The 56,183-nt window shown below is 56.2% G+C and carries 61 protein-coding genes, 5 tRNA genes and 1 pseudogene (2 of these 67 cut by a window edge); 7 read left to right on the forward strand and 60 right to left on the reverse strand.

The window, feature by feature from the left end; genetic code table 11:
• The 4 genes in view from MPRO_RS08985 to MPRO_RS09000 are tightly spaced (at most 2 nt apart) and all read left to right on the forward strand, a layout consistent with a single transcriptional unit that may run on beyond the window.
• Positions 1–589, forward strand: partial view of an ABC transporter permease gene (locus MPRO_RS08985; RefSeq protein WP_067290645.1) — the 3' portion only. It extends 329 nt beyond the left edge of the window; the window shows 589 of its 918 coding nt (coding positions 330–918); its start codon lies beyond the left edge, outside the window; the stop codon is at positions 587–589.
• Between the two features lie 2 nt (positions 590–591).
• Positions 592–1,500: an ABC transporter permease gene (locus MPRO_RS08990; RefSeq protein ID WP_067290646.1), complete on the forward strand. Its 909-nt coding sequence runs from the start codon at positions 592–594 to the stop codon at positions 1,498–1,500.
• Positions 1,497–2,351 carry an ABC transporter ATP-binding protein gene (locus tag MPRO_RS08995; RefSeq protein WP_082708600.1) on the forward strand — a complete coding sequence of 285 codons (855 nt, stop codon included), beginning with the start codon at positions 1,497–1,499 and terminating at the stop codon, positions 2,349–2,351. Before MPRO_RS08990 ends, MPRO_RS08995 begins: the two co-directional genes overlap by 4 nt.
• Positions 2,348–3,139, forward strand: a complete 792-nt coding sequence (locus MPRO_RS09000; protein WP_067290653.1) for an ABC transporter ATP-binding protein — start codon at positions 2,348–2,350, stop codon at positions 3,137–3,139. Before MPRO_RS08995 ends, MPRO_RS09000 begins: the two co-directional genes overlap by 4 nt.
• A gap of 59 nt (positions 3,140–3,198) precedes the next feature.
• Here MPRO_RS09000 and MPRO_RS09005 read toward each other — a convergent pair whose 3' ends face one another.
• The 5 genes from MPRO_RS09005 to MPRO_RS09025 all read right to left on the reverse strand — a co-directional run bounded on the left by MPRO_RS09005 (position 3,199) and on the right by MPRO_RS09025 (position 10,252).
• A complete protein-coding gene (locus MPRO_RS09005; protein ID WP_067290655.1) occupies positions 3,199–4,119 on the reverse strand; it encodes a LysR family transcriptional regulator in 921 nt (306 codons plus the stop codon).
• A 499-nt stretch (positions 4,120–4,618) separates the two neighbouring features.
• Entirely contained in the window at positions 4,619–6,430 is a 1,812-nt protein-coding gene (locus tag MPRO_RS09010) for a protein kinase domain-containing protein (RefSeq protein WP_067290658.1), read from the reverse strand.
• A gap of 51 nt (positions 6,431–6,481) precedes the next feature.
• Positions 6,482–8,092, reverse strand: a complete 1,611-nt coding sequence (locus MPRO_RS09015) for a dihydrolipoyllysine-residue acetyltransferase (RefSeq protein WP_067290659.1) — start codon at positions 8,090–8,092, stop codon at positions 6,482–6,484.
• An 11-nt stretch (positions 8,093–8,103) separates the two neighbouring features.
• The gene (locus tag MPRO_RS09020) at positions 8,104–9,081 is read right to left on the reverse strand and encodes an alpha-ketoacid dehydrogenase subunit beta (protein ID WP_067290662.1); all 978 of its coding nucleotides are present in this window, start codon (positions 9,079–9,081) and stop codon (positions 8,104–8,106) included.
• Positions 9,074–10,252 carry a thiamine pyrophosphate-dependent dehydrogenase E1 component subunit alpha gene (locus tag MPRO_RS09025; RefSeq protein WP_216821277.1) on the reverse strand — a complete coding sequence of 393 codons (1,179 nt, stop codon included), beginning with the start codon at positions 10,250–10,252 and terminating at the stop codon, positions 9,074–9,076. Before MPRO_RS09025 ends, MPRO_RS09020 begins: the two co-directional genes overlap by 8 nt.
• A gap of 432 nt (positions 10,253–10,684) precedes the next feature.
• On the opposite strand from MPRO_RS09025, the gene uvrA reads away from it, so the two are divergent.
• Positions 10,685–13,534, forward strand: coding sequence for an excinuclease ABC subunit UvrA (uvrA, locus tag MPRO_RS09030; RefSeq protein WP_067290668.1), 2,850 nt, complete (start codon positions 10,685–10,687; stop codon positions 13,532–13,534).
• Positions 13,535–13,731: 197 nt separating this feature from the next.
• Here uvrA and rplQ read toward each other — a convergent pair whose 3' ends face one another.
• The 53 genes and pseudogenes from rplQ to MPRO_RS09300 form a co-directional block, all read right to left on the reverse strand.
• Positions 13,732–14,127 carry a 50S ribosomal protein L17 gene (gene rplQ / locus MPRO_RS09035; RefSeq protein WP_020682687.1) on the reverse strand — a complete coding sequence of 132 codons (396 nt, stop codon included), beginning with the start codon at positions 14,125–14,127 and terminating at the stop codon, positions 13,732–13,734.
• Between the two features lie 42 nt (positions 14,128–14,169).
• A complete protein-coding gene (locus MPRO_RS09040; protein ID WP_067290685.1) occupies positions 14,170–15,174 on the reverse strand; it encodes a DNA-directed RNA polymerase subunit alpha in 1,005 nt (334 codons plus the stop codon).
• A gap of 26 nt (positions 15,175–15,200) precedes the next feature.
• Positions 15,201–15,821, reverse strand: coding sequence for a 30S ribosomal protein S4 (rpsD, locus tag MPRO_RS09045; RefSeq protein ID WP_067290688.1), 621 nt, complete (start codon positions 15,819–15,821; stop codon positions 15,201–15,203).
• 15 nt (positions 15,822–15,836) lie between these two features.
• Positions 15,837–16,226: a 30S ribosomal protein S11 gene (gene rpsK, locus MPRO_RS09050; protein WP_067290691.1), complete on the reverse strand. Its 390-nt coding sequence runs from the start codon at positions 16,224–16,226 to the stop codon at positions 15,837–15,839.
• A 25-nt stretch (positions 16,227–16,251) separates the two neighbouring features.
• The gene (gene rpsM / locus MPRO_RS09055; RefSeq protein WP_067290694.1) at positions 16,252–16,608 is read right to left on the reverse strand and encodes a 30S ribosomal protein S13; all 357 of its coding nucleotides are present in this window, start codon (positions 16,606–16,608) and stop codon (positions 16,252–16,254) included.
• 146 nt (positions 16,609–16,754) lie between these two features.
• The gene (gene rpmJ / locus MPRO_RS09060; RefSeq protein ID WP_007021200.1) at positions 16,755–16,871 is read right to left on the reverse strand and encodes a 50S ribosomal protein L36; all 117 of its coding nucleotides are present in this window, start codon (positions 16,869–16,871) and stop codon (positions 16,755–16,757) included.
• Between the two features lie 21 nt (positions 16,872–16,892).
• Positions 16,893–18,221, reverse strand: a complete 1,329-nt coding sequence (gene secY, locus MPRO_RS09065) for a preprotein translocase subunit SecY (RefSeq protein ID WP_067290696.1) — start codon at positions 18,219–18,221, stop codon at positions 16,893–16,895.
• The gene (rplO, locus tag MPRO_RS09070) at positions 18,222–18,656 is read right to left on the reverse strand and encodes a 50S ribosomal protein L15 (RefSeq protein WP_067290699.1); all 435 of its coding nucleotides are present in this window, start codon (positions 18,654–18,656) and stop codon (positions 18,222–18,224) included.
• 14 nt (positions 18,657–18,670) lie between these two features.
• Entirely contained in the window at positions 18,671–18,853 is a 183-nt protein-coding gene (gene rpmD / locus MPRO_RS09075) for a 50S ribosomal protein L30 (protein WP_067290702.1), read from the reverse strand.
• A 5-nt stretch (positions 18,854–18,858) separates the two neighbouring features.
• Positions 18,859–19,359, reverse strand: coding sequence for a 30S ribosomal protein S5 (gene rpsE / locus MPRO_RS09080; RefSeq protein ID WP_067290705.1), 501 nt, complete (start codon positions 19,357–19,359; stop codon positions 18,859–18,861).
• 11 nt (positions 19,360–19,370) lie between these two features.
• A complete protein-coding gene (rplR, locus tag MPRO_RS09085) occupies positions 19,371–19,721 on the reverse strand; it encodes a 50S ribosomal protein L18 (RefSeq protein WP_067290709.1) in 351 nt (116 codons plus the stop codon).
• Positions 19,722–19,730: 9 nt separating this feature from the next.
• Complete coding sequence (gene rplF / locus MPRO_RS09090; protein WP_067290711.1) at positions 19,731–20,264, reverse strand: 50S ribosomal protein L6; 534 nt, start codon at positions 20,262–20,264, stop codon at positions 19,731–19,733.
• 10 nt (positions 20,265–20,274) lie between these two features.
• Positions 20,275–20,667, reverse strand: coding sequence for a 30S ribosomal protein S8 (gene rpsH, locus MPRO_RS09095; RefSeq protein WP_067290717.1), 393 nt, complete (start codon positions 20,665–20,667; stop codon positions 20,275–20,277).
• A gap of 94 nt (positions 20,668–20,761) precedes the next feature.
• Positions 20,762–21,067 carry a 30S ribosomal protein S14 gene (rpsN, locus tag MPRO_RS09100; RefSeq protein WP_067290719.1) on the reverse strand — a complete coding sequence of 102 codons (306 nt, stop codon included), beginning with the start codon at positions 21,065–21,067 and terminating at the stop codon, positions 20,762–20,764.
• Positions 21,068–21,079: 12 nt separating this feature from the next.
• Positions 21,080–21,619 carry a 50S ribosomal protein L5 gene (rplE, locus tag MPRO_RS09105; protein WP_067290721.1) on the reverse strand — a complete coding sequence of 180 codons (540 nt, stop codon included), beginning with the start codon at positions 21,617–21,619 and terminating at the stop codon, positions 21,080–21,082.
• A gap of 13 nt (positions 21,620–21,632) precedes the next feature.
• Positions 21,633–21,950 (reverse strand): 50S ribosomal protein L24, encoded by a 318-nt coding sequence (rplX, locus tag MPRO_RS09110; protein WP_067290724.1) that lies wholly within the window; start codon positions 21,948–21,950, stop codon positions 21,633–21,635.
• 101 nt (positions 21,951–22,051) lie between these two features.
• Positions 22,052–22,420: a 50S ribosomal protein L14 gene (gene rplN / locus MPRO_RS09115; RefSeq protein ID WP_067290726.1), complete on the reverse strand. Its 369-nt coding sequence runs from the start codon at positions 22,418–22,420 to the stop codon at positions 22,052–22,054.
• 97 nt (positions 22,421–22,517) lie between these two features.
• Positions 22,518–22,781: a 30S ribosomal protein S17 gene (gene rpsQ, locus MPRO_RS09120; RefSeq protein ID WP_020682703.1), complete on the reverse strand. Its 264-nt coding sequence runs from the start codon at positions 22,779–22,781 to the stop codon at positions 22,518–22,520.
• Positions 22,782–22,783: 2 nt separating this feature from the next.
• Positions 22,784–22,975, reverse strand: coding sequence for a 50S ribosomal protein L29 (rpmC, locus tag MPRO_RS09125; protein ID WP_020682704.1), 192 nt, complete (start codon positions 22,973–22,975; stop codon positions 22,784–22,786).
• Positions 22,975–23,388: a 50S ribosomal protein L16 gene (rplP, locus tag MPRO_RS09130; RefSeq protein WP_067290727.1), complete on the reverse strand. Its 414-nt coding sequence runs from the start codon at positions 23,386–23,388 to the stop codon at positions 22,975–22,977. Before rplP ends, rpmC begins: the two co-directional genes overlap by 1 nt.
• An 11-nt stretch (positions 23,389–23,399) precedes the next feature.
• Positions 23,400–24,080, reverse strand: coding sequence for a 30S ribosomal protein S3 (rpsC, locus tag MPRO_RS09135; protein ID WP_067290728.1), 681 nt, complete (start codon positions 24,078–24,080; stop codon positions 23,400–23,402).
• Between the two features lie 22 nt (positions 24,081–24,102).
• Positions 24,103–24,435 carry a 50S ribosomal protein L22 gene (gene rplV, locus MPRO_RS09140; RefSeq protein WP_439646781.1) on the reverse strand — a complete coding sequence of 111 codons (333 nt, stop codon included), beginning with the start codon at positions 24,433–24,435 and terminating at the stop codon, positions 24,103–24,105.
• 10 nt (positions 24,436–24,445) lie between these two features.
• On the reverse strand, positions 24,446–24,724 hold the full coding sequence (gene rpsS, locus MPRO_RS09145) for a 30S ribosomal protein S19 (RefSeq protein WP_067290731.1): 279 nt from the start codon (positions 24,722–24,724) through the stop codon (positions 24,446–24,448).
• 19 nt (positions 24,725–24,743) lie between these two features.
• Entirely contained in the window at positions 24,744–25,571 is an 828-nt protein-coding gene (rplB, locus tag MPRO_RS09150) for a 50S ribosomal protein L2 (RefSeq protein WP_067290733.1), read from the reverse strand.
• Between the two features lie 13 nt (positions 25,572–25,584).
• Positions 25,585–25,881, reverse strand: a complete 297-nt coding sequence (rplW, locus tag MPRO_RS09155) for a 50S ribosomal protein L23 (RefSeq protein ID WP_020682710.1) — start codon at positions 25,879–25,881, stop codon at positions 25,585–25,587.
• A complete protein-coding gene (gene rplD, locus MPRO_RS09160) occupies positions 25,878–26,483 on the reverse strand; it encodes a 50S ribosomal protein L4 (protein WP_067290735.1) in 606 nt (201 codons plus the stop codon). The genes rplW and rplD overlap by 4 nt, the downstream gene beginning before the upstream one ends.
• A 12-nt stretch (positions 26,484–26,495) precedes the next feature.
• Positions 26,496–27,134, reverse strand: coding sequence for a 50S ribosomal protein L3 (gene rplC, locus MPRO_RS09165; protein WP_067290737.1), 639 nt, complete (start codon positions 27,132–27,134; stop codon positions 26,496–26,498).
• Between the two features lie 113 nt (positions 27,135–27,247).
• Entirely contained in the window at positions 27,248–27,559 is a 312-nt protein-coding gene (gene rpsJ / locus MPRO_RS09170) for a 30S ribosomal protein S10 (protein ID WP_067290898.1), read from the reverse strand.
• A 271-nt stretch (positions 27,560–27,830) separates the two neighbouring features.
• Positions 27,831–29,054 (reverse strand): elongation factor Tu, encoded by a 1,224-nt coding sequence (gene tuf / locus MPRO_RS09175; RefSeq protein ID WP_067290741.1) that lies wholly within the window; start codon positions 29,052–29,054, stop codon positions 27,831–27,833.
• Positions 29,055–29,084: 30 nt separating this feature from the next.
• Complete coding sequence (fusA, locus tag MPRO_RS09180) at positions 29,085–31,178, reverse strand: elongation factor G (protein WP_067290743.1); 2,094 nt, start codon at positions 31,176–31,178, stop codon at positions 29,085–29,087.
• Positions 31,179–31,193: 15 nt separating this feature from the next.
• On the reverse strand, positions 31,194–31,664 hold the full coding sequence (rpsG, locus tag MPRO_RS09185; protein WP_067290746.1) for a 30S ribosomal protein S7: 471 nt from the start codon (positions 31,662–31,664) through the stop codon (positions 31,194–31,196).
• Between the two features lie 142 nt (positions 31,665–31,806).
• Positions 31,807–32,181: a 30S ribosomal protein S12 gene (gene rpsL / locus MPRO_RS09190; protein ID WP_067290748.1), complete on the reverse strand. Its 375-nt coding sequence runs from the start codon at positions 32,179–32,181 to the stop codon at positions 31,807–31,809.
• Between the two features lie 164 nt (positions 32,182–32,345).
• Positions 32,346–36,599, reverse strand: a complete 4,254-nt coding sequence (rpoC, locus tag MPRO_RS09195; protein ID WP_067290759.1) for a DNA-directed RNA polymerase subunit beta' — start codon at positions 36,597–36,599, stop codon at positions 32,346–32,348.
• A gap of 67 nt (positions 36,600–36,666) precedes the next feature.
• Complete coding sequence (gene rpoB / locus MPRO_RS09200; protein ID WP_067290762.1) at positions 36,667–40,767, reverse strand: DNA-directed RNA polymerase subunit beta; 4,101 nt, start codon at positions 40,765–40,767, stop codon at positions 36,667–36,669.
• A gap of 173 nt (positions 40,768–40,940) precedes the next feature.
• Entirely contained in the window at positions 40,941–41,312 is a 372-nt protein-coding gene (rplL, locus tag MPRO_RS09205; protein WP_067290765.1) for a 50S ribosomal protein L7/L12, read from the reverse strand.
• A 64-nt stretch (positions 41,313–41,376) separates the two neighbouring features.
• Positions 41,377–41,871, reverse strand: coding sequence for a 50S ribosomal protein L10 (gene rplJ, locus MPRO_RS09210; RefSeq protein WP_067290768.1), 495 nt, complete (start codon positions 41,869–41,871; stop codon positions 41,377–41,379).
• Positions 41,872–42,123: 252 nt separating this feature from the next.
• Complete coding sequence (gene rplA / locus MPRO_RS09215; protein WP_067290772.1) at positions 42,124–42,819, reverse strand: 50S ribosomal protein L1; 696 nt, start codon at positions 42,817–42,819, stop codon at positions 42,124–42,126.
• Positions 42,819–43,253: a 50S ribosomal protein L11 gene (gene rplK / locus MPRO_RS09220; RefSeq protein WP_067290775.1), complete on the reverse strand. Its 435-nt coding sequence runs from the start codon at positions 43,251–43,253 to the stop codon at positions 42,819–42,821. Before rplK ends, rplA begins: the two co-directional genes overlap by 1 nt.
• A gap of 107 nt (positions 43,254–43,360) precedes the next feature.
• Positions 43,361–43,894 carry a transcription termination/antitermination protein NusG gene (gene nusG / locus MPRO_RS09225; protein WP_067290779.1) on the reverse strand — a complete coding sequence of 178 codons (534 nt, stop codon included), beginning with the start codon at positions 43,892–43,894 and terminating at the stop codon, positions 43,361–43,363.
• A 12-nt stretch (positions 43,895–43,906) separates the two neighbouring features.
• Positions 43,907–44,275 carry a preprotein translocase subunit SecE gene (gene secE / locus MPRO_RS09230; protein ID WP_067290783.1) on the reverse strand — a complete coding sequence of 123 codons (369 nt, stop codon included), beginning with the start codon at positions 44,273–44,275 and terminating at the stop codon, positions 43,907–43,909.
• A gap of 57 nt (positions 44,276–44,332) precedes the next feature.
• Positions 44,333–44,408, reverse strand: a tRNA-Trp gene (locus MPRO_RS09235).
• 63 nt (positions 44,409–44,471) lie between these two features.
• Positions 44,472–45,697: pseudogene (tuf, locus tag MPRO_RS09240) on the reverse strand (elongation factor Tu).
• Positions 45,698–45,789: 92 nt separating this feature from the next.
• Positions 45,790–45,864, reverse strand: a tRNA-Thr gene (locus MPRO_RS09250).
• A gap of 8 nt (positions 45,865–45,872) precedes the next feature.
• Positions 45,873–45,947, reverse strand: a tRNA-Gly gene (locus MPRO_RS09255).
• A gap of 24 nt (positions 45,948–45,971) precedes the next feature.
• Positions 45,972–46,055, reverse strand: a tRNA-Tyr gene (locus tag MPRO_RS09260).
• 25 nt (positions 46,056–46,080) lie between these two features.
• A tRNA-Thr gene (locus MPRO_RS09265) sits at positions 46,081–46,156 on the reverse strand.
• Positions 46,157–46,191: 35 nt separating this feature from the next.
• On the reverse strand, positions 46,192–46,851 hold the full coding sequence (locus MPRO_RS09270; RefSeq protein WP_067290793.1) for a hypothetical protein: 660 nt from the start codon (positions 46,849–46,851) through the stop codon (positions 46,192–46,194).
• A 1-nt stretch (position 46,852) separates the two neighbouring features.
• Positions 46,853–47,590, reverse strand: a complete 738-nt coding sequence (locus MPRO_RS09275) for a type III pantothenate kinase (protein ID WP_067290797.1) — start codon at positions 47,588–47,590, stop codon at positions 46,853–46,855.
• Positions 47,587–48,561, reverse strand: coding sequence for a bifunctional biotin--[acetyl-CoA-carboxylase] ligase/biotin operon repressor BirA (birA, locus tag MPRO_RS09280; protein WP_067290800.1), 975 nt, complete (start codon positions 48,559–48,561; stop codon positions 47,587–47,589). Before birA ends, MPRO_RS09275 begins: the two co-directional genes overlap by 4 nt.
• A 73-nt stretch (positions 48,562–48,634) precedes the next feature.
• Complete coding sequence (locus MPRO_RS09285) at positions 48,635–49,144, reverse strand: dihydrofolate reductase (protein ID WP_067290803.1); 510 nt, start codon at positions 49,142–49,144, stop codon at positions 48,635–48,637.
• A 10-nt stretch (positions 49,145–49,154) separates the two neighbouring features.
• A complete protein-coding gene (locus MPRO_RS09290; protein WP_067290807.1) occupies positions 49,155–49,997 on the reverse strand; it encodes a thymidylate synthase in 843 nt (280 codons plus the stop codon).
• Positions 49,998–50,065: 68 nt separating this feature from the next.
• Positions 50,066–50,854, reverse strand: coding sequence for a prolipoprotein diacylglyceryl transferase (lgt, locus tag MPRO_RS09295; RefSeq protein WP_067290810.1), 789 nt, complete (start codon positions 50,852–50,854; stop codon positions 50,066–50,068).
• A gap of 18 nt (positions 50,855–50,872) precedes the next feature.
• A complete protein-coding gene (locus MPRO_RS09300; protein WP_067290816.1) occupies positions 50,873–51,676 on the reverse strand; it encodes a sulfite exporter TauE/SafE family protein in 804 nt (267 codons plus the stop codon).
• A gap of 123 nt (positions 51,677–51,799) precedes the next feature.
• Here MPRO_RS09300 and MPRO_RS09305 point away from each other — a divergent pair, with 123 nt between their 5' ends.
• Positions 51,800–52,606 (forward strand): NRDE family protein, encoded by an 807-nt coding sequence (locus MPRO_RS09305; RefSeq protein WP_067290819.1) that lies wholly within the window; start codon positions 51,800–51,802, stop codon positions 52,604–52,606.
• A 10-nt stretch (positions 52,607–52,616) separates the two neighbouring features.
• Here the strand turns inward: MPRO_RS09305 and ptsP are convergent, their stop codons facing one another.
• Together ptsP and MPRO_RS09315 are read right to left on the reverse strand one after the other, a co-directional pair.
• Complete coding sequence (ptsP, locus tag MPRO_RS09310; protein ID WP_067290822.1) at positions 52,617–54,893, reverse strand: phosphoenolpyruvate--protein phosphotransferase; 2,277 nt, start codon at positions 54,891–54,893, stop codon at positions 52,617–52,619.
• Positions 54,894–54,911: 18 nt separating this feature from the next.
• A complete protein-coding gene (locus MPRO_RS09315; RefSeq protein WP_067290825.1) occupies positions 54,912–55,406 on the reverse strand; it encodes an RNA pyrophosphohydrolase in 495 nt (164 codons plus the stop codon).
• A 154-nt stretch (positions 55,407–55,560) separates the two neighbouring features.
• Between MPRO_RS09315 and MPRO_RS09320 the strand changes: the two genes are divergently transcribed.
• Positions 55,561–56,183 carry the 5' portion of a histidinol-phosphatase gene (locus MPRO_RS09320; RefSeq protein WP_067290827.1) on the forward strand. Its footprint extends 34 nt past the window's final position, so the window shows 623 of its 657 coding nt (coding positions 1–623); its start codon is at positions 55,561–55,563; its stop codon lies beyond the right edge, outside the window.

Below are 56,183 nucleotides of genomic sequence, written 5' to 3' on the forward strand. Positions count from 1 at the left end.
GGTGGCCCTGCCTCTGGGTATTCTCGCGGCCCTGAAACCCAATGGCCTGCTTGATCGCATCGCACTGCTGATCGCGGTGTCCGGTCAGGCGGTACCGAGCTTCTGGCTCGGGCTCATCCTAATCGTGATCTTTGGCGTCTGGCTGAACCTGGTACCGATCTCCGGCGCCGACAGCTGGAGCGGCTTTATCCTGCCAGTGGTGGTGCTGAGCTACTACGCGCTACCAGCCTTGATGCGCCTGATGCGCGCCAGCATGATTGACGTGCTGCAGGCCAACTATGTGCGCACCGCCCGCTCCAAGGGCCTGGGCATGCCCACGGTGATTCTGCGTCATGCGTTGCGCAATGCCGTGTTGCCGCTGGTGTCGGTGGCAGCAGTACAGCTCGGTATTCTGCTGTCAGGCTCCATCGTGATTGAAAGCGTCTTTGCCCTTAACGGCCTGGGCCGTCTGGCCTGGGAGTCTTTGCTGCGCAGTGATCTTGCGGTGGTACAGGGCATTATCCTGATCCTGTCGCTGGTCTATGTAATGCTCACCACCCTGGCAGACCTGATCAACGCCTGGCTCGACCCTCGAATTAGGGAGGCTTGAACATGACCACTCTGAATACCCCTATCGCTGCCATAACCGCCATATCCACCGAAGCGGCGCCACGACGCCCGCACTGGATCAAGCGCTGCAGGCAAAACAGCATCCTGATCGGGGGCGGCATCTTGCTGCTGATGACACTGGTTGCCCTCTGCGCACCTCTGCTGAGCAGCTATGACCCCACATTGCAGAACCTGGACGCTCGCTATTCGCTACCGTTCTGGATGGAAGGAACTGATCCCGCCCACTTGCTGGGCACCGATCACCTGGGACGGGACTATCTTTCGCGGCTGATCTATGGCGCCCGCATTTCGCTGGGCATCGGTTTCAGCGTGGTACTGGTTGCCGCTCTGATTGGCACCAGCCTTGGGCTCCTGGCAGGCTACTTTGGCGGCAAGGTCGATATGCTGATCAGTTTCCTGATTACCACCCGGCTGTCACTGCCCATTGTTCTGGTTGCCCTGGCAGCCGTAGCACTGCGAGGCGCATCCCTGACGACCCTGGTCACGGTGCTGGGGCTGCTGGTCTGGGATCAGTTCGCCATTGTTGCCCGCTCCGGCACCCTGGCCATTCGGCACCAGGAATATATCCGGGCGGCCCGTGCCACCGGCGCCTCACACCTGCGCATCATGCTGCGTGAAATTCTGCCCAACCTGCGCAGCACCCTGATTGTTATCGCCACCCTGGAGATGGCCAATGTGATCCTGCTGGAGTCGGCGCTGTCGTTTCTGGGTCTGGGTGTACGACCGCCGACACCCTCCTGGGGCTTGATGATTGCAGAAGGTCGCGACAGCATTCTGTTTGACGCCTGGCTGATCGCACTACCCGGCGGCATGCTCTGTCTGCTGGTACTGGCGGTAAACCTGTTCGGTGACGGGCTACGCGACCTAACGGGCACCGAGGTGAAGCGATGAGCAAGGTACTTGAGGTCAACAATCTGCGGGTCGATATCCCGACAGAACAGGGTACAGTGCACGCAGTCAAAGGTATCAGCTTCAGCCTCAACCAGGGTGAGACACTCTGCCTGGTGGGCGAATCCGGCAGTGGCAAGTCCATGACCGCCCTGTCGATCGTCGGGCTGCAAACGCCACGGGCGCGTGTCACGGCCGAGCGTCTAGAGCTGCTGGGCAAGCCCCTTAACAGCCTGTCACAGCGCCAGCTCAACCAGCTGCGTGGCAAAGACGTCGCCATTATTTTCCAGGACCCGATGACAGCCCTGAATCCGACGCTGACCATCGAGCGACAGATGACCGAAGGCGTTATGCGCCACGAAGGCGTCCGCCGCCAGGACGCCCGCACAAGGGCCATTGATCTGCTCAACAAGGTTGGAATACCCCAGGCTACCGAGCGCCTGTATCAGTACCCGCACCAGTTTTCCGGTGGCCAGCGTCAGCGCATCATGATTGCCATGGCGCTGATGGGAAAACCTTCACTGCTGATCGCCGACGAGCCGACCACGGCCCTGGATGTCACCATCCAGGCGCAGATACTGGACCTGATCCGGACCCTGGCCACTGAGCTGGATTTTGCCCTGCTGATGATCACCCACGATTTTGGCGTGGTCGCCGCCATGGCCGACAGGGTCAGCGTCATGTATGGAGGCAAAATTGTCGAGTCGGGGCCCGCCTGCGAGGTACTGAAAAGCCCGCAGCACCCCTATACCCAGGGCCTTATCGCCTGCATCCCCGTGCCGGGGCGCACCACGCCTGGCAGCCGGTTACCGGTGATTGACCATGAAAAACTTGCCGTGAAGGAGCTGTCATGAACCTGGCCCCCGCCAACGACCCTATACTCGAAATTCGCCACGTCAGCCGCACCTACAAGTTCAATGGTGGCCTGATGAAACCGGCCCACAGCGTCAAGGCGCTACAGGATGTTTCCATCAGTATTGAACGGGGACAAACCCTGGGGCTGGTCGGAGAGTCGGGCTGCGGCAAGAGTACACTGGCGAGCATCATGCTGGGACTGAACAAACCCGATAGCGGCGAAGTGCTCGTGGATGGCAAACCGGTACTGTCCCTGGGGCCGCTGCAGCGCTCGCAACTAATACAGCCGGTGTTTCAGGATCCCTATTCGTCACTGAATCCCGCCTTCAGCGTTTACGATACCCTGATGCAGCCACTGCGCATCCACCGCAGTGAGGCTCAGGACCGCCCCCGCAGAATCATGGATATGCTGGACAAGGTCGGTTTCCCGCGACAGCTGGCCAATGCCCGCCCCGGCGAGCTATCGGGCGGACAGTGTCAGCGCGTGGCCATTGCCAGGGCGCTGATCCTGAACCCGCCACTGCTGATCTGTGACGAGCCCACCAGCGCACTGGATGTCTCGGTGCAGGCCCAGGTGATCAATCTGCTGCTCGATCTGAAGCGCGAGTTCGGACTCTCGATGGTCTTTATCAGCCACAATCTCGCGGTGGTGGAGCATCTGGCCGACAAGGTCTGTGTGATGTATCGCGGTCAGATCGCGGAGGAGGCATCACGCGAGGCGCTATTTGCCAACCCCCAACATGCCTATACAAAGGAACTGCTGTCAGCCACCCTGCTGCCGGTCTGATACCAATAACGGAGGCCTTTGTACGTCGCCCGGGTGCGGGCGACGCTCCTTTTAAAGCCTTACTCGCTGGAGCGCAATACGCCCAGCAGGCTGTTGAAAAAGACTTCCTCCGCCTCGCTGAAACGTGGATTCTGATTCCACATCAGGTACAGGCTGATACGTGCCACGCCGTCATCCGGCGGCAACCGCCAGAGACTGCCGGTTTCCAGATCAGCCGTCACCAGGTGCTCGGGCAAGGCACCAATCCCAATGCCGGTGCGAATCATTCGCCGCACTTCGTCCAGACTGGAGCTGCTGCCCACCGTGCGCCCTTCCAGTCGCTCCTGTGCTCTAAAGATCGCCAGCGGAGCCAAAACACCATCCAGCTGTTCACTGGCGAAGGATACAAAGTTCTCGCTGCGCAGATGTTCAACGCTGAGGTTCTTTTTACCGTAGAGCGGATGGGATTCACCGCAATACAGATAGTAGCGCTGATGCAACAGCACTGTGTCGGTCAGGTCGGGGATCTTCTTGTGCTTGAGGCAGATGCCAAAGGCGGCATTGTAGTGCAGCAGCGCATGCTGAACATCTTCACTGGAGCCTGCAATGATCTCGAAAGTAACGCGGGGATTATTGCGATGAAAGTCGCTCAGCACCTGGTCAAACAGGTCGCTGTTCACGCCCGTAACCAGCGCCAGACGCACCACACCGCTAAGATCATTGGGTACATCGCGCACCGCCATGGACAGGCGCGCAATGCTGCCATAGATCACCACGGCTTCGCGGTACACCAGTTCGCCCGCAACACTGAGTTCGAAAGTGTTGCCACTGCGAATGATCATGCGCTCGCCCAATCGGTCTTCCAGGCGCTTTAAGGCCAGGCTCACCGCGGGCTGCGTCAAATGCAGACGCTCCGCCGCACGACTGATACCGCCCTCCTGCACTATGGCAATAAAGGTGCGTAACAGATTCCAGTCCAGCCGATCATGAATACCTGACACTAGAGCCTCCACAGCTGAATTCAATTGACCGGCATTCGCACGAAAGACGGCTCTGGCGACTTAAGCTGCCGCCCCCGGATAGCGCCCTAAAAAGCACTCGCCCGATTCGCATACCTGCCAAAAGAAATCCCGGAAAAGTCTCCACTCTTCCCCCGCCCCGATTGCGCCGTATTTTCGACACAGACGTTTGGCCATGTCATTGAAATTACTGGCTGCAGACAATGACTAATATACCATCAAACCATCGGAAACAGGCCCTGAAAGCTCTCACGCGAAACCGCAAAAAACTGGATGACCGGCTGAATCCAGGCCACAAACTACCCGGCAGTCGCAGCGGTTTCGCCACTATTAAACTGATGGACAAATAGGTTCCCTCCCTAATTTGTCCATCACGCCATCAAAACGGGCGCAGGTGCGTGGACATGCTGATTTTGCTGGCGCTCGTATTGGCCTGCGGTCAATGATGAAGCATCCCTGCTTAATGTATTAACCCGTCGGGTTAATAGAGTTTGCGCGGATTTTTGGGGTAATACTTTTCGGGAAGACGTTCGATATGGGGAAAGAAGCGCGTGTCCTTGTAGGGCAGTTTCATAAAGCCTGAAACCCCCAATCCTTCAATCAGCGGCAGGCGCTGCAAAATAGCATCCAGACAACGGGCAAACTCCTGCTCCTGGCGCGGATCCAGCAAGCGATAATAGCTGTGCACCTTCAGGTGCGTCGGCAGGCTCTCGAAGATGATCAGGCCAGTGTGGTGAATCCTGTTGAGCTTCCAGAGGATATCCATGATCTCCTGGGGCAACTCCAGGAATTCATCGGGATCGCGGCCATCCTCAAAATAGGAATGCACCCGTGTCTTGTCTTCCAGATCAGGTGCAGCATTGACCTCATAGGGCAAGGCTGTTCCGGCGGGCGCGACAAAGGGCTCCGTCTCGCTGTCACGCTCTATATGCAGGGTGTCACGGGCATCGAACAGACAGCTCTTGAAGACACCCTGCCGATAAATGGCCCGCGCCAGACTCACCATGTTATTGACCGAGGCCACGAAGGACGCACGCAGGCGCTCATCATGCAGCGCCAGGCTGGAGTCGATATAGACGCCCTCTGCCTCCCAGCGCACCGCCAGGCCGCCCACAATCGGGTACTTGCCCAGCCGGCTGACCGCCGCCAGAAACGCCTTTTCGGTCTCCCCCATACCCTGCAGGAAGTTCTTGTAGTAGCGTTCCAGCGGCGCGTCATCCAGCGCCTTAATCACATCGTGCGCGCCCTCTTCACGCAGGAAGGACTTGCGAGAGCTATAGACCACCGTATCGATATCGCGATAGCGCGGACTAACCCACACCGGGACCTGGGGTGCCGGCGCTGGCGTGGGCAGATCCTCCATCACGAGCCGGGCCATGCGGTGCATGTTCGCCAGAAAGTAATCGCCGGCCTGGGCCCGTTGCACCGGGTCCGGCGCCAGCATGGCTTCCAGCACGCGGGCAAATTCGATCGGCAACCCCAGGGAAGTGGGCGGAATGGCCTTGTAGCCAAAACGGCAGGATTGCCCCGACGCCAGGGCATAAAGGGTCCCCGCCAGGCCATCTTCATCGAAACGGGGTGACGACAGGCCGCCGTTAAGCTGCGCCTCGCCGATAAAATAAACATCCCCCAGCCGGGCGTTCGTCTGCTGCATATCGCCCGACATCAGCTCCATCACGTTGGCGGCGACAAACTGGTTGTTTTCATCAAGCTGGGCAAACACCGTTGAACCCCAGTCGATCAGGGCCGCGGTTTCGGTTTCGGCGTCAAAGACGATATTGGAGGGCTTGATATCCCCATGCACAATAGGCTTGCCAGCATGGCTGCGCAATGTACGCAGGATATCGGCCATTTGCGCCGCGATCCGCACCACCAGGCGTGGTGACAGCGGCCCCCACTCCAGCGATATTTTTTCCAGATCCCGCCCCGGTGCCCGCTCCATCGCCAGAATTGACTGGCCATGCACCGCCTGAAAGGCCAGCAGTTTGGGCACATTTGGATGATCCACCAGCCCCAGCATAAAGGCCTCCTCTTCCAGCCGATCCTGCAGATGCTGCGGCAAGGTGATACGCGAAAACTTGAATACCGACGCCTCGCCCTGACCCGAAACGCCGGCGAAAACAAAACCGAAGGCCCCCTTGCCAATCAGCTCTATATCCCGATAACCCAGTTGCTGCAGCTGGGCCTCGCACAATTTAAACCAGTCCTTGAGTTTCTTGGCATCATGGTGGCTAAGCAGGTAGATCGACTGCTCTTCCGGGATATAGAACTGTTGCAGGTCATCATTGGGCATAGGCAAGTCGGCTCACTGATCCTCAGGGCTAGAAGCTAGAAGCTAGAGCAACTATGCCAGATCCAGCAGCATAGAGGCCGGGTCCTCAAGATAAGCTTTCCACAGGTTGCTAAAGCGGGCCATGGTCGCGCCATCGAGCACTCTATGGTCGCCCGACCAGCTGATGTTCATGACCTGACGGGCCACCACCTGGCCTGCTGCATCAAAGCGCGGCAGGGTCTGGGTTTTGCCCAGTGCCACTATGGCTACTTCCGGCTTGTTGACCACCGGCACCATATAGGTGCCCCCCAGAGCACCTATATTGGAGATGCTGATGGTGCCACCCTGCAGATCATCTTGCCGCAACTTGCCGGCACGGGCCGCGTCGGTGAGGCGCTGCACCTCTCGGGCGATCTCGAGAATACTGAGGCGCTCCACCCCCTTGACGTTCGGTACCAGCAAGCCGATTTTTGAGTCCACCGCCATGCCTACATTACAGCCCGGCAGATAGTGCAGCTCAGTGCAGTCGTCATTCACCCGCGCGTTGAGGATGGGAAAGGACTGCACCGCCAGAGCCATCGCCTTCATGAAAAAGGGCATCAGGGTCAGGCGCACATCCTGCTGCTCTGCCTTTAGCTTCAGCTGGCCGCGCAGTTGCAGCAGCGCACTCATGTCCACTTCATCGCCATAGGTGAAATGGGGAATACTGGATACCGCCTCCATCATGCGCTTGGCCATGGCCGCCTGAATACCGCGGATCGGCTCGATACGCACACTCTTATCTGCCGACACAGCCGCAACAGAAGGCTCAGTGCTAACGGCTGCGGTGGTGGCGCTCGTCGTCTGCTCCAGGCTTTCCCAATAACGCTGCACATCCTCTTTCAGAATGCGCCCATCCTTGCCACTGCCGGGCACCCTTGAAAGCTCGAGACCGTATTCACGGGCCACGCGGCGCACCGCAGGCCCGGCCAGTGCCTTGCCACCACGACGGGGGGCGCCAGCCTGAGGGACAGCAGCTTGCGGAACAACAGCCTGGCAGGCTGCGGCCGCAGGGGTCTTGATCGATGACGCAGGCTTTCTGGCTGGAGCGGCGGCCGGTGCTGCAGCAGTGCCGTCGGTATCGGACGGCATAATGGCGAACAGGGGGCTGTGCATCTTCGCCATCTCACCCTGGGCATAATACAGACGCGTTACCCGTCCGGCCCGGGGGGCCGGGATCTGTACCAGCGCCTTGTCGGTCATGACATCGGCCACCGGCTGATCTTCCTCGATCTGGTCTCCTTCTTTCACCAGCCATTCCACCAGCTCGCATTCAACAATACCCTCCCCCAGGTCCGGCAGAATAAAATCCTCTTCTTTCGCTTCAGCGGCGGCCTGCGCTGCCGGTTGCTCCGCAGCAGCCGGCGCTTGCATCACAGGGGGTTGCGTAACCGGCGCTTGCTCCTCGGCCAGCTCAACGGCGAACAGAGGTGAGTGAATCCTGGCAATATCACCCTGCTGATAGAACAAACGCACTACCCGGCCATGAAAGGGTGAGGGTATCTGTACCAGTGCCTTGTCGGTCATGACATCGGCCACCGGCTGATCTTCCTCGATCAGGTCGCCTTCCTGGATAAGCCATTCAACCAGCTCGCACTCCACGATGCCTTCACCGATATCGGGCAAAATAAAATCTTTGATCATGGAAGACTCCACTAAAAGTTAACGCTCTGCTTGATCGCTTCGAAGAGCTTCAGATGATCCGGCAGATATTCCTTTTCCAACACCAGCGGGAAAGGTGTATCCAGACCGGTAACCCGGCTAATGGGCGACTCCAGATAAAGAAAGCATCGCTCCTGAATGGTGGCGGCGATCTCCCCGGCAAAGCCCCCCGTCAGCGGCGCTTCGTGACTGATCAGCAGACGGCCGGTTTTCATGACCGACGCGGCCACAGTGTCGGCATCCCAGGGCAGTATGCTGCGCAGATCGATAACCTCGCAGGAAATCCCCTCTTTCTCCGCCAGCTCCGCGGCCTTTTCAATCTGCTCCATCTGAGCCCCCCAGGCCAGCAGTGTGATGTCCGCGCCCTCTTTCAGCACCTCAGCCTGCCCCAGAGGCAGTTCGTAATCCTCTTCCGGCACCTCGCCAACCGAGGCGCGGTATATCCGCTTGGGCTCAAAGAACAACACCGGGTTCGGGTCTCGGATCGAGGCCAGCAGCAATCCCTTGGCCTGATGCGGGTTGCGCGGCACTACGATCTTGAGGCCCGGCGTATGGGCAAAATAGGCTTCAGGCGACTGGGAATGATAGAGCCCGCCGGCGATGCCGCCGCCGTAGGGCGTGCGTATCGTCAGGCCTGCAACATCAAACAGGTTGCCGGAGCGGTAGCGAAACTTGGCCGCCTCATTCACGATCTGATCGAAGGCGGGAAAGATATAATCGGCAAACTGAATCTCGGCCACCGGCACCGACCCCTGGGCTGCCAGGCCGTTGGCAAAGCCGATGATTCCCTGCTCCACCAGGGGTGTATTAAAGCAGCGGGCCCGGCCATACTTTTCCTGCAGATGACTGGTGGCGCGAAAAACACCGCCGAAGACACCCACATCTTCACCAAAGCAGATGACTTTATCGTTGCTCGCCATGGCAATATCCAGGGCGTTGTTGATCGCCTGCAACAGGTTCATCTCAGCCATGATCAACACCTCCGGCGCTCTTGGGATAGGCCGCGGGGTATTTGCGGATATGGGCCTTGAGACTTTCCAGTTGCTGCCTGAGCAGAGCCGGCGGCTCGTCGTAAACGTCGGTGATCAGATCCTCAAGCCGCACCGTTGGGCGCTGCTGTGCAAGCTTCATCGCTGCCAGCACCTGCTTGCGCAACTCTTCGAGCAGTTGTTTCTCCCGAGCTTCATCCCACCAGTTCTGGGCCAGCAGCCAGTTTTTCATGCGCAGTATCGGATCCTTGGCACGCCATTTATCCTCTTCCGCCTTGTTGCGGTAGCCGGAAGGGTCATCCGAGGAGGAGTGGGCCGCCAGGCGGTAGCTCATCGCCTCCACCAGCACAGGTTCATTCTGCTCCACAGCCAGCTTGCGCGCTTCCTGCATCGCCTTGCAGACCGCCAGTACATCGTTGCCATCCACGCGAATGGACTGCATGCCGTAACCCACTGCACGCGGCGCTATGCCGTCACCGGCAAACTGTTCGCTGGACGGCGTCGAGATGGCATAACCGTTGTTGCGGCACAGGAAAATCACCGGCACCTTGAGCACCGCCGCCATGTTCAGGGCCCCATGGAAGTCACCCTCGGACGCGGCACCCTCGCCGAATACCGTCACGGTGCAGTGTTTATTGCCGGCCAGTTTCTGGCCGTAGGCGTAGCCGGCCGCCTGGGGGATCTGCGTCGCCAGCGGAGACGATATGGTCATGTAATGCAGTTCGCGGGAGCCATAATGGATCGGCATCTGCCGTCCCTTGCCGTAGTCCTGATCATTGCCGAACAGCTGGTTCATGAACTCCTCAACAGTGAAGCCTCTATAAGCCAGCGCGCCCTGCTCGCGGTACTGCGCCATGATCATGTCGGCATCATCGAGCGCCGCGGCAAATCCGACCGTGGTGGCCTCTTCACCGGTGGATTGCAGATAAAAACTCAGCCGCCCCTGCCGCTGGGCCGCCAGCATGCGTTCATCCAGCACGCGGGTAAAAACCATGGCGTGGTAAATTTTCAAGGCCTGGGCCTCGTCCAGATCCGGCACCACAGCACCGGGAATGACCGAGCCATCCTGCTGCAGTACCCGATAGATCGGGATCTGCAAGGCATTGCCCGGGGTAAAATCAGGCGTGTGTGTCACCCGTTCTTGAATATCCATAGACGTCATAATCCCGTTTATTTTTATGAATTGGCGCCTCTGACGCTACCTATCCCATGCTGTTACTGACCCTTTCCCTCAGAGCCAGAAACGCAACCCCAGCCAGCACCACCCCACAAGTATTGAGCATAGCTGCTATCAGCAACGGCACTTCTTAACCTGATGAACAAACAGGTTCTCTCCCTATTTGTGCTTCTCGCCAGAAAAGCTGGCGCAGGTGCGCGGACATGCTGGACTCTTTTTAGGGGTGGGCGGCGTTCGCATTGAATCTTCTCGCAGAGAAAGGCCCAATAATGAGGCAGGCGATGAGCGCTGGAGCGCATGGAAAACCCGCTCGACAGCTAGCTAAACGAATTCAAACGCAGCACCGGTGTTGGCTCGGCGGCGAACGCTATATAATCAACGGCTTTGGTCTCTTCGTCGGGAAGGTATATGGACAAGATTCTGGTGCGCGGCGCACGCACGCATAACCTGAAAAACATCGACCTGGATATTCCCCGTGACAAGCTGGTGGTCATCACCGGTCTGTCGGGATCCGGCAAGTCTTCACTGGCTTTCGATACCCTCTACGCCGAGGGTCAGCGCCGCTATGTGGAATCGCTGTCCACCTATGCCCGCCAGTTCCTGTCCGTGATGGAAAAGCCCGACGTTGACCATATCGAAGGGCTGTCACCGGCCATCTCGATCGAGCAGAAGTCGACCTCGCACAACCCGCGCTCGACCGTGGGTACCATTACCGAGATTTACGACTATCTGCGGCTGCTCTATGCCCGCGCCGGTGAGCCGCGCTGTCCCGACCACGACCTGCCCCTGGCCGCCCAGACCGTGAGCCAGATGGTGGATCAGGTGATGGCACTGCCAGAAGGCAGCAAGCTGATGCTACTGGCACCGGTGGTTCAGGGCCGCAAGGGCGAGCACCTGCATATACTGAGCGAGCTCATTACCCAGGGTTTTGTGCGCGCCCGCATCGACGGCATCGTCGTCGACCTGGACAGCCCGCCGGAGCTCGACAAGAACCGCAAACACGATATCGAGGTGGTGATTGACCGCTTCAAGGTACGAGACGATCTCAGCACCCGGCTGGCGGAATCCTTCGAAACCGCCCTGGCACTCACCGATGGCCTGGCCAAGATCAGTTACATGGACGGCGACGGCGATGAGCTGATTTTTTCGGCCCGCTTTGCCTGCCCGACCTGTGGCCACAGCATCCAGGAACTCGAGCCGCGGCTGTTTTCGTTCAACAACCCCCACGGCGCCTGCCCGGGGTGTGATGGTCTGGGCGTGCGGCAGTATTTCGATCCACACAAGGTGGTGCACGACCACAGCCTGACATTGTCCGAAGGCGCTATCCGCGGCTGGGACAGACGCAGCTTGTACTACTATCAGCAGCTGCAAGCCGTGGCCAATCATGCCGGTTTCGACATGGACACGCCGTTCAGCAAGCTGGACGAAAAGCACCGCAAGGTGATTCTTAACGGCAGCGGCCGTGACAACATATCCTTCCGCTACGTCAATGATCGCGGCGACACCGTCGAAAAGGCCCACCCTTTCGAGGGCGTACTGAACAATCTGGAACGACGTTACCGCGAAACCGAATCCGAAATGGTGCGGGACGATCTGGCCAAATACCTCAACATGCAACCCTGCCCCTCGTGCCACGGCAGCCGCCTGAGGCGCGAGGCGCGTCACGTCTTTATCGACGAGCGCACCCTGCCGGAAATCACCCACCTGCCCATCGGTGAATGCTGCAAGTATTTTGATCAGCTCGAGCTCAGCGGCAAGCAGGGCGAGATCGCCGACAAAATTTTGAAGGAAATCCGCCTGCGCCTGTCCTTCCTGGTGAATGTGGGGCTCGAGTATCTGTCACTGGATCGCAACGCCGATACGCTATCTGGCGGTGAAGCCCAGCGTATTCGCCTGGCCAGCCAGATCGGTGCCGGCCTTGTGGGCGTCATGTATATTCTCGACGAGCCCTCCATCGGCTTGCACCAGCGCGACAACGAACGCCTGCTGTTGACCCTGCGCCACCTGCGTGACCTGGGTAACACGGTAATCGTGGTCGAGCACGACGAAGATGCCATCTTGCTGGCCGACTACGTCATCGACATAGGTCCTGGCGCGGGTGTGCACGGCGGTGAAGTCATCGCCAGCGGCACCCCGGCCCAGGTGATGGCCAATGAAAACTCCATTACCGGCCAGTACCTGAGCGGCCGCCGCCGCATCGAAGTGCCGGGCAAGCGACTGCCGTTCAACCCCGCCAAGCTGCTCAAGCTCAACGGCGCCAAGGGCAACAACCTGCAGGACGTGAACCTCGAGATTCCCGTAGGTCTGTTGACCTGCATCACAGGGGTCTCAGGCTCGGGAAAATCGACCCTGATCAATGCCACGCTTTACCCCATAGCCGCGACCGAACTGAATCACGCTACCACTCTGGATCCCGCCGAGTATCGCAGCATTGAGGGGCTCAACCAGTTCGACAAGGTCATCGATATCGACCAGAGCCCCATCGGCCGCACACCGCGCTCGAACCCGGCCACCTACACCGGTATCTTCACGCCCATTCGCGAACTCTTTTCCGGCACCCAGGAAGCACGCTCGCGCGGCTACAAGCCCGGGCGCTTCAGCTTCAACGTCAAGGGCGGGCGCTGTGAAGCCTGCCAGGGCGATGGCGTCATCAAGGTGGAGATGCACTTCCTGCCGGACATATACGTGCCCTGCGACGTCTGCAAGGGCAAACGCTACAACCGTGAAACTCTGGAAGTGAAATACAAGGGACGCAGCATTCACGAAGTGCTGGACATGACAGTGGAGGAAGGTCGCGAATTCTTCGACGCCATCCCCGCCCTGTCACGTCGTCTGCAAACCCTGATGGATGTGGGCCTGTCCTACATTCGCCTCGGCCAGGCCGCCACTACCCTTTCCGGTGGTGAAGCCCAGCGCGTGAAACTGGCGAAGGAACTGTCCAAGCGCGATACCGGCAAAACCCTCTATATCCTCGATGAGCCGACCACCGGTCTGCACTTCTACGATATTCAGCAGCTGCTCAACGTGCTCAGTCGCCTGCGCGATCACGGCAACAGCATAGTGGTGATCGAGCACAACCTGGATGTGATCAAGACTGCCGACTGGGTCATCGACCTGGGCCCCGAAGGCGGTACCGGGGGTGGCCAGATCATCGCCACCGGCACGCCGGAACAGGTGGCGGCCTGCGAAGGCTCCCACACCGGCCGCTTCCTTAAACCACTACTGGCCAAACAGGCGCAGCAGAACGCCGCGGGTTAGTAATAGGACACTGCTGTAGAGGATCGTGGGAGCCGGTCTCCGGGCGAATCGGCGCAACGCCGCGGGATAAATACCCCGAGACAATTCGCCCGTGGTGCGGGCTCCCACCAAACGTAAGCCCCACCTGTAAACTATTCATTCGTCCACAAAAAAACCCGGCCATAGGCCGGGTTTTGTGTTTTGCGCAACTGAAGATTTTAGTCTTCAGCAGACTCGTCGACTGCAGTCAGGCCAGCCGGACGGCCAACCAGTTCTACGTAAGCCATCGGAGCATTGTCACCAGGACGGAAGCCGCATTTCAGAATGCGAACGTAACCGCCCGGACGAGCGTTGTAGCGCGGACCCAGCTCGTTAAACAGCTTGCCTACGGCTTCTTTGCTGCGTGTACGAGAGAAAGCCAGGCGGCGGTTAGCCACGCTGTCAATCTTGGACAGGGTGATCAGCGGCTCAGCAAAGCGGCGAAGTTCTTTCGCCTTCGGCAGAGTAGTCTTGATCAGTTCGTGTTCGAACAAAGACACTGCCATGTTTTTAAACATCGCTTTGCGGTGCGCACTGGTACGATTAAAATGACGACCAGATTTACGATGACGCATTTGTTAAGTCCTTACCAACTTAAGTCAGTTCAACTCGCTGCCTTAGGACGCGACTTTATCGTCGTTCTTAAGGCTGGCAGGTGGCCAGTTCTCGAGACGCATACCCAGAGACAGACCTTTGGATGCCAGCACGTCCTTGATCTCGGTCAGCGACTTCTTGCCCAAGTTCGGAGTCTTCAGCAGCTCTACTTCGGTTCTCTGAATAAGATCACCGATGTAATAGATCTGTTCTGCTTTCAGACAGTTGGCGGAACGTACAGTCAGCTCCAGGTCATCGACCGGGCGCAACAGAACCGGATCAATCTCCGGCTCAGCTGGCTCGACCTTGGCCTGGTCCGCAGCATCTTCGAGATCCACGAATACCGCCAGCTGCTGCTGCAGAATCGTAGCAGCACGACGAATGCACTCTTCCGGATCAATTGTTCCGTTGGACTCGATGTCGATTACGAGCTTGTCCAGGTCTGTACGCTGCTCGACACGCGCGCTTTCTACTACGTAGGAAACGCGACGTACCGGGCTGTAGGTAGCATCCAGTTGCAGGCGACCGATAGCACGAGTTTCATCCTCGTCACTAGTACGAGTGTCAGCAGGAACGTAGCCGCGACCGCGGGTTACTTTCAGCTGCATGTTCAGGCTCGCACCTTCGTTCAGGTGAGCGATCACGTGTTCCGGGTTTGCAATTTCCACATCCTGAGTTAGCTGAATATCTCCAGCAGTCACAGGACCCGGTTCGGACTTGCTCAGGGTCAGGGTAACTTCTTCACCATTGTAAAGTGCTACCGAAACGCCTTTCAGGTTCAGCAGGATCTCAATAACATCCTCCTGAACGCCCTCAATGGTGCTGTATTCATGCAGCACGCCATCAATCTCTACTTCTGTGAAGGCAAAGCCCGGCATAGAAGACAGCAGAATGCGGCGTAGTGCATTACCCAGCGTGTGGCCAAAACCACGCTCCAGTGGCTCGAGAGTCACCTTCGCGCGAGTTTTGCTGATTTCCTGTACGTCAATGTGACGCGGGCTTAGAAACTCGTTTACAGAACGCTGCATAGTTCCACCAATAAAGAGTTCAAGAATTACTTGGAGTACAGCTCGACAATCAAGTGCTCGTTGATGTCGGCAGAAAGTTCGCTACGCTCAGGAACGGTCTTTAAAGTACCTTCCATTTTGCTTGCGTCCACTTCAACCCACTCAACAGCAGCACGCTGAGAAGCCAGCTCCAGAGCGCTCTTGATACGCAGCTGGTTCTTGGACTTCTCGCGAACTGCAACCACGTCACCGGCTTTCACCTGGTACGATGCAATGTTCACTACCTGACCGTTTACAGTGATCTGGCGGTGAGACACGATCTGACGGGATTCCGCGCGAGTAGAGCCAAAGCCCATGCGGTACACCACGTTATCAAGACGGCCTTCCAGCAGCTGGAGCAGGTTTTCACCTGTGGATCCAGTGCGGCGAGCCGCTTCTTTGTAATAGTTGCGGAACTGTCGTTCCAGCACGCCGTACATACGACGTACTTTTTGTTTCTCGCGCAGCTGCAGACCGTAGTCGGACAGACGTCCCCGGCGCGCGCCGTGCATACCCGGAACAGCTTCTGCTTTGCATTTGCTGTCGAGTGCACGAACGCCGCTTTTCAGGAACAGGTCTGTACCTTCACGGCGAGACAGCTTGCACTTAGGTCCAAGATATCGGGCCATTTTACCGTCTCCAGTTTATACGCGACGTTTCTTCGGAGGACGGCATCCGTTGTGCGGGATGGGCGTCACGTCCGTGATGTTTGCAATTTTGTAGCCACAAGAGTTCAGTGCACGCACTGCGGACTCGCGACCAGGTCCAGGACCTTTGACAAACACGTCGAGATTTTTCAGACCATACTCAAGAGCCGCCTGACCGGCGCGCTCTGCCGCTACCTGTGCAGCGAACGGCGTGCTCTTGCGCGAACCACGGAAGCCGGAGCCCCCTGAAGTTGCCCAAGACAGCGCGTTACCCTGACGATCGGTAATGGTGATGATCGTATTATTGAAAGAGGCATGGATATGCGCGAAGCCATCCACTACCGTCTTTTTCACTTTCTTGCGTGTGCGATTACCTGGCTTAGCCATATCGGAAATTCCTATCGCTTACCACTTACTTACGGATCGGCTTGCGCGGACCTTTGCGCGTACGCGCGTTGGTCTTGCTGCGCTGACCACGTACCGGCAGATTGCGGCGGTGACGCAGGCCACGAAAGCACCCCAGGTCCATGAGACGTTTAATGCTCATGTTGACCTCACGGCGCAGATCACCCTCGACAGACAACTTGGTAACTTCACCACGAACGTTATCAAGCTGCTCTTCTGTCAGATCTCCGATTTTAGTGCTGTGGGTAATACCAACAGCATCGCAGATCATTTTCGAGGTTGTGCGGCCAATCCCGTAAATGTAAGTAAGAGAAATTACCGCATGCTTATTGTCAGGAATATTGACGCCAGCTATACGGGCCATTCAATTTACTCCGTCATAAGGCACTCACTAGACTTCTAGGTGAGCGCCATAATATTTCTAATACGTTCGTAGAAGGCGCGCAATAGTACACCCTGATCAAAATTAAATCAAGGCCGCTCGCCTTCTACGCCCTATAGGGCCAGGAATTAACCCTGACGCTGCTTGTGACGCGGTTCTACCTTGCAGATCACGCGCACGGAACCGTTGCGACGTACGATCTTGCAGTTACGGCAAATCTTTTTAACAGATGCGCGTACTTTCATGATCCACTCCAATTAGCAGTATCAACGCAGGAAGCCTGCGCCACCGCCTTTGAGGTTAGATTTCTTCATCAAGGACTCGTACTGGTGAGACATCAGGTGTGATTGCACCTGAGCCATGAAGTCCATGACCACGACTACCACGATCAACAATGAGGTACCGCCGAAGTAGAATGGCACATTCCACGCAACCACCAGGAACTGAGGCATCAGAGATACCGCGGTGATGTATAGAGCACCAAACAATGTCAGACGGCCCAGCACAGTATCGATATAGCGTGCGGACTGTTCACCAGGACGAATTCCCGGGATAAATGCACCTGATTTTTTCAGGTTGTCTGCCACATCACGGGGATTGAAAACAATCGCCGTATAGAAGTAGCAGAAAAACACGATGCAGATCGCAAACAGCAGGATATAGAGCGGCTGGCCTGGGCCAAGCGCGAGCGCCATGTCCTGCAACCATTCCATGCCATCAGTCTGCCCAAACCACTGACCAACCGACGCCGGGAACAGCAGGATGCTGGATGCAAAGATCGGCGGTATAACGCCTGCCATATTAACTTTCAACGGCAGGTGGCTCGACTGGGCTGCATAGACGCGACGGCCCTGCTGACGCTTTGCGTAGTTAATGGTAATGCGGCGTTGACCACGTTCCATAAACACTACAAAGCCAACAGTCGCCACGGCCATGACCGCAATCGCCAGCAACGCCAGGATATTCAAATCCCCCTGGCGCGCTGCTTCAAAGGACTGACCGATTGCACTTGGCAGACCAGCCACGATACCCGCGAAGATCAGAATCGAGATACCGTTGCCGATACCACGTTCAGTTACCTGCTCGCCGAGCCACATCAGGAAGACTGCACCTGCAACCAGGGTTACGACAGCAACGAAATAGAAGCTGATGTCACCACTGAACGCCACACCCTGATTCGCCAGGCCTACCGCCATCCCGAACGACTGTATGGTCGCCAGGATCACCGTGCCATAACGGGTATACTGATTGATTTTACGACGACCTGCCTCACCCTCTTTCTTCAACGCTTCGAGCTGGGGGCTCACAACCGTCATCAGCTGCATAATAATAGAGGCAGAAATGTACGGCATGATGCCCAGTGCGAGGATACTCATACGTTCCAACGCACCACCCGAGAACATGTTGAAGAGACTGAGAATAGTCCCCTGATTCTGTTCAAACAATGCGGCCAGGCGATCCGGGTTAATACCGGGGACGGGGATATGAGCCCCGATCCGGTACACAATGATCGCCAGCGCTACAAAACGCAGACGAGACCAAAGTTCGCCCAAACCGTTTTGCGTGCCCGCAGGTATCTGTCCTTGCTTAGCCATTTACGCCTCGACTTTGCCGCCAGCAGCCTCGATCGCAGCTTGTGCACCCTTGGTCACTTTCAGACCGGATACAGTTACTGCTTTGCCGATCTCACCAGACAGGATCACTTTAGCCACTTTGATATCGTGGTTAACGAGATCCGCCGCTTTCAGCGCGGCCAGATCGATTACGTCCGCAACGATTGCATTGAGTTCGTTCAAACGAATCTCAGCAACGTAACGGGCTTTACGGGAGCTAAAGCCGAACTTCGGCAGACGACGCTGCAGAGGCATCTGACCGCCTTCAAAACCCGGCTTAACAGAACCGCCTGAGCGGGACTTCTGACCTTTGTGACCACGACCACCGGTTTTACCAAGACCGGAACCGATACCGCGACCTACGCGTTTCGGAGCCTGTTTGGAACCAGCGGCGGGGCTCAGAGTGTTCAGACGCATGTGACGAACTCCTCTTACTCGCCTTCTACACTTAGCATGTAGTTGACTTTATTGATCATGCCACGGACCGAAGGAGTGTCTTCCACTTCAACGGTATGACCGATACGACGCAGGCCGAGACCTTTTACACACAGCTTGTGCTTCGGCAAAATGCCGATTGGGCTGCGAACCAGAGTTACCTTCAAAGTATTAGCCATGTCGATTACCCCAGGATCTCTGCGACTGTCTTGCCACGCTTGGCTGCGATGTCATCCGGTGCGTTCATGCTCTGCAGACCTTTAATGGTCGCGCGAACAACGTTTACCGGATTAGTCGAACCGTAGCACTTGGCCAAGACGTTATGGACACCCGCAAGCTCCAGTACAGAACGCATCGCGCCGCCGGCAATGATGCCGGTACCGTCAGATGCAGGCTGCATGTAGATTCTGGATGCGCCGTGACGAGCGTTGATAGCGTACTGCAAAGTACCGCCATTCAGTTCAACGCTGATCATATTGCGACGAGCCTGTTCCATAGCCTTCTGAATCGCGACTGGCACTTCACGCGCCTTGCCACGACCGAAACCTACGCGGCCATTACCGTCACCAACTACACAAAGTGCAGTAAAACCGAAGATCCGACCGCCTTTAACCACTTTCGCGACGCGGTTGACCTGTACCAGTTTTTCCTGGAGATCGCCGTCTTTCTGTTCGTGATTTGCCATAATCGACCCCCTTAGAATTCCAGGCCGCTTTCACGGGCTGCGTCGGCCAGTGCTTGAACACGACCGTGGTATTTGAACCCGGAACGGTCGAATGCAACCTTGGTGATACCGGCTTCTTTAGCACGTTCAGCGATCAGCGTACCCACTTTCTGGGCCGCTGCAACATTACCTGTTGCGCCTTCACGCAGTACTTTCTCTACAGTCGATGCAGAGGCCAAAACCTTGCCACCGTCTTCAGAGATAACCTGTGCGTAGATATGACGCGGAGTACGGTTGACGCACAGACGTACGGCGCCCAGCTCACGCATTTTCAAACGCGAACGGCGTGAACGACGTATACGAGCTTCTTTCTTAGCGTTCATAACCCTGCCTTACTTTTTCTTCGCTTCTTTACGGCGAACATATTCGTCAGCGTAGCGAACACCCTTGCCTTTATAAGGCTCAGGCGGACGGAAGCCACGCACCTCTGCAGCTACCTGACCGACACGCTGTTTATCAGCACCGCTGATAACAATCGTTGTCTGGTTCGGGCACTCTGCAGTAATACCTTCAGGCAGTTCGTACTCAACAGGATGGGAGAAGCCCAGCGTCAGGTTCAGTGATGTGCCCTTGAGCGCAACACGGTAACCAACACCCTGCAATTCCAGAGTCTTTTTAAAGCCTTCTGCAACACCGAAAACCATGTTGCTCACCAGGGAGCGCGTGGTTCCGGAAAGAGCATTAGCGAGCTTGCTCTTGTCACGGGGGGCGAACAGCAGGGTGTTATCTTCCTGTTTAACTTCAACAGTAGGATGAACATCCAGGCTCAGAAGACCATTCTTGCCTTTGGCGGTGATGGTCAGGCCATCGACCTTCAGATCTACACCTGCAGGTACAACAACGGGTTTTTTAGCAACTCGAGACATTGTTAACCCCTTAGAATACCGTGCAGATCACTTCACCACCGACTCCAGCGGTACGCGCAGCGCGATCCGTCATCACACCATTGCTGGTGGAGACGATTGCGACACCCAGACCACCAGCCACTTTGGGCAGGTCGTTGGAAGCTTTGTAGATACGCAGGCCTGGACGGCTTACGCGCTTGATCTCTTCAATTACCGGCTTTCCTTCGAAATACTTCAGCTCAACGCTGAGGACCGGTTTCACATCACCTTCTACTGCGTAGCTGGCAATGTAACCTTCTTCCTTCAACACTTCTGCAACTGAAACTTTCAGCTTGGAAGACGGCATGGATACGGCCTGTTTCTGCGCCATATGGCCATTGCGGATACGTGTGAACATATCCGCCAGTGTATCTTGCATGCTCATGCGCTTAACTTCCTCTCTTGTGCAGCGTGATGCGGTAGCAGAACGTACTGCGTTCTGCCCTGCCCACCATGCTTACCGTAAAACCAGTGGTGGATTACCAGCTGGCCTTTTTAAGACCCGGCACATCGCCACGCATAGCGGCTTCACGCAATTTGTTACGGCTAAGGCCGAACTTGCGGTAAACACCATGTGGACGACCTGTCAGCTGACAGCGATTGCGCTGACGAACCGGGCTAGCGTCACGCGGCAACTTCTGCAGCGCAACCAGTGCATCCCAACGCTCATCTTCAGAAGAAAACGGGCTGTTGATGATAGTTTTCAGCTCAGCACGCTTAACGGCGTACTTAGCGACAGTCGCGGCACGCTTGTCTTCACGTGCTTTCATCGATTGTTTAGCCATGATATCCCCCTATCACTTCTTGAACGGGAAGTTCAGGGCAGCCAGCAGGGCACGACCCTCTTCATTGGTCTGAGCAGTGGTGGTGATGGTGATATCCATCCCACGCAGCTTATCCACCTTATCGTAATCGATTTCGGGGAATATGATCTGCTCTTTGACACCCATGCTGTAGTTGCCGCGACCGTCGAACGATTTCGGGTTCAAACCACGGAAATCGCGTACACGCGGAATGGAAATGTCGACCAGACGATCGAGGAATTCCCACATTTGCTGACCACGCAGAGTGACCTTGCAACCAATCGGCCAGCCTTCACGTACCTTGAACGCTGCAATAGACTTGCGCGCCAGGGTAACGACAGGCTTCTGACCGGCGATAGCCGTCATGTCGGCAACAGCGTATTCGAGCTGTTTTTTATCGCCCAGAGCTTCACCAACACCCATGTTCAGGGTGATTTTGGTAACGCGAGGGACAGCCATAATGTTCGGCGCATTCAGCTCTTCTTTGAGCTGCTGGCGAACGGTATCTTTGTAAAGCGCTTTCAGTCTAGACATTACAACAACCCCCTTATCCGCCAATGACTTCGCCGGTGGACTTGAAGATACGCACCTTGGCGCCGTCCTCAAGCAATTTGAAGCCGACACGGTCGCCCTTGCCAGACTGCGGATTGAAGATCGCTACGTTGGAAACAGCCATGGAGGCTTCTTTCTCAACGATGCCACCGGCCTGACCCTGCATAGGGTTCGGCTTGGTGTGCTTCTTCACCATGTTGATGCCTGCAACGATCACACGATCGTTCGCCAGCACACGCAGCACAGTGCCACGCTTGCCCTTGTCTTTACCTGCGATGACGATGATTTCATCGTCGCGACGAATCTTGCGCATGTTATACCTATGTCGTTTCCTGCAACCCTCTCATGCTCAAAAACGCCATACCCTCTCGGGAATGGCGTTTTCAAAGTACTCGGTCAAATAGCAACCGGGTCTCAGAGCACTTCAGGCGCCAGGGAAATGATCTTCATGAACTTCTCGGAGCGAAGTTCACGCGTTACTGGGCCGAAGATACGCGTTCCGATCGGAGCGTCGTTCTGGTTCAGCAATACCGCAGAGTTAGTATCAAAGCGGATTACTGAGCCGTCAGGACGACGAACACCCTTACGGGTACGTACTACAACAGCCTTGAGAACCTGACCTTTCTTCACCTTGCCACGCGGAATTGCTTCCTTGACGGTAACTTTAATAATGTCACCGACACCTGCGTAACGACGGTGAGAACCGCCCAGGACCTTAATGCACTGCACTCGCTTGGCGCCGCTGTTATCAGCAACATCAAGCATTGATTCAGTCTGAATCATGGTCTACTCCAGAAATATATGGCCTTTCACCAAGCTGCACATGCTTTTCAGCCGTGCAGCTTGGGCAAATAGGCAAATGGAGCAAAGGCGCAATATATTACACCTTCGCTGCGCGCTCTTCAATACGAACCAGCGACCAAGTTTTGGTCTTAGACAGAGGACGGGTTTCCGCGATGGTTACCCAGTCACCGATCTGACACTCGTTCTTATCGTCATGAGCGTGCAGCTTGGTAGAACGCTTGAGATATTTCCCGTAAATCGGGTGCTTCTCTTTACGCTCAACCAGAACTGTGATGGTTTTGTCCATCTTGTCACTGATAACTTTACCGGTCACAGTGCGAGTACGTTTTTCAGCGCTCATACTTAGTCACCTGCCTTTTCGTTCAGTACAGTCTTAACACGAGCAATGTCGCGACGAACCTGGCTAAGCAGGTGATTCTGTGCCAGCTGACCAGTTGCCTTCTGCATACGCAGATTGAACTGATCCTTCAACAGACCCAGGAGTTCCTGCTGAAGTTCATCTACGGATTTTTCCCGCAGTTCTTTAGCAATCATCACATCACCGTCCGCTTAACAATGGTTGTAGCCAAGGGCAATTTGGCAGCAGCAAGCGCGAAGGCTTCAACTGCCAGAGATTCGGGAACGCCGCTCATTTCGAACAGCACTTTACCCGGCTGAATCTGGGCAACCCAGTATTCAACGTTACCTTTACCCTTACCCATACGAACTTCAAGCGGCTTGTTGGTGATCGGCTTGTCAGGGAAGACACGAATCCAGATCTTACCGCCACGCTTTACGTGACGAGTCATGGTACGACGTGCAGCTTCAATCTGACGAGCAGTGATACGGCCGCGGGCAGTAGCCTTAAGACCAAATTCACCAAAGCTTACTTTACTGCCGCGCAGTGCCAGGCCGCGGTTGCGACCCTTCATCACCTTGCGGTATTTAAGACGTTTCGGTTGCAGCATTGACGTCTACCTCACTTACCTTTCTTCTTCGGCGCATTTTTCTCAGCACGCACCTGTTCGATGCCGCCAAGAATCTCGCCTTTGAAGATCCAGACTTTAATGCCGATCACACCGTATGTGGTGTGCGCTTCGAAGGACGAGTAATCGATGTCCGCACGCAGAGTGTGCAACGGAACACGACCTTCGCGGTACCATTCGGAACGTGCGATCTCAGCACCACCCAGACGGCCGCCCAACTGAATCTTGATGCCCTTGGCACCAATACGCATGGCGTTCTGTACCGAGCGCTTCATAGCGCGACGGAACATTACACGGCGTTCCAGCTGGCCTGCAATGCTCTGGGCTACCAGAGTAGCGTCAAGCTCAGGCTTGCGTACTTCTTCGATGTTGATGTGCACGGGCACACCCATCAGCTCAGAAACAGCGTTACGCAGCTTTTCGACGTCTTCGCCTTTCTTACCAATTACGATGCCTGGACGGGCAGTGTAAATGGTGATTTTTGCATTCTGCGCCGGACGCTCAATTTCAATACGGCTAACAGATGCATTGCTCAACTTCTTCTCAAGGTACTCACGTACCTTCAGATCGTTGAGCAGCTTCCTGGCATACTCGCCCTTGTCTGCATACCAAGTAGAGGTATGATCTTTAACGACGCCAAGGCGAATACCGGTCGGATGTACTTTCTGACCCATTTGAACTCTCCTAGCTCAGCGCTTAGTCTGCAACCTTGACGGTAATGTGACAGGTGCGCTTGATAATACGATCAGCACGACCTTTCGCACGCGGCTTAATACGTTTCATGCTCGGCGCTTCGTCAACGAAGGCCGTGGAAACGCGCAGATCATCAATGTCAGCACCTTCGTTATGCTCCGCATTCGCGATAGCAGACTCAAGTACCTTCTTAATGATCGCCGCACCCTTTTTCGGGCTGAACGCCAGGATGTTCAGAGCTTCGCCCACTCCCTTACCGCGGATCTGGTCTACGACCAAACGAGCTTTTTGGGCGGACAGGCTGGCGCCTTTCAATTTAGCGGCAACTTCCATCACTTATCCCCCATTACTTCTTCTTAGCCTTTTTATCGGCCGCATGTCCACGGTAGGTGCGCGTAGGAACAAACTCACCCAGTTTGTGACCAACCATGTCTTCGGTTACAAAAACCGGTACATGTTGGCGACCATTATGAACCGCAATCGTCATGCCCACGAAATTCGGGAAGATGGTAGAGCGACGTGACCAGGTCTTCAAAGGACGCTTGTCACTGCTCTCGATTGCAGCTTCTACCTTTTTCAGCAGGTGAAGGTCTATAAATGGACCTTTCTTCAGTGAACGTGGCACAGCTGTATCCTCAAGTTAGTTACTTGGCAGAACGACGGCGTATGATCAGCTTATCGGTACGCTTGTTCTTACGGGTCTTATGACCTTTAGTCGGCACACCCCATGGAGTAACAGGGTGACGACCGCCAGATGTACGACCTTCACCACCACCATGCGGGTGATCTACCGGGTTCATCGCAACACCGCGAACGGTAGGACGAACACCACGCCAGCGTTTAGCACCGGCTTTACCGAGCTGACGCAGGCTGTGTTCGCTGTTGCCAACTTCACCCAGAGTCGCACGACATTCGACCAGCACCTTGCGCATTTCGCCAGAGCGAAGACGCACGGTTGCATAAGTCCCTTCACGCGCTACGAGCTGCGCAGAAGCGCCCGCAGAACGTGCCAGCTGTGCACCTTTACCGGGCTTCAGTTCGATGCAGTGGATAGTAGAACCCACTGGGATGTTGCGTATTGGCAGGGTGTTACCGACTTTGATGTCAGCATCCACGCCAGAAAGCACAACCGAACCTTCTTTAATACCCTTGGCCGCAATAATGTAGCGACGCTCACCGTCTGCGTATTTCAGCAGAGCAATGTTCGCGGAACGGTTCGGGTCATATTCCAGACGCTCGACCACTCCAGGAATACCGTCCTTGTTGCGACGGAAGTCGACCAGACGGTAATGAGACTTGTGACCACCACCAATATGACGGGTAGTGATACGTCCGTTGTTGTTACGACCACCGGACTTGCTCTGTTTTTCAACCAGGGGTGCATAAGGCTTGCCTTTGTGCAGATCCTGATTAACAACCTTGACCAGATGACGACGTCCAGCAGAGGTCGGCTTAGTCTTGATAACTGCCATGATTCAACCCCTTTTATTCGCCAGCCAGGAAATCAATTTCGGAACCTTCAGCCAGGCATACATAAGCCTTGCGAACGTCGTTCCGCTTGCCAAGACCACGCGCGGTGCGCTTAGTCTTGCCCTTGATGTTAAGGATGTTGACGCCTTTAACTTTAACGTTAAAGAGTGCTTCAACAGCAGTTTTGACTTCCTGCTTGGTAGCAGTGTCAGCCACACGGAAAACAACCTGCTGAGAACCCTCAGCTACAATCGTTGCTTTCTCGGAAATGTGCGGCCCCATTAGCACCTGATAAATACGAGCCTGGTTCATGCCAGTACCTCCTCGATTTTCTTCAGAGCAGGCACAGTTACCAGAACCTTCTCGAAGCCAACCAGGCTGACAGGGTCGATGCCTGCAGCGTCACGCACGTCAACGTGCGGAACGTTACGAGAAGCCAGATACAGGTTCTGCTCAACGTCTTCAGTGATCAGCAACGCGTTGCCCAGGGACAATTCGTTCAGCTTGGCGATAAACAGCTTGGTTTTCGGAGATTCCAGAGCGAAATCTTCAACTACAACCAAACGGTCCTGACGAACCAGCTCAGAGAAGATGCAACGCAGTGCTGCGCGGTACATTTTCTTGTTTACTTTCTGAGAATGGTCACGTGTTTTGGCAGCGAAAGTTACGCCACCTGTGCGCCACAATGGGCTACGAATGGTACCGGCACGAGCACGGCCTGTACCTTTCTGACGCCACGGTTTAGCACCACCGCCCGATACTTCTGAGCGGGTTTTCTGAGCTTTGGTACCCTGACGACCACCGGCCAGGTACGCCGTAACGACCTGATGAACCAGCGATTCGTTGAATTCTTTACCAAAAGCCAGGTCGGATACTTCAACCGAACCGGCAGTTCCAGCTAGATTCAGATTCATGTCAACCTCCCCTTAGGCGCCAGCCTTGACAGCCGGTTTAACGATTACGTCACCGCCGGGAGCACCCGGCACGGCACCTTTGACCAACAGCAGGTTGCGTTCAGCGTCTACGCGAACGACTTCAAGGGTCTGAATAGTAACGCGTTCAGCACCCATGTGACCTGCCATCTTTTTGCCTTTCCAGACGCGGCCAGGAGTCTGACATTGTCCTATGGAACCCGGAGCTCGGTGAGACAGAGAGTTACCGTGAGTCGCATCCTGCATGCTGAAGTTCCAACGCTTGATCGCGCCCTGGAAGCCCTTGCCTTTGGATTGACCAGTAACATCTACTTTCTGACCTGCTTCGAAGCGCTCAACGGTCAGCGCATCGCCAACGTTGATTTCTTCGTCATTCGACAGGCGGAACTCCCACAAACCGCGGCCGGCTTCAACGCCAGCTTTAGCAAAGTGACCAGCTTCCGGCTTGCTCAGCCGGCTAGCTTTACAGCCACCAGTGGTGATCTGCACAGCAGTGTAACCATCAGCTTCGATGGTTTTCACCTGAGTCACGCGGTTCGGCTCGACCTCGATGACGGTGACTGGCACGGACACGCCATCTTCAGTGAAGACACGGGTCATGCCCGCTTTACGTCCGATTAGACCTACAGTCATGTTTTTAACCTCTTGCCAGTTGTGTACGGGGCTGTTACCCACTACGGCTACCCTTTACAGGGCATTCCACAAACAGCGCTTCATGAATATAAATTAGAATGCGCAGTGCTGAATTAGCCGAGGCTGATCTGCACTTCAACGCCCGCAGCCAGATCCAGTTTCATCAGCGCGTCAACTGTTTTCTCAGTTGGCTCAACGATGTCCAGAACTCGCTTGTGAGTACGGATTTCATACTGATCGCGCGCGTCTTTGTTGACGTGCGGAGAAACCAGGATGGTAAAACGCTCTTTGCGGGTGGGAAGTGGGATCGGACCACGCACCTGAGCACCAGTCCGCTTTGCAGTCTCTACGATCTCCAAAGCGGAAGAGTCGATCAGGCGATGATCAAACGCCTTCAGACGAATTCGAATTTTCTGATTCTGCATTTTGATCACACTTAATCAAAGTTTTTGAACGGCCGAAGCCGGCATACCCTTCTAGGAAGGGACGCAAATTCTACTCAGGGGCGCTACCAGCGTCAAGTGAATGCGGTTATTAATTAAACAGCAACAATTGAACCTCGCCCGGAACAGAACACACTTCACCATACTTGACCACAAGCGGGCATCCTGGCCCGACACACTCATGCCCATCCCGAGCATAAAAAAAGACCCTCCGAAGAGGGCCTTTTCGTCACCTCAGATCAGCGAACTGATCTTAGGCGATGATTTTAGCTACAACACCAGCACCAACGGTACGGCCGCCTTCGCGAATCGCGAAACGCAGGCCTTCTTCCATGGCGATCGGGTTGATCAGGGTAACGGACATCTGCACGTTGTCACCCGGCATTACCATCTCAACACCTTCCGGCAGTTCACAAGCACCGGTGATGTCTGTGGTACGGAAGTAGAACTGTGGACGGTAGCCTTTGAAGAACGGAGTGTGACGTCCGCCTTCTTCTTTGCTCAGTACGTAGACTTCGCCCTCGAACTGAGTGTGCGGCTTGATAGAACCCGGCTTGCACAGAACCTGACCACGCTCAACGTCGTCACGCTTGGTGCCACGCAGCAGCGCGCCAACGTTCTCGCCTGCACGACCTTCGTCCAGCAGCTTGCGGAACATTTCAACACCAGTACAGGTGGTAACCTGAGTATCGCGAACACCAACGATCTCGATCTGGTCGCCAACTTTCAGGATGCCACGCTCTACACGACCGGTTACAACAGTACCGCGACCGGAGATGGAGAAGACATCTTCCACTGGCATCAGGAACGGCAGGTCAACTGCGCGCTCAGGCTGCGGGATGTAGTTGTCCAGCGCATCAACCAGCTTCAGGACTGCAGACGTACCCAGTTCGTTGTCGTCCTGACCGTTAAGAGCCATCAGAGCGGAACCAGCGATGATCGGAGTGTCGTCGCCTGGGAAGTCGTAGGTATCGAGCAGCTCGCGCAGCTCCATTTCTACCAGCTCCAGCATTTCAGCGTATTCTTCAGACTCAACGCCGCCGCAATCTTCAGCCAGCAGGTCAGCCTTGTTCAGGAAGACAACGATGAAAGGTACACCCACCTGACGCGACAGCAGGATGTGCTCGCGAGTCTGCGGCATAGGGCCGTCAGTTGCGCCACATACCAGGATAGCGCCGTCCATCTGAGCTGCACCGGTGATCATGTTCTTGACGTAGTCAGCGTGACCCGGGCAGTCGACGTGCGCGTAATGACGTCCTGGAGATTCGTACTCAACGTGCGAAGTTGCGATAGTAATACCGCGCTCACGCTCTTCAGGAGCATTGTCGATACCGTCGAAGGCAACGGCAGAGCCGCCCCAAGTCTCAGAACAAACGCGCGTCAGAGCCGCTGTCAGAGTGGTTTTACCGTGGTCGACGTGACCGATGGTGCCGACGTTTACGTGCGGCTTGTTACGTTCAAATGCTTTCTTACCCATCACGAATACCTCTTGATCAATTAGGCGTAATTATTTCTGGTTGATAACTGCTTCTGCAATGTTTGCAGGCGCTTCAGCGTAGTCATCAAACTCCATGGAGTAGGTCGCACGACCCTGGGTTGCCGAGCGCAGATCGGTTGCATAACCGAACATTTCGCCCAACGGCACCTGAGCGCGAATAACCTTGCCACCGGCGGTGTCATCCATACCCTGAACGAGACCACGACGACGATTAAGGTCACCCATCACGTCACCCATGTAGTCTTCCGGAGTCACGACTTCGACTTTCATCATCGGCTCGAGCAGACAAGGGCTCGCTTCCTGAGCGTATTTTTTCAACGCCTGAGAAGCTGCGATTTTAAACGCCATCTCGTTGGAGTCAACCTCGTGGAAGGAACCGTCGTACAGACGTGCTTTCAGGCCAATCAGCGGGTAGCCCGCGATTACGCCGTTCTTCATCTGTTCTTCGATACCCTTCTGGATCGCCGGAATGTATTCCTTCGGAATAGATCCACCTACGACTTCGTTGATGAACTCCAGACCTTCCTGTTCGGATGGGCTGAATTCTACAACAACGTGGCCGTACTGACCGCGACCACCGGACTGACGGGCAAACTTGTGGTTTGCTTCGACGGTCTTGCGGATTTTCTCGCGGTAGGCAACCTGCGGCTTGCCGATGTTCGCTTCAACCTTGAACTCGCGACGCATACGGTCAACGAGGATGTCCAGGTGAAGCTCACCCATGCCAGAAATAATTGTCTGGCCGGATTCCTGATCGGTTTCAACGCGGAAAGAGGGATCTTCCTGAGCCAGCTTGCCCAGCGCGATACCCATTTTTTCCTGGTCAGCCTTGGATTTCGGCTCAACAGCAACAGAGATTACCGGCTCCGGGAACTCCATGCGCTCCAGAACGATACGATCGTCCAGGCTGCACAGGGTGTCACCAGTAGTAACGTCCTTCATGCCGATCAGTGCGGCGATGTCGCCTGCGCACACTTCCTTGATCTCTTCACGCTGGTTGGCGTGCATCTGTACCATACGACCGATACGTTCTTTCTTCGACTTGACAGAGTTAATCACGCTGTCGCCGGACTTCAGAACGCCGGAGTAGACACGAACGAAGGTCAGAGTACCAACGAAGGGGTCAGTTGCGATTTTGAACGCCAGTGCGGAGAAAGGAGCGCTATCATCAGCAGCACGAACAGCCGGGGTAGAGTCCTTGTCATCCAGAGTACCTTCAATCGCCTTAACTTCGATCGGCGATGGCAGGTATTCGATCACGGAGTCCAGCATGAACTGAACACCCTTGTTCTTGAACGCGGAGCCGGCCATGATCGGCACGATTTCGTTGTTCAGGGTACGGGCACGCAAACCAGCCTTGATTTCTTCGATGGTCAGCTCAGTACCTTCAAGGTACTTGTCCATCAGTTCGTCAGTAGCTTCAGCTGCAGCTTCAACCATCTGCTCGCGCATCTCTTCAGCACGCGCCTGCAGGCTGGCCGGAATTTCTTCCAGATCGTAGGTCATGCCCTGATCAGCTTCGTTCCACATGATGGCTTTCATGCGAATCAGGTCAACAACACCCTTGAATTCGTCTTCAGCACCGATTGGCAGATTGATCGCCACAGGAACAGCACCCAGACGTTTCTTCATCTGGTCGACAACCATGTAGAAGTCAGCGCCGGCACGGTCCATCTTGTTGACGAACACCATGCGCGGGACTTCATACTTGTTGGCCTGACGCCATACAGTCTCGGTCTGCGGCTGTACACCAGAAGAGGCGCACAACACAACCACGGCACCGTCGAGTACACGCAGTGAACGCTCAACTTCGATCGTGAAGTCAACGTGTCCCGGTGTGTCGATGATGTTTACGCGGTGCGGTTCAAACTGCTGGTTCATACCGGCCCAGAAACAGGTGGTAGCAGCGGAGGTGATAGTAATACCACGCTCCTGTTCCTGCTCCATCCAGTCCATGGTGGCAGCACCGTCGTGTACTTCACCGATCTTGTGAGACAGACCTGTGTAGAAAAGTACACGTTCGGTAGTGGTGGTCTTACCGGCGTCTACGTGTGCACAGATACCGATGTTACGGTAGCGTGCTATAGGAGTTTTACGAGCCACGACTCTATCCTCAGTTTAGAAACGATAGTGAGCAAAAGCCTTGTTGGCTTCGGCCATACGATGCACGTCTTCACGTTTCTTAACAGCGGCGCCACGACCTTCAGCAGCATCAGCCAATTCACCCGCCAGGCGCAGGGCCATGGATTTCTCGCCACGCTTGCGCGAGAACTCTACCAGCCAGCGCATGGCCAGAGCGTTACGACGCGACGGACGGACTTCAACAGGAACCTGGTAAGTAGCACCACCAACACGACGGGACTTAACTTCGACCATCGGCTGTACGGTTTCCAGTGCTTTCTCAAAGATTTCCAGCGGGTCAGCTTTGGTACGTTCCTGGATTTTATCAAGCGCACCGTAGACGATCTTCTCGGCGACAGATTTCTTGCCGCTGACCATCAGGTGGTTGATGAATTTAGCCAGAGTTTTGTTGCCGAATTTAGGATCCGGCAGGATTTCGCGCTTTGCAGCGACGCGTCTTCTAGGCATTGATAAGCCCTCAATTTATAAAAAGGTCTTCAGGTTAACTCAGGATATGCCGCCTATGCGGGTTCGCCTGACCTTACTCTTACCGTGTCCGGTCTAGCCCGATAGCCATTTGCGCTACAAAGCCTCGCCGTAATGACGACGATTAAGATTTAGGACGCTTGGTTCCGTACTTCGAACGACCCTGTCTACGGTCGTTGACGCCGGAGCAGTCCAGAGCACCACGTACAGTGTGGTAACGCACACCTGGCAAGTCTTTTACACGGCCGCCGCGAATCAGTACGACAGAGTGTTCCTGCAGGTTGTGGCCTTCACCACCGATGTAGGACGTCACTTCAAAACCGTTAGTCAGACGCACACGGCAAACTTTGCGCAGCGCTGAGTTAGGTTTCTTCGGTGTAGTGGTGTATACACGAGTACATACGCCACGACGCTGAGGACAAGCCTGCAGAGCAGGAACGTCGCTTTTTTCAACAGCGCGTTTGCGTGGCGAACGCACCAGCTGGTTAATAGTTGCCATTAAGCAAACTCCACGTTTTCACGTATTAATGGATAAACACCAAAAAGCCGGAGCCATATGTCCGTGCAAAATGCGTAGCGCACTCCGCTCGACAGCTGGTCCCAGCACAAGGGGGCCGGAATTTTAATCAATTCCGACCCCTATAGTCAATTACTGACCAATAATTACTCAGAATCCGATAGCGAAGCGTTCAATGCTTCGGTCAGTGCCTGTTGCACTTCTTCCGCACTCACGGTCGCTGTGCCGGGTTGAGCCTGGGCAGCACGCTTCTTGCGCTTGCGCTCGCTGTGATACGCCAGACCTGTACCGGCCGGAATCAATCGGCCAACAACAACGTTTTCTTTCAGACCACGCAGGTAGTCTTTCTTGCCTGTTACCGCACCTTCGGTCAGTACGCGGGTAGTCTCCTGGAAGGAGGCCGCGGAGATGAAGGATTCGGTTGCCAGTGATGCCTTGGTGATACCCAGCAGCACTCGCTCGAACTTCGCCGGAATCTTGCCTGCAGCTTCCAGCGCGGCGTTTTCTTCTGCCACTGCGCTGAACTCGACCTGCTCACCCGGAATAAAGGTGGAGTCACCGGATGTAGCGATTTCGACCTTGCGCAGCATCTGGCGAACAATAACCTCGATGTGCTTGTCGTTGATCAGTACGCCCTGCAGACGGTAAACGTCCTGGATCTCGGCCACGATGTACTTGGCCAGTTCACCAACGCCCAGAATGCGCAGAATGTCATGCGGGTTCGACGGACCATCGGAGATGACCTCACCCGTTTCAACCTGCTCACCTTCGAAGACGTTCAGGTTACGCCACTTCTGCATCATGATTTCGAACGGATCGCCATTAGGCGGCGTCAGCAGTATGCGACGCTTGCCCTTGGTTTCCTTGCCGAAGGTCATGACACCGGAGATTTCCGCGAGAATCGCAGATTCCTTCGGCTTGCGCGCCTCGAACAGGTCGGCAACGCGCGGCAGACCACCGGTGATGTCCTTGTTGACACTGCCTTCCTGCGGAATACGTGCCAGTACATCACCAACAGCCACTTCAGCGCCGTCAGCCAAACCAAGAATCGCCTTGGGTGGCAGCAGGTACTGAACCGGAGAATCCGTACCCGGGTGCATCATGTCGCTGCCGTCGGCATTGATCAGCTTGATCATTGGACGAATGTCCTTGCCGGCCTGCGGGCGGTCCTTGGCTTCCAGTACGTCTATGGAAGACAGACCCGTCAGCTCGTCCTGCTGGCGCTTGACGGTAACACCGTCGTCCATGCCGTGGAACTGCAGACGACCCGCGCCTTCAGTGATGATCGGATGCGTATGGGGATCCCAGTTAGCGACGATGTCGCCAGGATTCACTATGGCACCTTCCTTCACCTTGATTACGGCACCGTACGGCAGCTTGTAGCGCTCGCGCTCACGGCCATGCTCGTCGGTCACACCCAGCTCACCGGAACGCGATGTCGCGACCAGCTTGCCATCCAGACGTTCAACGAACTTCAGGTTGTGCAGGCGGACTTCACCGCCGTTCTTCACCTGGATGCTGTCGACAGCCGCTGCTCGCGATGCCGCACCACCGATGTGGAAGGTACGCATGGTCAGCTGGGTACCCGGCTCACCGATGGACTGGGCTGCGATAACACCAATGGCTTCACCGCGGTTAACCAGATGTCCGCGACCCAGGTCACGACCGTAACAAGCCGAACAGATGCCGTGGGTTTCGTTACAGGTGATGGCAGAACGCACCACGATCTCATCGATCGAGGAATAACGCTCGTCATTTTCCAGACGGTGTACCCAGGCTTCATCGATCAGAGTACCGGCATCGATCAGCACATCCTTGCCGGTCGGATCCAGGATATCGTTGGCAACGACACGACCCAGCACGCGGTCACCCAGACGCACGACTACATCGCCGCCTTCGATCAGCGGCGTCAGCAGCAGGCCGTTTTCGGTGCCGCAGTCTTCGTTGGTGATAACCAGATCCTGCGCCACGTCTACCAGACGACGCGTCAGGTAACCGGAGTTCGCCGTTTTCAGTGCCGTATCTGCCAGACCCTTACGCGCGCCGTGGGTCGAGATGAAGTACTGCAGTACGTTCAGACCTTCACGGAAGTTTGCAGTGATCGGCGTTTCGATGATGGAGCCATCCGGCTTGGCCATCAGACCACGCATACCCGCCAGCTGACGGATCTGAGCGGCGCTGCCTCGAGCACCGGAGTCGGCCATCATGTAGACAGAGTTGAAGGATTCCTGAATCAGGTCCTTGCCTTCCTTGTCCTTGACGATCTCACCGTCGGCATCCAGTACCGGCTCGGTGCGCAGGTTATCCATCATCCGCTTGGCCAGTACTTCGTTGGCTCGGGACCAGATGTCGATAACCTTGTTGTACTTCTCGCCCTGGGTTACCAGGCCGTCGGAGAACTGACGCTCGATTTCTTTAACTTCGTTCTCGGCATCGTCGATAATCCGACCTTTTTCATCCGGTATAACGAAGTCATTCACACCTATAGAGGAACCGGACACAGTTGCCTGACGGAAACCGGTGTACATCAGCTGGTCGGCAAAGATAACGGTGTCTTTCAGACCACAGCGACGGTACGCCTCGTTCAGCAGACGCGAGATCGCCTTCTTCTTCATCGACTGGTTAACCAGCGAGAACGGCAGGCCCTTGGGCACTATAGCGAACAGCAAGGCACGACCAACAGTGGTCTCCTTGATCTCGGTACGCTCTTCAACGTTGCCTTCGATGTCGTTTATAACTTCGTGGATACGCACCTTTACACGAGCCTGCAGGTCAACCTGCTTGGCACCGTGGGCACGGGCCACTTCTTCGATGTCCGCGAAGGCCATGCCTTCACCCAGAGCGTTAACGCGCTCACGGGTCATCCAGTACAGACCCAGTACCACGTCCTGGGACGGTACTATGATCGGCTCGCCGTTGGCGGGCGACAGGATGTTGTTGGTGGACATCATAAGCGCGCGTGCTTCCAGCTGCGCTTCGATTGTCAGCGGTACGTGTACCGCCATCTGGTCACCGTCAAAGTCGGCGTTGTAGGCAGCACAAACCAGCGGATGCAGCTGGATGGCCTTGCCTTCAATCAGAACCGGCTCAAACGCCTGGATACCCAGACGGTGAAGTGTCGGTGCACGGTTCAGCAGTACCGGATGTTCGCGGATAACTTCGTCCAGGATATCCCAGACCAGCGGCTCTTCGCGCTCGACCATCTTCTTGGCAGCCTTGATGGTGGTGGCATAGCCACGCAGCTCAAGCTTGGAGAAGATAAACGGCTTGAACAGCTCCAGCGCCATTTTCTTCGGCAGACCGCACTGGTGCAGACGCAGGTACGGACCTACCACGATAACGGAACGACCGGAGTAGTCGACACGCTTACCCAGAAGGTTCTGACGGAAACGACCCTGCTTACCCTTGATCATGTCGGCCAGGGATTTCAGCGGGCGCTTGTTGGAGCCGGTGATGGCACGACCGCGACGGCCGTTATCCAGCAGTGCATCGACCGCTTCCTGCAGCATGCGCTTTTCGTTGCGCACTATGATATCAGGCGCATTGAGGTCCAGCAGACGCTTCAGGCGGTTGTTACGGTTGATAACACGACGGTACAGATCGTTAAGATCCGAGGTCGCAAAACGGCCGCCATCCAGCGGTACCAGCGGACGCAGGTCCGGCGGCAGCACAGGCAGCACGCTCATGATCATCCAGGCCGGGTTGTTGCCCGACTTGTAGAAGGATTCCATCAGCTTGAGGCGCTTGGAAAGCTTCTTGATCTTGGTTTCCGAATTGGTCGCCGGGATCTCTTCGCGCAGCTGCTGAATGGTTTCTTCCAGGTTAATGGACAGCAGCAGTTCCTGTACGGCTTCGGCACCCATGCGGGCATCGAAGTCGTCACCGAACTCTTCCAGCGCTTCGAAATACTGCTCATCGTTCATCAGCTGGCCACGCTCAAGCGTGGTCATGCCCGGATCGATAACAACGAAGGATTCGAAGTACAGCACGCGCTCGATATCGCGCAGCGTCATGTCCATCATCAGGCCGATACGGGACGGCAGGGATTTCAGGAACCAGATGTGAGCAACCGGGCTCGCCAGTTCGATATGACCCATGCGATCACGACGAACCTTGGCCAGGGTGACTTCAACGCCACACTTCTCACAGATAACACCGCGGTGCTTCATGCGCTTGTACTTGCCGCACAGGCACTCGTAGTCTTTTACCGGGCCAAAGATCTTGGCGCAGAAAAGACCTTCGCGCTCAGGCTTGAAGGTACGGTAGTTGATGGTTTCCGGCTTTTTAACTTCACCGAATGACCAAGAGCGGATCATTTCCGGTGAAGCCAGGGAGATCTTGATCGAGTCAAACTCGTCAGACTGTCCCTGGGACTTCAGCAGATTCAGCAAATCTTTCATGTTCGGTGGCCCCTCGCGGAGTAGTGGGCAGACGCGCGCAGCGCCCGCCACGTGATTGTGTTAATCCTTAATCGTTCTCAAGCTCGATATCGATACCGAGAGAACGAATCTCCTTGATCAGCACGTTGAAGGACTCCGGCATGCCCGGTTCCATCTGATGGTTACCATCGACGATGTTTTTATACATCTTGGTACGACCATTGACGTCATCGGATTTGACGGTGAGCATTTCCTGCAGGGTGTACGCAGCGCCGTACGCCTCCAGGGCCCAAACCTCCATTTCACCGAAGCGCTGGCCACCAAACTGCGCCTTACCACCCAGCGGCTGCTGAGTAACGAGGCTGTAGGAGCCGGTAGAACGCGCATGCATCTTGTCGTCTACCAAGTGGTTAAGCTTCAGCATGTACATGTAACCTACGGTCACCTTGCGGTCGAATTTCTCGCCGCTGCGACCGTCAAACAGGCTTACCTGACCGCTTTCATCAAGGCCTGCCAGACGCAACAGGGTCTTGAGCTCGACTTCCTTGGCACCGTCAAACGCCGGCGTGGCAATAGGTACACCACCGCGCAGGTTGTGCGCCAGATCGAGGATCTCGGCATCAGTGAAGTCTTCCAGACCTTCGTGACGGCAGGCCTTGCCCGCGCCATGATCGCCGTTGTAGATCTCGCCCAGGAAAGAACGCAGCTCCTTGACCTTCTCGGCCTTGGCGCGTTCGACTTCCAGCATCTCGTTGATCTTGCGACCCAGCCCCTTGGCGGCGGCACCCATATGGGTTTCGAGAACCTGTCCGACGTTCATACGCGATGGTACGCCCAGCGGGTTCAGTACGATATCGACCGGCTCGCCGTTCTCATCGTAAGGCATGTCTTCAACCGGCATGATAACGGAGATAACACCCTTGTTACCGTGACGGCCTGCCATCTTGTCGCCCGGCTGTACGTGACGCTTGGTAGCCACGTAAACCTTGACGATTTTCAGTACGCCAGGTGCCAGATCGTCGCCGGTCTGCAGCTTGCGTTTCTTGTCTTCGAAGCGCTTGTCGAGGTTCTCGCGACGCTCTTCCAGCTGCTTGCGCGCCAGTTCGAGCTGCTCGGAGACGGCTTCGTCGGATACGCGGATCTTGAACCACTCGGAGTGCTTGAGCACACCCAGGAAGGATTCAGTAATCTCTTCACCCTTGGCAAGACCGGCACCGCCGTCAGCCTTGAGGCCAACCATGACCTTGGCCAGACGTTCGAAGGTAGCCTGCTCGACGATACGGAATTCGTCGTTAAGGTCCTTGCGAATGGCGTTCAGCTCGCTCTTCTCGATGGACAGCGCACGCTCGTCCTTGGGCACGCCGTCACGGATGAAGACCTGAACATCGATAACCTTGCCGATGGTACCGGTCTTGACGCGCAGGGAGGTGTCCTTAACGTCGGACGCCTTCTCACCGAAGATCGCACGCAGCAGTTTTTCTTCCGGCGTCAGCTGGGTTTCACCCTTGGGTGTTACCTTGCCGACCAGGATGTCGCCAGGCCCAACTTCAGCACCGATGTGTACCACGCCGGACTCGTCCAGCTTGGCCAGAGCGGATTCACCGACGTTGGGGATGTCGGAGGTAATTTCCTCTGGCCCCAGCTTGGTGTCACGCGCCACACAGGTCAGTTCCTGAATGTGGATAGTGGTGAAGCGATCTTCCTGCACCACACGCTCGGAGATGAGGATGGAGTCTTCGAAGTTGTAACCGTTCCAGGGCATGAACGCGATACGCATGTTCTGACCCAGTGCCAGCTCGCCCATGTCGACGGACGGGCCGTCAGCCATGATGTCGCCACGCTGCACAGCATCACCCGGGCGCACGATTGGGCGCTGGTTGATGCAGGTGTTCTGGTTGGAACGGGTGTACTTGGTCAGGTTGTAGATGTCGACACCGGCATCACCCGCCTGTACTTCGTCATCGTGTACACGTACCACGATACGACCCGCATCCACCGACTCGATCTCGCCGCCACGGCTCGCCACAACGCAGACACCGGAGTCGGAAGCAACATTGCGCTCCATGCCAGTACCTACCAGCGGCTTGTCGGCGCGCAGTGTCGGTACAGCCTGACGCTGCATGTTGGAACCCATGAGGGCGCGGTTGGCGTCATCGTGCTCAAGGAACGGAATCAGCGATGCAGCAACGGAGACCACCTGGCGCGGCGATACGTCCATATACTGGATCTTGTCCGGCGCCATAACGGTAAATTCGTTAAGGTGACGCACGGCTACCAGGTCGTCGACCAGGCGCTTGTTCTCATCCATCGTGGCCGAAGCCTGGGCGATGACGTACTTGTTCTCTTCGATCGCCGACAGATAATCGATATCGTCGGTAACCTGACCTTCAATAACGCGGCGATACGGCGTCTCAAGGAAACCGTAATCGTTGGTGCGCGCATACACAGCCAGCGAGTTGATCAGACCAATGTTCGGACCTTCAGGGGTCTCGATTGGGCAGACACGACCATAATGGGTCGGATGCACGTCGCGGACTTCGAAGCCTGCGCGTTCACGGGTCAGACCACCTGGGCCCAGTGCGGAGACACGACGCTTGTGCGTGACCTCGGACAGCGGGTTGTTCTGGTCCATAAACTGGGACAGCTGGCTGGAACCGAAGAATTCTTTCACCGCCGCCGCAACCGGCTTGGCGTTGATCAGATCCTGCGGCATCAGGTTCTCGGACTCTGCCATGGACAGACGCTCACGCACGGCGCGCTCAACGCGGACCAGACCGACACGGAACTGGTTCTCGGCCATTTCGCCGACGGAACGGATACGACGGTTACCCAGGTGATCGATATCATCGACAACGCCATCGCCGTTGCGAATAGCGATCAGGGTTTCCATGACCGCAAGGATATCTTCCTTGCACAGCACTCCAGGACCTGTGATCTCGTCACGGCCCAGTCGACGGTTGAACTTCATGCGGCCTACGCCAGACAGGTCGTAGCGCTCGTCGGTGAAGAACAGGTTCTCGAACAGGGACTCGGCAGACTCTTTGGTCGGCGGCTCGCCTGGGCGCATCATGCGGTAGATTTCGACCAGCGCTTCGATCTGGCTGCGAGTACTGTCGACACGCAGCGTCGCCGAGATGAACGCACCGGTATCCAGGTCGTTGGTGTACAGGGATTCGAAGGCAGTCAGGCCCACGGCACGCATCTTGTTCACCAGATCTTCGGTGATTTCAGCGTTGCACAGGGAGATGACTTCACCGGTGGCCGGATCAACAACGTCTTTCGCCATTGCCTTGCCTACCAGGTACTCCATCGGCACTTCCAGCTCGGTCATGCCAGCCTGCGCCATCTTGCTGATGTGGCGCGGCGTAATACGGCGACCCGCTTCGACGACCACATTGCCTTCGGGATCCTTGATCTCGAACGACATGGTTTCGCCGCGCAGACGTTCCGGCACCAGCTCCATGCGGATGCTGTCATCGGTCAGGGACCAGCTGGTGTTATTAAAGAAGATATCCAGGATTTCTTCTGTCTGATAACCCAGGGCACGCAGCAGAACGGTCGCAGGCAGCTTGCGGCGACGGTCTATACGTACGAACAGGTTATCTTTTGGATCGAATTCGAAATCCAGCCAGGAACCGCGGTAAGGAATGATACGCGCGGAGTACAGCAGCTTGCCGGATGAATGGGTCTTGCCCTTGTCGTGGTCAAAGAACACGCCAGGTGAGCGGTGCAACTGGGAAACGATTACGCGCTCAGTACCGTTAACGACAAAGGTGCCGTTATCAGTCATCAGCGGCATCTCGCCCATGTAGACTTCCTGCTCTTTGATATCCTTGACCGCTTTGGTGCTGGATTCGCGATCATAAATCACTAGGCGCACTTTGACTCGCAAGGGTGCGGCATAGGTCACGCCACGCATCTGGCATTCTTTTACATCAAAAACCGGCTCACCGAGACGATAAGTCACATATTCCAGCGCAGCATTGCCGGAATAGGACTGGATCGGGAATACGGAATTGAATGCAGCGTGCAGACCTTCTTCGCGACGCTCGCCGGCGTCTCCACCAAACTGCAGGAATCGACGGTAGGAATCGAGCTGGATAGCCAGCAGGTAAGGCACATCCATGACTTGTGGCAGTTTGCCAAAGTCCTTACGGATGCGTTTCTTCTCAGTATATGAATAAGCCATCAGTGTTCCCCAGCATGTGCACCAAGTTGCGAACCAGCCCAGAAGAAGACCTTCCAGTCTGTATCACCGTCATTTATTTGCTGTCTATAAATAACGGAAAAAGGCCGGTGGCTATTCGCCACCAGCCATAGCACTTTGAACAGCGTTCAGCCGCTCTGAATGCATAGACGCTATTACTTGAGCTCTACGGAAGCGCCAGCTTCTTCCAGCGCTTTCTTCAGCGCTTCAGCATCGTCCTTGCTCAGACCGTCTTTAACGGTAGAAGGCGCAGTATCAACCACAGCCTTGGCTTCTTTCAGGCCCAGGCCTGTAGCAGCACGAACAGCCTTGATAACGTTAACTTTCTTGTCGCCAGCAGCGGTCAGAATAACGTCGAATTCAGTCTGTTCTTCAACAGCGGCAGCAGCGTCGCCAGCCGGGCCAGCCATTACAGCAGATGCAGCAGATACGCCGAACTTTTCTTCCATAGCGGAGACCAGTTCAACAACGTCCATTACAGACATTTCAGCGATTGCGTTGAGGATATCTTCTTTAGTCAGAGACATGATTCAGTTCCTGAAAATCTGGAGCAATTGCTCCTAAAATCGGTTAACAAAGCAGCTGAGAAACTCAGGCAGCTTCCTGTTCTTTCTGTTCGCGTACGGCAGCGAGGGTACGAACCAGCTTGCCGGCTGCAGCTTCTTTCATGCAGCTCATCAGCTTGGCAAGGGCTTCTTCGTATGTCGGCAAGCTTGCCAGCATAGCGATGTCTACCTTATTGCCTTCAAAGGCAGCAGCCTTCAGCTCGAACTTGTCATTGCCCTTGGCGAACTCACGCAGGATGCGCGCACCGGCACCTGGATGTTCGTTAGAGAATGCAATGATAGTCGGGCCAACGAAAGTGTCTGCGAGACACTCGTATGCTGTACCTTCGATCGCACGGCGAGCCAGGGTGTTACGCACAACCTTCAGCCATACGCCATTGTCACGGGCCAGCTGGCGAAGCTCTGTCATCTTTCCAACGGTAACACCGCGGGAATCGGCCACGACGGCCGACAGAGCATTCTGAGCAGCTAGCTGGACATCGGCAACGATCGCCTTTTTGTCTTCTAGTCCTAATGCCACGATAAACTCCTGGATTGAGTCTTTCGACTGTTTACCAACAACCGGGATCTGTCATGCAGAACCCGGCTTGAGCACGGTGGTTTTATAGATCCAAGGTTTGAATCTCACCGTCTGCGCAGGCCGGAAAACCATTAAGGCATATCCTCGCACCGACAACTGACTGGTGCAGGCCATACCACCTGCGGTCTTTGACGGCCTTCGTATCTGTTTAACAGGTCACGAAGACCCTCAAAAAACCTTTCAAGGGGTGACTTAAACGCTCAGGGAAGCCTGATCGATAGTCAGACCCGGGCCCATGGTAGTGGACAGGGTCACTTTCTTCACATAGATGCCTTTGGAAGAAGCTGGCTTCAGCTTTTTCAGGTCGGCGATCAGTGCTTCGATATTTTCTTTCACGGAACCGGCAGCGAAGTCGGCCTGGCCTACGCCTGCGTGAATGATGCCGTTCTTGTCAGTACGGAAACGTACCTGACCAGCCTTGGCATTCTTGACAGCAGTTGCGACGTCCATGGTTACAGTGCCAACCTTAGGGTTAGGCATCAGACCACGCGGGCCAAGGATCTGACCCAGCTGACCAACAACACGCATGGCATCAGGCGTAGCAATAACAACACCGAAGTCCAGGTTACCGGCCTTGATGGAGTCAGCCAGATCTTCAAAGCCTACGATGTCAGCACCGGCAGCCTTGGCCTTCTCGGCATTTTCGCCCTGGGCGAAAACAGCAACACGTACAGTTTTGCCTGTACCGTGCGGCAGTACGGTGGAACCACGTACAACCTGGTCGGATTTACGAGGGTCAACACCCAGGTTAACTGCAACGTCTACAGATTCTTTGAACTTCACAGTAGAAAGTTCAGCCAGCAGAGCGACGGCTTCGTCGATAGCGTACAGCTTGGTAGCTACGACTTTTGCGTTGATTGCTTTCTGACGCTTGGACAGATTAGCCATTATTCATCACCCTCTACTACAAGACCCATGCTGCGCGCAGAGCCCGCGATGGTGCGAACAGCTGCATCCATGTCACCGGCAGTCAGATCCGGCATTTTGATGGTAGCAATCTCTTCCAGCTGAGCACGTGTCACGGTACCGACTTTATCGGTATTCGGACGGCTGGAGCCGCTCTTCAGGCCGGCTGCTTTTTTCAGCAGAATGGCCGCCGGAGGCGTCTTGGTAATAAAGGTAAAGCTGCGGTCGCTGTAGACTGTGATAACAACAGGAGTCGGCAGACCAGGCTCAATGCCCTGGGTCGCGGCGTTGAACGCCTTGCAGAATTCCATGATGTTAACGCCGTGCTGACCCAGTGCAGGACCGACTGGCGGGCTAGGGTTAGCCTGACCAGCTTTTACCTGCAGCTTGATATAAGCATTAATTTTCTTAGCCATTAAGCTACTCCTTTGGGTGCAAACGCCTTGCGGCTCCCCATTCTCGACAATGGAAAGCCCCGGCTGCGCAAACGCAACCAGGGCAATCCGAATTCAAAAAGGCTTGATCAGGCTTTTTCGACCTGAGCAAATTCCAGCTCAACAGGGGTAGAACGACCAAAGATCGTCACTGCCACATGGAGCCTGTTTTTCTCGTAGTTGACCTCTTCCACCACACCGTTAAAGTCGGCAAAGGGACCATCCACAACACGAACCATCTCGCCCGGCTCGAAGAGAGTCTTCGGCCGCGGCTTGTCGACACCACTCTCGACGCGACGCAGAATTTCCTGCGCCTCTTTCTCGGTAATAGGTGCCGGCTTATCGGCTGTACCACCGATGAAACCTAATACACGCGGCGTATTCTTGACCAGGTGCCACGCTTCGTCTTCCATGTCTATCTGAACCAGAACATAGCCCGGATAGAACTTGCGCTCAGACTTGCGCTTCTTGCCATCACGAATTTCGATGATCTCTTCGGTCGGAACCAGAATATCACCGAACTTTTCCTGCATGCTGTAAAGCTCAACCCGCTCTTTCAGCGAGTTCATTACACGCTTCTCGTAACCGGAGTACGCATGGACGACATACCAACGCATTGCCATACAAAAAACTCCTTAACCGATTACACCAGACACAAACCAACCCAGAAGCGAATCCAGACCCCACAACAGGAGCCCAACAATCAGCACCACTACAACAACCATCAGAGTCGTCTGCAGGGTTTCCTGTCGCGTCGGCCAGACCACCTTGCGGATTTCGGTCTTGGCTTCCTTGAACAGATTGAAAAACGACCTTCCCTTTGCAGTATTTAACGCTACAAACCCAGCCAGCAAAGCTAGAACTATCAGCGCAACAGCGCGATAGAACAGTGACTGATCGGAAAACATGGAGTTCCCAACCACACCCGCCGCTACCACCAGGACAACGACAAGCCACTTAAGGCCATCGAATTTTGATTCCACAGGGACTGCTTTAGAGATCACTTTGTAGCCTCAGCTAAGATAAGCTTGCGCTAATTTGACGCCACTTCCGATTGAAAGTGGCAGGCCAGGAGGGACTCGAACCCCCAACCTGCGGTTTTGGAGACCGCTGCTCTGCCAATTGAGCCACTGGCCTACTGCGTAATAGGGACGCGAATTATATGCCCGCCCCTATCACTTGGCAACACCTAATTTTCAATTAGGCGATGATTTTCGCTACAACACCCGCACCAACGGTACGGCCGCCTTCGCGAATCGCGAAACGCAGGCCTTCTTCCATGGCGATTGGGTTGATCAGGGTAACGGACATCTGCACGTTGTCACCCGGCATTACCATCTCAACACCTTCCGGCAGTTCACAAGCACCGGTGATGTCTGTGGTACGGAAGTAGAACTGTGGACGGTAGCCTTTGAAGAACGGAGTGTGACGTCCGCCTTCTTCTTTGCTCAGCACGTAGACTTCGCCTTCGAACTGAGTGTGCGGCTTGATAGAACCCGGTTTGCACAGAACCTGACCACGCTCAACGTCGTCACGCTTGGTGCCACGCAGCAGCGCGCCAACGTTCTCGCCTGCACGACCTTCGTCCAGCAGCTTGCGGAACATTTCAACACCAGTACAGGTGGTAACCTGAGTATCGCGAACACCAACGATCTCGATCTGGTCGCCAACTTTCAGGATGCCACGCTCTACACGACCGGTTACAACAGTACCGCGACCGGAGATGGAGAAGACATCTTCCACTGGCATCAGGAACGGCAGGTCAACTGCACGCTCAGGCTGCGGGATGTAGTTGTCCAGCGCATCAACCAGCTTCAGGACTGCAGACGTACCCAGTTCGTTGTCGTCCTGGCCGTTAAGAGCCATCAGAGCGGAACCAGCGATGATCGGAGTGTCGTCGCCTGGGAAGTCGTAGGTATCGAGCAGCTCGCGCAGCTCCATTTCTACCAGCTCCAGCATTTCAGCGTATTCTTCAGACTCAACGCCGCCGCAATCTTCAGCCAGCAGGTCAGCCTTGTTCAGGAAGACAACGATGAAAGGTACACCCACCTGACGCGACAGCAGGATGTGCTCGCGAGTCTGCGGCATAGGGCCGTCAGTTGCGCCACATACCAGGATAGCGCCGTCCATCTGAGCTGCACCGGTGATCATGTTCTTGACGTAGTCAGCATGACCCGGGCAGTCGACGTGCGCGTAATGACGCCCTGGAGATTCGTACTCAACGTGCGAAGTTGCGATAGTAATACCGCGCTCACGCTCTTCAGGAGCATTGTCGATACCGTCGAAGGCAACGGCAGAGAGCCGCCCCAAGTCTCAGAACAAACGCGCGTCAGAGCCGCTGTCAGAGTGGTTTTACCGTGGTCGACGTGACCGATGGTGCCGACGTTTACGTGCGGCTTGTTACGTTCAAATGCTTTCTTACCCATCAGTCAGATTCCTGATAGCGTTGAATGAAATTCCGGAACGACAAATACAACAAAGGGCAGACATATTTCTATATCTACCCTCTATCTAATTATGGAGCTCATGGGCGGAATTGAACCGCCGACCTCACCCTTACCAAGGGTGTGCTCTACCCCTGAGCTACATGAGCACAACTGCTGGAGCGGGTAGCGGGAATCGAACCCGCCTCTTCAGCTTGGAAGGCTGAGGTAATAGCCACTATACCATACCCGCCTACCGGCAAAATCTGGTAGTAGATGGTGGTGAGGGGTGGATTCGAACCACCGAAGCTCGCGCGTCAGATTTACAGTCTGATCCCTTTGGCCACTCGGGAACCTCACCTTACTACCTACTTCGCCGCTGCACGTGGTGCCGGCACGAGGAGTCGAACCCCGGACCTACTGATTACAAGTCAGTTGCTCTACCAGCTGAGCTATACCGGCTCAGCGTCGAAGTGGGGCGTATAGTACTGATCGACTTATGGTGTTGCAACCCCTTTGCAGAGTTTTTTCTCTATTTTTATGCCTGGATGTGATTTTTCGAGCACTCGATTGATTTTATTGAACAAATCTCGATCAGAATCAACCGGAAGCAGCACCGAAAACAACACCTGGGTGCGATCAAGCACCTTCAGCTCAGGCGCAAGACCGGTATCGCGAAAACGCGTGGCGGCGACTTCAGCCTCAGCCTCGGAGCCAAAACGCCCCAGCCGCAACTGCGTACCCTCAAGGCTGCTCTCCGGCACCACACCCACCGCCTGCAGACGCTCGATCAGCGCAATGCGTTCCTGCGGATCCTGCGGCACACTCAACGCCAGCTCAAACTCCGCCGCCAGGCGAATATCCTCCTGCTCGATAACCGGCACCAGACCATAGCCCTGCATCAGCTGCGCCACCTGCTCGGCATCAGCACGCGCCGGCAAACCCACATAGGACACACAGAGCGACTGCGCCGCAGCAGACTGAGCCTGACCCAGCACCCGCAACTGACCCGCATCAACCTCGGACAGCAACCGCACCGAAACGCCCTGTTCTGCCACTTCAGGTACCGGTTCGCGAGACTCACGCTGCATCAGCGCCGCCCACAACAGCACCACCGCATTAGCCAGCAGCAGCAGCAAGAACAGCCAGCGCAACATCTTAGCTCAACGCCCAGTGCAGGCCGTCCAGTACCAGATCAGGGCAGTACTCACCCTGACCCGCCAGGCGCGCAAAAAGCTCGCCATCACCGCCGGTTATCAGCAAGGCAGCGCCTGGATAATCCGACCCAAGCTGGGCCAGCAAACGCTGAGCGATGGCATCGAATACAAAATTGATACCATGAAATACCGCCGCCGAAGTGTGAGTACCCGGCGTCAGATCGAACTCATCTATCGCCTGATCAGCGATCACCTGGGCGGTATTGGCCAGCAGACTGGAAGCCATCAGGCGCACACCAGGCACAATGTAGCCACCCCGGTGCGCACCATCAGCCGCCACAAAGTCGATGGTGATGGCGCTACCGCAGTCCACCACACAGACCTCACCATCTGCCTGATGGTAGCCCGCCAGCATAGCCATCCAGCGATCAACCCCCATGCGCGACGGATCTGCATAGCTGTTGCGTACGCCGGCCTGATGCGCCTGCACGCGGGCAAAGGCCGCCACCAGTGACCAGCGCTTAAGGCAGTAATCCGCGATCAAGGCTTCGACGGCAGCACCGGCAACGCAGGCTACGCGCACCTGACTGATAGCATCAGGCCAGCATGCGAACTGCTTTTCATGCAAACCTGCAGCTTCCAGCTGACGACTGGGCAGACGCCCGCGCACCCAACCCTGCTGCGGACAGGCGTAACGCCACTTGAGGAAAGTATTGCCGATATCGATCTCAAGAATCATGACAGGCGCCTGAGGCTGACCTCTCCCCCATGGAAACTCTCGACGCCTGTGGCAGTTTCCAGCATCAGGGCACCACTGCCCGACACACCGCGACAGATGCCTTCCACGGCATTGAGACCGAAATTCAGAGACACACGCTGATCCCGACAGGCATCCAGCGCCTGCCACTCATCCACCAGCGGCTCGAAACCCGACTCGGCAAAGGCAGCCAGAACCGGCACCAGCTCATTGACCAGCGCCGCCAGCACCTGGGTGCGCGGCGGCACTGTGCCGCAGATCTGCTGCAAATCAACCCAGGGCTGATCAATGTCCGCCGCCAACTCCTGCGGCATGGCAATATTCAGCCCTACGCCCGTTACCACCTGACAGTCACCCGAAGCCTCACCGCTGACTTCCAGCAACACACCCGCCAGCTTGCGTCCCTGCCACAACAAATCATTGGGCCATTTAAGCTCCACACCCTCAAGCCCCAGCCGCGCCAGACCACGGGCCAACCCCAGCCCCACCGCCAGGCTTAGACCCTCAAGCGAGGCTGCCCCCTGGGGAAAGCGCCAGACCAGCGAAAAGTAGAGGTTACGCGCGAAAGGACTAACCCAGGGACGCCCCCGACGCCCCCGCCCCGCCGTCTGCTGCTCAGCGACATAGAGGCGCCCATGACCAGGCTGCTGTTGCAGCTGCTGCATGGCCAGCAGGTTGGTAGACGGAATCGACAGATCGAACTGCATATTCCCCAGCTGCGCGGCCACTTTCGCATCCAGCGCCGCCGCAAAGGTATCAACACTCAACAGATCAAGCCCGCCGGGAAGGCGATAGCCACGTCCTTTCACACTGTAAATTTCGATGCCAAGCTCTTCGAGCTTACGCATTTGTTTCCAGATCGCACTACGACTGACTGCCAGCTGCTCGCCCAATTCCTGTCCGGAATGGAAGAGGCCGTCAGCCAGGATAGACAACAACGATCGGGTCGTCATAGAGTAAATCCTTTTTTACAAACAAGACCGGCCCCGCGTTATATCGGCGCCAATAGAGGTGTTCAAGTGCTAACTACTGCGTGCGGCACCACGTTGAAATGCGGAAATCGTGGCTATTTTGCTCGTCAGCCACATGATCAATCGACGGGGCTGTTTGCACCCATTCGCTCAGATCAAGCTCCGGGAAGGTGGCATCACCCTCCAGCTCCGCCTGCACCTCAGTGATATAAAGCAGATCTGCCTGAGGTAGGGCTTGTGCATAAATTTGGCCACCACCAATGACCATAACTTCAGTCGCACCGGTTTCTGCACAGTGATCTCGGGCCATGCCAATAGCCTGCGTCAGTGTCATCGCCGTCTGAACGCCTTCATGCTGCCAAGCTGCATTTCGCGTCACCACAATATTTTTCCGCCCCGGCAAGGGCCGCCCTATGGACTCAAACGTTTTGCGCCCCATGATCACAGGCTTGCCGGATGTGACCTCTTTAAAATACTTAAGATCAGTCGACAAATGCCACGGCATCCGGTTATCAATGCCGATCACCCGATTGCGAGCTTGCGCCACGATAATTGCCAATTTCATTTTATGCCCCTCAAATTGCGATCGGCGCTTTGATACCCGGCCGCGGGTCATAGTCAACAAAGTCGAAGTCCTCGAACTCATACTCGAACAGCGATGCTGGCTTGCGCAGGATTTTAAGCTGCGGCAAAGCCCCCGGCACACGGGACAGCTGTTCATCGACGATGGCCGGATTGTTCAGATGGTTCTGATACAAGTGTACATCACCGAAGGTGTGCACGAAGTCGCCCACTTCAAGATCGCATTGCTGCGCCAGCATATGGGTTAGCAACGCGTAAGAGGCGATATTGAACGGCACCCCAAGGAAATAGTCGGCACTGCGCTGATACAGCTGACAGCTGAGCCGGCCCTCGGCGACATAGAACTGAAACAACGTATGACAGGGCGGCAGCGCAGCCTTGCCGTTTTCAACGTTCTGCTGCGGACTCAGGCTCTCATCCGGCAGGTCCGCCGGGTTCCAGCCACTGACGATCAGGCGACGGGAATTGGGGTTGCGCTTGATCTGCGCCACCAGCTCGGAAATCTGGTCAACCGTGCGCCCATCGGGACAGGCCCAGGAGCGCCACTGCTTGCCGTACACAGGACCAAGGTCGCCATTTTCCAGCGCCCACTCGTTCCAGATACTGACGCCACGCTCTTTTAGCCAGTTATTGTCGGTGCTGCCGCTGAGAAACCAGAGCAACTCATACACCACCGACTTGATATGGACTTTCTTGGTGGTCAGCAACGGAAAACCGGCCGACAGATCGAAGCGCAGCTGACGCCCGAACAGAGACCTTGTACCTGTTCCGGTACGGTCGCCCTTGTCACAGCCGTTATCGACAATATCGCGCATCAGGTCCAGATACTGCTGCATCACTACTCCACATCAAAAACATAGCCATGCGAACCCGCCCGCCGGCTCAGGGCCGTGCGGGCAGCCGCTCAGGCGCTAACTTTACGCCGGTAGGCCAGCAGCATCAACAAGGCCCCCGCCAACACCATGGGCACAGACAGCAGTTGCCCCATGGTCAGCCAGTCAAAGGCCAGGAAGCCGAGCTGCTCATCGGGCTGGCGCACCAGCTCGATCAGCGAACGGAAGCTGCCATATAAAAGCAGGAAGAGCCCCGACACCGCCATGCGCGGGCGCGGCTTGGCCGAGAACCACCACAGCAGCGCGAACATCAACACGCCTTCCAGTGCAAATTCATACAGCTGCGAAGGATGCCGCGGCACAGCATCACCGGTACGCTGAAAAACCACCCCCCAGGGCAGATCGGTTTCCCGACCCCAAAGCTCGCCACCAATAAAGTTACCCACCCGACCGGCACCCAAACCAATAGGAATCAGCGGCGCGGTGAAGTCGCCCATTTCAAAGAAGGTCTTGCCCTGATTACGACCGAAAATCCACAGCGCCACCAGCACGCCTATAAGCCCCCCGTGGAAGGACATGCCACCCTCCCATACATGGAACAGCCACAGCGGGTTGGCCAGAAAATAGTCAAATTGATAGAAGAGCACGTAGCCGGCACGGCCACCGAGCACGACACCAACGGCCCCCCAGAAAATAAGATCGGACACCTGCTGCTCGCTCCAGCCGGAGCCTGCACGCCGGGCCCGCTTTACGCCAAGCCACCATGCGGCAGCAAAGCCCACCAGATACATCAGGCCATACCAGTGTATCTGCAGAAAACCCAGATCAAGTGCGATCGGGTTTATATCATGTACCCACATAAATAACTCAGTCCTTGTTCAGAGCAGATTGCCGAGCAGAAAACGAATGCCCACCAGGGCGAGAAAAACCGCAAATATACGCCGCAGCACCGGTGCCGGCAGGCTGTGGGCCCAGCGCGCCCCAAGGCGCGCAAAGATCGGACTGGTCAGCACTATGCCGGCGAAGGCCGGCAAGTAAACGTACCCCAGACTCCAGTCCACCAGAGCCTCATGCCCCCAACCTTCCAGCACATTGCTGAAAGCCCCCATCAGCGCAATTGGCAGGCCGCAGGCGGCAGAGGTCGCCACTGCCTGCTGCATGCGCACATGGCGCCAGCTCAGATAAGGCACCGTCAGGGTACCGCCCCCGATGCCAAACAGCGCCGAGGCCCAGCCAATCACGCCACCGGCAGCGGCAAGCCCTGCGGACTTAGGCGCGTCACCTGGACTATCCGACGGCTTGGCGCCAAAAGCCATCTGCAGGGACACCAGCAAGGCAAAGCTGCCAATAAGCATTTGCAGCACATCACCCGGCAGCTGACCGGCGGTCTTGACCCCCAGAAAGGCACCCAGCAGTATCCCCAGTCCCAGCGGTCGGAATAACTCCCAGCGCACAGCGCCGCGCTTGTGATGGGCCAGTATGGAACTGATCGAGGTGACCACAATGGTCGCCAGCGAGGTCGCCACGGCCATATGAGTAAGAACCTCCGGCGAAATTCCCTGGGCCCCAAAAGAAAACACCAGCACCGGCACGATCAGCAGCCCGCCACCGATACCAAAGAGCCCTGCCGTCACACCCGCGGCGGCACCCAGCGCCAAATACATCAATAGGGTCAACAGCATGGTGCAACATCCCTGCAGTAGTAATGATAAAGTCGCCTATAGTAGCCTATGGGACGTGGCTGGCAACCGACATAAGTCACACGTCACCGCAGCTGGCAACCCGCCGCGCCAGAGAGCCTGTTTATGTGCCTGATGACCTTCGCCTACCAGTCCCATCCCGACTACAACCTGATTCTGATCGCCAACCGCGATGAAGCCTATAGTCGCCCGACCCAGGGTGCCACAGCCTGGATGCAGGACAACGACCTGATCGCAGGACAGGACCTGGAACAGGGCGGCACCTGGCTCGGCATTCACCGCAGCGGCAGACTCAGTGCCGTCACCAATTTCCGCGACGGCCGCGCACCAGCAAACCCAACACTGCGCTCGCGCGGACACCTGACGCGGGACTTTCTGCTCTCGAGGGAGTCGGCACAGAGCAGCAGCCAGCATTACGCCGAGCAGGGAGAGCACTACGGTGCTTTCAATCTTCTGCTGGGGGATATCGAAGGGCTGTATTACCTGTCGAACCGCGGGCGGGCACCCGAGCGCCTTGACCCGGGCATTCATGGCCTGAGCAATGCACTGCTCGACAGCCCCTGGCCAAAGCTGCAACAGGCCCGCGAAGCACTCAGCGCCGCACTGAGCACCATTAGTGTTCAACAGGACCGATTGCAGCTGGCGGCGCAATTGACCGAGGTTTTGGCCGCACGCAGCCAGGCGCCGGATGCGCAACTGCCCGATACTGGTATTAGCCTCGAGCTTGAGCGCAAGCTATCGCCCTGTTTCATCCAGCTGGAGAGCTACGGCACAAGGGCCACCACGGTGCTGTTGCAGGATTATCAGGGAAACAGCTGCTTTTACGAGCAGAGTTTTGATGCGCAAGGGCCCACCGAAGTACGACACTATCAACTGCAGCTGCCACCGTTCGGCTCCAAGCCCCGCGACTGAGGCGGTGCGACTATCGCGGAATGGTGGGGCGTGACAACTGCCCCAGCCCCAATTCCTGCAAGGTGGTACGCAGCAGCAGATGAATTTCTTCGGCATCGTCCATGCCCCGAACCTGACTGAGCAGGCCGCGAGCACGCACATGGGTGATGCCGCGAATGGCCGATTTCACCCGGGGAATATTAGTAGAGTTCATCGATAGCACGTCATAGCCCATGGCCATCAGCAGAATTGCGCCGCAGGGGTCTGAGGCCATTTCACCACAGATGGACACCTGCACATTTTCCTTGTGCGCTTCCTCGGCGATATATTCCAGCGCCCGCAGCACCGACGGATGGTAAGGCGCATAGAGACCCGCCACCCGCGGATTATTGCGATCCACCGCCAGCAGGTACTGGGTCAGGTCATTGGATCCCACTGAAATAAAATCAACCCGGCGTGCAAAACGGCGCACCTGATAGACCGCCGCCGGCACCTCCACCATTACGCCCACTTCCGGCCGCTCGGTGATATGGCCCTCTTCGCGCAGCTCGCTCACCGCCCGATCAATCATGCGATTGGCTTCGTCCACCTCATGCACACTGGTCACCATGGGCAGCATGATGCGCAGATTGCCCAGGCCCTCATTGGCGCGCAGCATGGCACGCACCTGCACCAGGAAAATTTCTGGATGGTCCAGTGTCACGCGAATACCGCGCCAGCCCAGGAAGGGATTTTCCTCCTTGATGGGAAAGTACGGCAGCGCCTTGTCGCCGCCGATGTCCAGAGTACGCATGGTCACCGGGCGCGGCGCGAAAGCCGCCAGCTGGGAGCGATAAGTCTGCAACTGATCCTGTTCGCTGGGGAAAAAGTCCCGGATCATGAAAGGAATTTCGGTGCGATAGAGCCCGATCCCCTCGGCACCACGATCCAGCGCCCGCTGCACATCGATATCCAGGCCCGTATTGGCCCACAGCGGCATATTATAGCCATCGGATGTTTCAGCAGGCTTGTCTCGCAGCTGTTCCAGACCCGCTGCGACTTCGCTGTCTTCGCGCATGATGTCGCGGTACACCTGCAGGATTTCATCCGATGGGTTCACGTACACCCGCCCGGAATAACCATCCAGGATCAGTACCCTGGCCTCGATCTGGGTATAGGGCAGATCCAGCACCCCCATAGCGGTAGGTATGCCCAGCGAGCGCGCCAAAATCGCCGCATGGGAGTTGCCGGAACCATGCACCGACACCAGACCTACCAGCTTCTCGGTGGGAACTTCGCCCAGCATCGCCGGGGTAAGCTCATCCGCCACCAGAATGGTGTTTTCGGGATAGTCGATCTGCTTGGGCGCGGCCTCCTGCATATAGGCCAGCACACGCCGCCCCAGATCGCGGATATCAGTCGCACGCTCGCGCAGATAGGGATCTTCCATGGCATCGAACTCACGGATATGCGCCTTGATCACCTCCCGCAACGCACCCTGAGCCCAGTTACCCAAGCGGATCTTGTCGACAACTTCGCCGGCCAGGGCGTTGTCGTCCAGCATGCGCAAATAGACATCAAACAGCGCCTGCTCCTCGCTGCGCAGGCGCTTGGACAGAGTGCGCCCCACTACACGGATATCGTGACGCACGGATTCAAGGGCCCGCACAAAGAGCGCTATCTCGGCCTCTATATCAGTGGCGGGCTTATCGGGGACGGCGTTGAGGTCCGCCGGCGGCGCCATGACCACGGCCGGGCCAATGGCCACACCGGGCGCTGCCGACACGCCCTCAAAGCGGCTTTCAATTACGGCGCCACGGCGACTGCCGCTGACGTCTTGAATGGAACCGGTTGCCTCGGCATGGGCAATAACACCCGCCAGCTGGGCGGATACAGTGACTAGAAAGGCTTCTTCGTTTTCATCAAAGCGCCGGCGTTCCTTTTGCTGCACCACCAGCACCCCCAGTACATCACGCTGATGGATGATCGGCACACCCAGAAAGGAATGAAAACGCTCTTCGCCGGTGCCCGGCAGAAATATAAACGCCGGGTGCTTGGAGGCATCTTCCAGATTGATGGGCTCCGCCCGCTGTCCCACCATGCCGACTATACCTTCGGCCGCGGACAGGCTGACCGTACCCACGGCATCCTTGTTCAGCCCCTGGGTCGCCATCAGGATGTAGCGTTGCTGTTTGGCGTTGAACAGATACACAGAGCACATCTGTGTACGCATGGCACGCTGTATTCTGCGCACGATCAGATCGAGCACCGAATCAAGATCCGGCGCAGCGCTGACCTCCTGTACAATCTTGCGCAGTATTTCGAGCATGGACGCACCCCATAGTTGTTATTTTCGTAGCTGGGCGACCACTCGCGCCAGCTTGGGCGATAGCTCCCTCATCGCCTTTCGGTACACTTCACGCTTAAACGACACCACCTGCCCCAGGGGATACCAGTAACTTACCCAGCGCCAGCCATCAAATTCCGGCGAGCTGGTATGGTCGATGGTAACAGCCTGGTCTTCACTCAGCATGCGCAGCAGAAACCATTTCTGCTTCTGGCCGACACAGACCGGATGGGAATTGCGCCGGATCATTCGTTTGGGCAGACGGTAGCGGAGCCAGCCGCGCGTGACAGCAACGATTTCGACGTCGCTGGCGCACAGCCCTATTTCCTCATGAAGCTCACGGAACATAGCTTCATCGGGAGATTCATCATCCTGAATTCCCCCTTGCGGAAACTGCCAGGCATCCTGTCCTATCCGTCTGGCCCAAAGGACCTGACCCAGCGAGTTAGCCAGAATGATGCCGACATTCGGTCTGAACCCGTCTGAATCAATCACTGTTTATATCCTGAAGTAGTTCGTTGCTATTGTTCCACACTTCACGAATTCCGCAAACTCCACTCACAACAGCAATTTACAGCGCCTGCCGGTGTTTGAAAGCCCGCCCCGGACACACTATGATCGGCCTTTTGCATCCAAGGGGAGCACAACCTTGAGCCTGGCCATTTTCGATCTGGACAACACTCTGTTAAACGGCGACAGCGATCATGCCTGGGGCGAGTTTTTGTGCGCTCAGGGCATCGTCGACACCACTGAGTACAAGGAGGCCAACGACCGCTTCTATCAACAGTACAAGACCGGCACCATGGACATCTTCGAATTCCTGGAGTTCGCCCTGCGCCCGCTGGCGCAACATTCAACGCAGCAGTTAGAGCAGTGGCACGATCTGTTCATGCAGCAGTGTGTCGAGCCCATGATGCTGCCCAAGGCGCTGCAGCTGCTGGCCGATCACCGCGCCCGCGGCGACTTCCTGCTGATCATCACAGCCACCAACCATTTCGTGACCTCACCCATTGCCCGCAAGCTGGATGTCGATGCCCTGCTGGCGACAGATCCCGAGATGGAAGACGGCCGCTATACAGGCAAGGTCGCGGGCACGCCCTGTTTTCGTGAAGGCAAAGTAGAGCGTTTGCATCACTGGCTGCAGCACAACAACCACACTCTGGAAGGCAGCTATTTCTACAGCGATTCACAGAATGACCTGCCACTGCTGGAGCTGGTGGAGAACCCCGTCGCGGTGGATGCCGATGACATACTGACGCGCACCGCGACCGA

This window comes from Marinobacterium profundum, from assembly GCF_001528745.1.
Lineage (GTDB): Bacteria > Pseudomonadota > Gammaproteobacteria > Pseudomonadales > Balneatricaceae > Marinobacterium_A > Marinobacterium_A profundum.

What these genes read in the sequence shown, in the direction of transcription:
- rpsJ (WP_067290898.1), bottom strand. Translation starts at nt 27,559, where the DNA reads ATGCAGAATCAGAAAATTCGAATTCGTCTGAAGGCGTTTGATCATCGC.
- MPRO_RS09040 (WP_067290685.1), bottom strand. Translation starts at nt 15,174, where the DNA reads ATGCAGCGTTCTGTAAACGAGTTTCTAAGCCCGCGTCACATTGACGTA.
- rpsL (WP_067290748.1), bottom strand. Translation starts at nt 32,181, where the DNA reads ATGGCAACTATTAACCAGCTGGTGCGTTCGCCACGCAAACGCGCTGTT.
- birA (WP_067290800.1), bottom strand. Translation starts at nt 48,561, where the DNA reads ATGACGACCCGATCGTTGTTGTCTATCCTGGCTGACGGCCTCTTCCAT.
- ptsP (WP_067290822.1), bottom strand. Translation starts at nt 54,893, where the DNA reads ATGCTCGAAATACTGCGCAAGATTGTACAGGAGGTCAGCGCTGCGCCG.
- rpsC (WP_067290728.1), bottom strand. Translation starts at nt 24,080, where the DNA reads ATGGGTCAGAAAGTACATCCGACCGGTATTCGCCTTGGCGTCGTTAAA.
- MPRO_RS09305 (WP_067290819.1), top strand. Translation starts at nt 51,800, where the DNA reads ATGTGCCTGATGACCTTCGCCTACCAGTCCCATCCCGACTACAACCTG.
- uvrA (WP_067290668.1), top strand. Translation starts at nt 10,685, where the DNA reads ATGGACAAGATTCTGGTGCGCGGCGCACGCACGCATAACCTGAAAAAC.
- rplQ (WP_020682687.1), bottom strand. Translation starts at nt 14,127, where the DNA reads ATGCGTCATCGTAAATCTGGTCGTCATTTTAATCGTACCAGTGCGCAC.
- rpsK (WP_067290691.1), bottom strand. Translation starts at nt 16,226, where the DNA reads ATGGCTAAGCCAGGTAATCGCACACGCAAGAAAGTGAAAAAGACGGTA.
- rpoC (WP_067290759.1), bottom strand. Translation starts at nt 36,599, where the DNA reads ATGAAAGATTTGCTGAATCTGCTGAAGTCCCAGGGACAGTCTGACGAG.
- rplC (WP_067290737.1), bottom strand. Translation starts at nt 27,134, where the DNA reads ATGACTGTAGGTCTAATCGGACGTAAAGCGGGCATGACCCGTGTCTTC.
- MPRO_RS09290 (WP_067290807.1), bottom strand. Translation starts at nt 49,997, where the DNA reads ATGCAGCAGTATCTGGACCTGATGCGCGATATTGTCGATAACGGCTGT.
- MPRO_RS09025 (WP_216821277.1), bottom strand. Translation starts at nt 10,252, where the DNA reads ATGGATATTCAAGAACGGGTGACACACACGCCTGATTTTACCCCGGGC.
- rpsQ (WP_020682703.1), bottom strand. Translation starts at nt 22,781, where the DNA reads ATGAGCGCTGAAAAACGTACTCGCACTGTGACCGGTAAAGTTATCAGT.
- MPRO_RS09010 (WP_067290658.1), bottom strand. Translation starts at nt 6,430, where the DNA reads ATGCCCAATGATGACCTGCAACAGTTCTATATCCCGGAAGAGCAGTCG.
- nusG (WP_067290779.1), bottom strand. Translation starts at nt 43,894, where the DNA reads ATGGCAATGCGTTGGTATGTCGTCCATGCGTACTCCGGTTACGAGAAG.
- rplX (WP_067290724.1), bottom strand. Translation starts at nt 21,950, where the DNA reads ATGCGCAAGATTCGTCGCGACGATGAAATCATCGTCATCGCAGGTAAA.
- rplK (WP_067290775.1), bottom strand. Translation starts at nt 43,253, where the DNA reads ATGGCTAAGAAAATTAATGCTTATATCAAGCTGCAGGTAAAAGCTGGT.
- MPRO_RS09000 (WP_067290653.1), top strand. Translation starts at nt 2,348, where the DNA reads ATGAACCTGGCCCCCGCCAACGACCCTATACTCGAAATTCGCCACGTC.
- MPRO_RS08990 (WP_067290646.1), top strand. Translation starts at nt 592, where the DNA reads ATGACCACTCTGAATACCCCTATCGCTGCCATAACCGCCATATCCACC.
- lgt (WP_067290810.1), bottom strand. Translation starts at nt 50,854, where the DNA reads ATGTGGGTACATGATATAAACCCGATCGCACTTGATCTGGGTTTTCTG.
- rplB (WP_067290733.1), bottom strand. Translation starts at nt 25,571, where the DNA reads ATGGCAGTTATCAAGACTAAGCCGACCTCTGCTGGACGTCGTCATCTG.
- rpsM (WP_067290694.1), bottom strand. Translation starts at nt 16,608, where the DNA reads ATGGCCCGTATAGCTGGCGTCAATATTCCTGACAATAAGCATGCGGTA.
- rpmJ (WP_007021200.1), bottom strand. Translation starts at nt 16,871, where the DNA reads ATGAAAGTACGCGCATCTGTTAAAAAGATTTGCCGTAACTGCAAGATC.
- rplF (WP_067290711.1), bottom strand. Translation starts at nt 20,264, where the DNA reads ATGTCTCGAGTTGCTAAAAAACCCGTTGTTGTACCTGCAGGTGTAGAT.
- rplO (WP_067290699.1), bottom strand. Translation starts at nt 18,656, where the DNA reads ATGCGTCTGAACACTCTGAGCCCCGCCGCTGGTTCCAAACAGGCTCCG.
- rplR (WP_067290709.1), bottom strand. Translation starts at nt 19,721, where the DNA reads ATGAACGCTAAGAAAGAAGCTCGTATACGTCGTTCACGCCGTTCGCGT.
- rpoB (WP_067290762.1), bottom strand. Translation starts at nt 40,767, where the DNA reads ATGGCTTATTCATATACTGAGAAGAAACGCATCCGTAAGGACTTTGGC.
- MPRO_RS09275 (WP_067290797.1), bottom strand. Translation starts at nt 47,590, where the DNA reads ATGATTCTTGAGATCGATATCGGCAATACTTTCCTCAAGTGGCGTTAC.
- rplA (WP_067290772.1), bottom strand. Translation starts at nt 42,819, where the DNA reads ATGGCTAATCTGTCCAAGCGTCAGAAAGCAATCAACGCAAAAGTCGTA.
- MPRO_RS08995 (WP_082708600.1), top strand. Translation starts at nt 1,497, where the DNA reads ATGAGCAAGGTACTTGAGGTCAACAATCTGCGGGTCGATATCCCGACA.
- MPRO_RS09270 (WP_067290793.1), bottom strand. Translation starts at nt 46,851, where the DNA reads ATGTTGCGCTGGCTGTTCTTGCTGCTGCTGCTGGCTAATGCGGTGGTG.
- rpsG (WP_067290746.1), bottom strand. Translation starts at nt 31,664, where the DNA reads ATGCCTAGAAGACGCGTCGCTGCAAAGCGCGAAATCCTGCCGGATCCT.
- rpsE (WP_067290705.1), bottom strand. Translation starts at nt 19,359, where the DNA reads ATGGCAAATCACGAACAGAAAGACGGCGATCTCCAGGAAAAACTGGTA.
- rpsD (WP_067290688.1), bottom strand. Translation starts at nt 15,821, where the DNA reads ATGGCCCGATATCTTGGACCTAAGTGCAAGCTGTCTCGCCGTGAAGGT.
- rpmC (WP_020682704.1), bottom strand. Translation starts at nt 22,975, where the DNA reads ATGATTGCTAAAGAACTGCGGGAAAAATCCGTAGATGAACTTCAGCAG.
- rplW (WP_020682710.1), bottom strand. Translation starts at nt 25,881, where the DNA reads ATGAACCAGGCTCGTATTTATCAGGTGCTAATGGGGCCGCACATTTCC.
- MPRO_RS09285 (WP_067290803.1), bottom strand. Translation starts at nt 49,144, where the DNA reads ATGAAATTGGCAATTATCGTGGCGCAAGCTCGCAATCGGGTGATCGGC.
- rplL (WP_067290765.1), bottom strand. Translation starts at nt 41,312, where the DNA reads ATGTCTCTGACTAAAGAAGATATCCTCAACGCAATCGCTGAAATGTCT.
- rpmD (WP_067290702.1), bottom strand. Translation starts at nt 18,853, where the DNA reads ATGGCTAATACTTTGAAGGTAACTCTGGTTCGCAGCCCAATCGGCATT.
- tuf (WP_067290741.1), bottom strand. Translation starts at nt 29,054, where the DNA reads ATGGGTAAGAAAGCATTTGAACGTAACAAGCCGCACGTAAACGTCGGC.
- rplD (WP_067290735.1), bottom strand. Translation starts at nt 26,483, where the DNA reads ATGAATCTGAATCTAGCTGGAACTGCCGGTTCGGTTGAAGTATCCGAC.
- MPRO_RS09015 (WP_067290659.1), bottom strand. Translation starts at nt 8,092, where the DNA reads ATGATCAAAGATTTTATTTTGCCCGATATCGGTGAAGGCATCGTGGAG.
- secY (WP_067290696.1), bottom strand. Translation starts at nt 18,221, where the DNA reads ATGGCTAAGCAAGGACAGATACCTGCGGGCACGCAAAACGGTTTGGGC.
- MPRO_RS09300 (WP_067290816.1), bottom strand. Translation starts at nt 51,676, where the DNA reads ATGCTGTTGACCCTATTGATGTATTTGGCGCTGGGTGCCGCCGCGGGT.
- rplN (WP_067290726.1), bottom strand. Translation starts at nt 22,420, where the DNA reads ATGATTCAGACTGAATCAATGCTTGATGTTGCTGATAACAGCGGCGCC.
- rpsH (WP_067290717.1), bottom strand. Translation starts at nt 20,667, where the DNA reads ATGAGCATGCAAGATACACTGGCGGATATGTTCACACGTATCCGCAAT.
- rplE (WP_067290721.1), bottom strand. Translation starts at nt 21,619, where the DNA reads ATGTCTAGACTGAAAGCGCTTTACAAAGATACCGTTCGCCAGCAGCTC.
- MPRO_RS09020 (WP_067290662.1), bottom strand. Translation starts at nt 9,081, where the DNA reads ATGGCTGAGATGAACCTGTTGCAGGCGATCAACAACGCCCTGGATATT.
- rplP (WP_067290727.1), bottom strand. Translation starts at nt 23,388, where the DNA reads ATGCTGCAACCGAAACGTCTTAAATACCGCAAGGTGATGAAGGGTCGC.
- rpsN (WP_067290719.1), bottom strand. Translation starts at nt 21,067, where the DNA reads ATGGCTAAACAATCGATGAAAGCACGTGAAGACAAGCGTGCCGCGACT.